The sequence below is a fragment of the Asticcacaulis excentricus genome (assembly GCF_003966695.1).
GTDB classification, from domain to species: domain Bacteria; phylum Pseudomonadota; class Alphaproteobacteria; order Caulobacterales; family Caulobacteraceae; genus Asticcacaulis; species Asticcacaulis excentricus_A.
In genome coordinates this window covers 909,448-966,457 of the sequence record NZ_AP018828.1, presented here as the reverse complement: position 1 = coordinate 966,457, position 57,010 = coordinate 909,448, and the positions used below count along the sequence as shown (strand labels likewise).

General features: G+C 61.2%; 51 protein-coding genes (1 of these 51 cut by a window edge). 34 read left to right on the top strand and 17 right to left on the bottom strand.

The genetic code is table 11. The features are described from left to right. Positions 1-327, top strand: partial view of a glycosyltransferase gene (locus tag EM6_RS15600; RefSeq protein ID WP_126424038.1) — the 3' end only. 345 nt of this gene lie to the left of the window's left edge; the window shows 327 of its 672 coding nt (coding positions 346-672); the start codon falls outside the window, past its left edge; it ends in the stop codon at positions 325-327. 91 nt (positions 328-418) lie between these two features. On the opposite strand, the gene EM6_RS15595 is transcribed toward EM6_RS15600, so the two are convergent. Both EM6_RS15595 and EM6_RS15590 read right to left on the bottom strand, forming a co-directional pair. Continuing rightward, complete coding sequence (locus EM6_RS15595; RefSeq protein ID WP_126424037.1) at positions 419-2,197, bottom strand: transglycosylase SLT domain-containing protein; 1,779 nt, start codon at positions 2,195-2,197, stop codon at positions 419-421. Between the two features lie 164 nt (positions 2,198-2,361). Further along, a complete protein-coding gene (locus tag EM6_RS15590) occupies positions 2,362-3,204 on the bottom strand; it encodes a uracil-DNA glycosylase (RefSeq protein WP_126424036.1) in 843 nt (280 codons plus the stop codon). A gap of 107 nt (positions 3,205-3,311) precedes the next feature. Between EM6_RS15590 and EM6_RS15585 the strand changes: the two genes are divergently transcribed. From EM6_RS15585 to EM6_RS15575, 3 genes are all read left to right on the top strand, one after another. Then, positions 3,312-4,979, top strand: coding sequence for an electron transfer flavoprotein-ubiquinone oxidoreductase (locus EM6_RS15585; protein WP_126424035.1), 1,668 nt, complete (start codon positions 3,312-3,314; stop codon positions 4,977-4,979). Between the two features lie 148 nt (positions 4,980-5,127). Further along, the gene (locus tag EM6_RS15580; RefSeq protein ID WP_126424034.1) at positions 5,128-6,918 is read left to right on the top strand and encodes a tetratricopeptide repeat protein; all 1,791 of its coding nucleotides are present in this window, start codon (positions 5,128-5,130) and stop codon (positions 6,916-6,918) included. Then, positions 6,915-7,760: a 4-(cytidine 5'-diphospho)-2-C-methyl-D-erythritol kinase gene (locus EM6_RS15575; protein WP_126424033.1), complete on the top strand. Its 846-nt coding sequence runs from the start codon at positions 6,915-6,917 to the stop codon at positions 7,758-7,760. The genes EM6_RS15580 and EM6_RS15575 overlap by 4 nt, the downstream gene beginning before the upstream one ends. A 211-nt stretch (positions 7,761-7,971) precedes the next feature. Here EM6_RS15575 and EM6_RS15570 read toward each other — a convergent pair whose 3' ends face one another. Next, complete coding sequence (locus EM6_RS15570; RefSeq protein WP_126424032.1) at positions 7,972-8,379, bottom strand: DUF6157 family protein; 408 nt, start codon at positions 8,377-8,379, stop codon at positions 7,972-7,974. Between the two features lie 49 nt (positions 8,380-8,428). Then, the gene (locus EM6_RS15565; protein WP_126424031.1) at positions 8,429-9,733 is read right to left on the bottom strand and encodes an AmpG family muropeptide MFS transporter; all 1,305 of its coding nucleotides are present in this window, start codon (positions 9,731-9,733) and stop codon (positions 8,429-8,431) included. A 151-nt stretch (positions 9,734-9,884) separates the two neighbouring features. On the opposite strand from EM6_RS15565, the gene EM6_RS15560 reads away from it, so the two are divergent. The 5 genes from EM6_RS15560 to EM6_RS15540 all read left to right on the top strand — a co-directional run bounded on the left by EM6_RS15560 (position 9,885) and on the right by EM6_RS15540 (position 17,616). Beyond that, positions 9,885-10,769, top strand: coding sequence for a glycine--tRNA ligase subunit alpha (locus tag EM6_RS15560; protein WP_126424030.1), 885 nt, complete (start codon positions 9,885-9,887; stop codon positions 10,767-10,769). A 5-nt stretch (positions 10,770-10,774) separates the two neighbouring features. Next, positions 10,775-13,084 carry a glycine--tRNA ligase subunit beta gene (gene glyS, locus EM6_RS15555; protein WP_126424029.1) on the top strand — a complete coding sequence of 770 codons (2,310 nt, stop codon included), beginning with the start codon at positions 10,775-10,777 and terminating at the stop codon, positions 13,082-13,084. A 329-nt stretch (positions 13,085-13,413) separates the two neighbouring features. Beyond that, positions 13,414-16,077, top strand: coding sequence for a pyruvate, phosphate dikinase (gene ppdK / locus EM6_RS15550; RefSeq protein ID WP_126424028.1), 2,664 nt, complete (start codon positions 13,414-13,416; stop codon positions 16,075-16,077). 218 nt (positions 16,078-16,295) lie between these two features. Beyond that, positions 16,296-16,715, top strand: coding sequence for a hypothetical protein (locus EM6_RS15545; RefSeq protein WP_126424027.1), 420 nt, complete (start codon positions 16,296-16,298; stop codon positions 16,713-16,715). 82 nt (positions 16,716-16,797) lie between these two features. Further along, entirely contained in the window at positions 16,798-17,616 is an 819-nt protein-coding gene (locus EM6_RS15540) for a hypothetical protein (protein WP_126424026.1), read from the top strand. Between the two features lie 181 nt (positions 17,617-17,797). Here the strand turns inward: EM6_RS15540 and EM6_RS15535 are convergent, their stop codons facing one another. Then, positions 17,798-18,727: an NUDIX hydrolase gene (locus tag EM6_RS15535; RefSeq protein ID WP_126424025.1), complete on the bottom strand. Its 930-nt coding sequence runs from the start codon at positions 18,725-18,727 to the stop codon at positions 17,798-17,800. A 13-nt stretch (positions 18,728-18,740) separates the two neighbouring features. Further along, positions 18,741-19,364: an HD family hydrolase gene (locus EM6_RS15530; RefSeq protein WP_232037146.1), complete on the bottom strand. Its 624-nt coding sequence runs from the start codon at positions 19,362-19,364 to the stop codon at positions 18,741-18,743. Between the two features lie 148 nt (positions 19,365-19,512). Here EM6_RS15530 and EM6_RS15525 point away from each other — a divergent pair, with 148 nt between their 5' ends. Beyond that, positions 19,513-20,349 carry a universal stress protein gene (locus EM6_RS15525; RefSeq protein WP_126424024.1) on the top strand — a complete coding sequence of 279 codons (837 nt, stop codon included), beginning with the start codon at positions 19,513-19,515 and terminating at the stop codon, positions 20,347-20,349. Between the two features lie 49 nt (positions 20,350-20,398). Here EM6_RS15525 and EM6_RS15520 read toward each other — a convergent pair whose 3' ends face one another. After that, on the bottom strand, positions 20,399-23,884 hold the full coding sequence (locus tag EM6_RS15520; RefSeq protein ID WP_172961279.1) for a tetratricopeptide repeat protein: 3,486 nt from the start codon (positions 23,882-23,884) through the stop codon (positions 20,399-20,401). Between the two features lie 208 nt (positions 23,885-24,092). On the opposite strand from EM6_RS15520, the gene flbT reads away from it, so the two are divergent. The 13 genes from flbT (at position 24,093) to EM6_RS15450 (ending at position 37,908) form a co-directional block, all read left to right on the top strand. Further along, positions 24,093-24,518, top strand: a complete 426-nt coding sequence (gene flbT / locus EM6_RS15515) for a flagellar biosynthesis repressor FlbT (protein ID WP_013480567.1) — start codon at positions 24,093-24,095, stop codon at positions 24,516-24,518. Next, on the top strand, positions 24,478-24,888 hold the full coding sequence (flaF, locus tag EM6_RS15510) for a flagellar biosynthesis regulator FlaF (protein ID WP_126424022.1): 411 nt from the start codon (positions 24,478-24,480) through the stop codon (positions 24,886-24,888). The genes flbT and flaF overlap by 41 nt, the downstream gene beginning before the upstream one ends. Positions 24,889-25,114: 226 nt before the next feature. Continuing rightward, the gene (locus EM6_RS15505) at positions 25,115-25,945 is read left to right on the top strand and encodes a flagellin (protein WP_126424021.1); all 831 of its coding nucleotides are present in this window, start codon (positions 25,115-25,117) and stop codon (positions 25,943-25,945) included. A gap of 286 nt (positions 25,946-26,231) precedes the next feature. Beyond that, complete coding sequence (locus EM6_RS15500) at positions 26,232-27,050, top strand: flagellin (RefSeq protein ID WP_126424020.1); 819 nt, start codon at positions 26,232-26,234, stop codon at positions 27,048-27,050. Positions 27,051-27,170: 120 nt separating this feature from the next. Continuing rightward, positions 27,171-27,500, top strand: a complete 330-nt coding sequence (locus EM6_RS15495) for a flagellar protein FlaG (protein ID WP_126424019.1) — start codon at positions 27,171-27,173, stop codon at positions 27,498-27,500. Between the two features lie 137 nt (positions 27,501-27,637). Next, positions 27,638-28,471, top strand: a complete 834-nt coding sequence (locus EM6_RS15490; RefSeq protein ID WP_126424018.1) for a flagellin — start codon at positions 27,638-27,640, stop codon at positions 28,469-28,471. Positions 28,472-28,758: 287 nt separating this feature from the next. Then, on the top strand, positions 28,759-31,659 hold the full coding sequence (locus EM6_RS15480) for a transcriptional regulator (protein WP_232037145.1): 2,901 nt from the start codon (positions 28,759-28,761) through the stop codon (positions 31,657-31,659). A gap of 45 nt (positions 31,660-31,704) precedes the next feature. Continuing rightward, entirely contained in the window at positions 31,705-32,355 is a 651-nt protein-coding gene (locus EM6_RS15475) for a hypothetical protein (protein ID WP_013480560.1), read from the top strand. 10 nt (positions 32,356-32,365) lie between these two features. After that, a complete protein-coding gene (locus EM6_RS15470; protein WP_126424016.1) occupies positions 32,366-32,812 on the top strand; it encodes a hypothetical protein in 447 nt (148 codons plus the stop codon). A gap of 134 nt (positions 32,813-32,946) precedes the next feature. Further along, complete coding sequence (gene ssb / locus EM6_RS15465; protein ID WP_126424015.1) at positions 32,947-33,465, top strand: single-stranded DNA-binding protein; 519 nt, start codon at positions 32,947-32,949, stop codon at positions 33,463-33,465. Positions 33,466-33,792: 327 nt separating this feature from the next. Further along, positions 33,793-36,549: a DNA gyrase subunit A gene (gyrA, locus tag EM6_RS15460; protein WP_126424014.1), complete on the top strand. Its 2,757-nt coding sequence runs from the start codon at positions 33,793-33,795 to the stop codon at positions 36,547-36,549. A 34-nt stretch (positions 36,550-36,583) separates the two neighbouring features. Then, positions 36,584-37,075, top strand: a complete 492-nt coding sequence (gene coaD, locus EM6_RS15455) for a pantetheine-phosphate adenylyltransferase (RefSeq protein ID WP_126424013.1) — start codon at positions 36,584-36,586, stop codon at positions 37,073-37,075. Then, a complete protein-coding gene (locus tag EM6_RS15450) occupies positions 37,075-37,908 on the top strand; it encodes a peptidylprolyl isomerase (RefSeq protein WP_126424012.1) in 834 nt (277 codons plus the stop codon). The genes coaD and EM6_RS15450 overlap by 1 nt, the downstream gene beginning before the upstream one ends. Positions 37,909-37,962: 54 nt before the next feature. Here the strand turns inward: EM6_RS15450 and EM6_RS15445 are convergent, their stop codons facing one another. The 3 genes from EM6_RS15445 to EM6_RS15435 are packed head-to-tail and all read right to left on the bottom strand — an operon-like array spanning position 37,963 to position 39,329. Beyond that, positions 37,963-38,406, bottom strand: coding sequence for a COG3650 family protein (locus tag EM6_RS15445; protein ID WP_126424011.1), 444 nt, complete (start codon positions 38,404-38,406; stop codon positions 37,963-37,965). Further along, on the bottom strand, positions 38,406-38,630 hold the full coding sequence (locus EM6_RS15440; RefSeq protein WP_126424010.1) for an NF038104 family lipoprotein: 225 nt from the start codon (positions 38,628-38,630) through the stop codon (positions 38,406-38,408). The genes EM6_RS15445 and EM6_RS15440 overlap by 1 nt, the downstream gene beginning before the upstream one ends. Beyond that, positions 38,631-39,329 (bottom strand): pirin family protein, encoded by a 699-nt coding sequence (locus EM6_RS15435; RefSeq protein ID WP_126424009.1) that lies wholly within the window; start codon positions 39,327-39,329, stop codon positions 38,631-38,633. A gap of 175 nt (positions 39,330-39,504) precedes the next feature. Here EM6_RS15435 and EM6_RS15430 point away from each other — a divergent pair, with 175 nt between their 5' ends. Continuing rightward, entirely contained in the window at positions 39,505-40,125 is a 621-nt protein-coding gene (locus EM6_RS15430) for a helix-turn-helix domain-containing protein (protein ID WP_126424008.1), read from the top strand. 77 nt (positions 40,126-40,202) lie between these two features. Continuing rightward, positions 40,203-40,574 (top strand): helix-turn-helix domain-containing protein, encoded by a 372-nt coding sequence (locus EM6_RS15425; RefSeq protein WP_126424007.1) that lies wholly within the window; start codon positions 40,203-40,205, stop codon positions 40,572-40,574. Between the two features lie 23 nt (positions 40,575-40,597). Here the strand turns inward: EM6_RS15425 and EM6_RS15420 are convergent, their stop codons facing one another. Further along, a complete protein-coding gene (locus EM6_RS15420) occupies positions 40,598-41,140 on the bottom strand; it encodes a glutathione peroxidase (protein ID WP_172961278.1) in 543 nt (180 codons plus the stop codon). Positions 41,141-41,227: 87 nt separating this feature from the next. Continuing rightward, positions 41,228-41,770, bottom strand: a complete 543-nt coding sequence (locus EM6_RS15415; protein ID WP_126424006.1) for a DUF4142 domain-containing protein — start codon at positions 41,768-41,770, stop codon at positions 41,228-41,230. A gap of 553 nt (positions 41,771-42,323) precedes the next feature. Here EM6_RS15415 and EM6_RS15410 point away from each other — a divergent pair. Beyond that, positions 42,324-44,249, top strand: a complete 1,926-nt coding sequence (locus EM6_RS15410) for a S9 family peptidase (RefSeq protein WP_126424005.1) — start codon at positions 42,324-42,326, stop codon at positions 44,247-44,249. A 144-nt stretch (positions 44,250-44,393) separates the two neighbouring features. Here EM6_RS15410 and EM6_RS15405 read toward each other — a convergent pair whose 3' ends face one another. Together EM6_RS15405 and EM6_RS15400 are read right to left on the bottom strand one after the other, a co-directional pair. After that, a complete protein-coding gene (locus EM6_RS15405; protein WP_126424004.1) occupies positions 44,394-45,488 on the bottom strand; it encodes a hypothetical protein in 1,095 nt (364 codons plus the stop codon). Then, on the bottom strand, positions 45,485-46,282 hold the full coding sequence (locus EM6_RS15400; protein ID WP_126424003.1) for a DUF72 domain-containing protein: 798 nt from the start codon (positions 46,280-46,282) through the stop codon (positions 45,485-45,487). Before EM6_RS15400 ends, EM6_RS15405 begins: the two co-directional genes overlap by 4 nt. 105 nt (positions 46,283-46,387) lie before the next feature. Between EM6_RS15400 and EM6_RS15395 the strand changes: the two genes are divergently transcribed. Continuing rightward, on the top strand, positions 46,388-47,074 hold the full coding sequence (locus EM6_RS15395; protein ID WP_126424002.1) for a peptidoglycan DD-metalloendopeptidase family protein: 687 nt from the start codon (positions 46,388-46,390) through the stop codon (positions 47,072-47,074). Beyond that, positions 47,074-47,691 (top strand): pseudouridine synthase, encoded by a 618-nt coding sequence (locus EM6_RS15390; RefSeq protein ID WP_126424168.1) that lies wholly within the window; start codon positions 47,074-47,076, stop codon positions 47,689-47,691. The genes EM6_RS15395 and EM6_RS15390 overlap by 1 nt, the downstream gene beginning before the upstream one ends. A 172-nt stretch (positions 47,692-47,863) precedes the next feature. Here EM6_RS15390 and EM6_RS15385 read toward each other — a convergent pair whose 3' ends face one another. Next, positions 47,864-48,382 (bottom strand): superoxide dismutase family protein, encoded by a 519-nt coding sequence (locus EM6_RS15385; protein WP_126424001.1) that lies wholly within the window; start codon positions 48,380-48,382, stop codon positions 47,864-47,866. A gap of 170 nt (positions 48,383-48,552) precedes the next feature. On the opposite strand from EM6_RS15385, the gene ung reads away from it, so the two are divergent. After that, positions 48,553-49,266, top strand: a complete 714-nt coding sequence (gene ung / locus EM6_RS15380; RefSeq protein WP_126424000.1) for a uracil-DNA glycosylase — start codon at positions 48,553-48,555, stop codon at positions 49,264-49,266. A 65-nt stretch (positions 49,267-49,331) separates the two neighbouring features. On the opposite strand, the gene EM6_RS15375 is transcribed toward ung, so the two are convergent. Beyond that, positions 49,332-51,005 carry a methyl-accepting chemotaxis protein gene (locus EM6_RS15375; RefSeq protein WP_126423999.1) on the bottom strand — a complete coding sequence of 558 codons (1,674 nt, stop codon included), beginning with the start codon at positions 51,003-51,005 and terminating at the stop codon, positions 49,332-49,334. 303 nt (positions 51,006-51,308) lie between these two features. Between EM6_RS15375 and EM6_RS15370 the strand changes: the two genes are divergently transcribed. The 3 genes from EM6_RS15370 to fghA are packed head-to-tail and all read left to right on the top strand — an operon-like array spanning position 51,309 to position 54,023. After that, on the top strand, positions 51,309-52,418 hold the full coding sequence (locus EM6_RS15370) for an S-(hydroxymethyl)glutathione dehydrogenase/class III alcohol dehydrogenase (RefSeq protein WP_126423998.1): 1,110 nt from the start codon (positions 51,309-51,311) through the stop codon (positions 52,416-52,418). Then, on the top strand, positions 52,418-53,179 hold the full coding sequence (locus EM6_RS15365) for a GNAT family N-acetyltransferase (RefSeq protein ID WP_126423997.1): 762 nt from the start codon (positions 52,418-52,420) through the stop codon (positions 53,177-53,179). Before EM6_RS15370 ends, EM6_RS15365 begins: the two co-directional genes overlap by 1 nt. Positions 53,180-53,189: 10 nt before the next feature. Beyond that, positions 53,190-54,023, top strand: a complete 834-nt coding sequence (gene fghA, locus EM6_RS15360) for an S-formylglutathione hydrolase (protein WP_126423996.1) — start codon at positions 53,190-53,192, stop codon at positions 54,021-54,023. On the opposite strand, the gene EM6_RS15355 is transcribed toward fghA, so the two are convergent. Then, complete coding sequence (locus tag EM6_RS15355; protein ID WP_126423995.1) at positions 54,013-54,570, bottom strand: hypothetical protein; 558 nt, start codon at positions 54,568-54,570, stop codon at positions 54,013-54,015. The two genes, fghA and EM6_RS15355, sit on opposite strands and share 11 nt — an antisense overlap. A gap of 175 nt (positions 54,571-54,745) precedes the next feature. On the opposite strand from EM6_RS15355, the gene EM6_RS15350 reads away from it, so the two are divergent. Further along, the gene (locus EM6_RS15350) at positions 54,746-56,065 is read left to right on the top strand and encodes a hemolysin family protein (RefSeq protein ID WP_172961277.1); all 1,320 of its coding nucleotides are present in this window, start codon (positions 54,746-54,748) and stop codon (positions 56,063-56,065) included. Positions 56,066-56,238: 173 nt separating this feature from the next. Continuing rightward, the gene (gene rpsD, locus EM6_RS15345) at positions 56,239-56,856 is read left to right on the top strand and encodes a 30S ribosomal protein S4 (RefSeq protein ID WP_013480534.1); all 618 of its coding nucleotides are present in this window, start codon (positions 56,239-56,241) and stop codon (positions 56,854-56,856) included. Positions 56,857-57,010 lie beyond the last annotated feature (154 nt).

Genomic DNA, 57,010 nt, shown 5'->3' with positions numbered 1-57,010 from the left:
GATCCGTCGTGGTTTGCCAGCTTTTGGGCTGAGGTCGTGGCCTTCAATTCACGCTGGCTGGCCATTCCGTCCGGCGACCACGGCCTGTTCCTGTCGCGCGCCCTTTATGACGCCGTGGGCGGTTATAAGGATCAGGTGGCGTTTGAAGACCTGAGCATCGACCTGGCTCTCGGCCGGGCGCGCCTGCGGCCCATTCCGGTGTCGCTGACCACCAATGGCGAGCGCTTCCGCAAAGGGAGCTGGTATTTATCGCTGTTCGGCAAGGCGGGCGGCTTTGTGCTGTACCTGCTGGGCTTCCCGCCCAAGCCGCCGGTGAAGACGACTTAGATTTAGCCACGAAAAACACGAAAATCACGAATTTCGTTGCGTAACTCTGTTCGCGCGAAGCGTTCGTGATTTTCGTGTTTTTCGTGGCTAATTACTTATCGGCCAGAATATCGACGATCTTGGCATCCGAAGCCGCCAGCGCCAGAGTCTTTGACGGCTTGCCCATGATCTGACGATAGATCCAGTAAGAGGCGACCACCTCTTCGACATATTGCCGCGTCTGGGCCACCGGGATCGATTCCATCACCAGCAGCGAGTCGGCGTCATCGCCCAGCGAGCGCATGGCGTCCTGCACCCATTTTTCGCCGGCATTGTAGGAGGCCACTACGCGGAACAGGTCGGAGTCATTGATGCCCGACGCCGCCAGTTTCAGCATGTAGGACTGACCCACCTGAAGATTGACCGCCGGGTCGAGCAGCTTGTCCGGATTGCTCATCAGGCTGGAATCGCGCGTCACCACATAGGCGGTGGCTGGCATCAGTTGCAAAAGGCCATAGGCCCCGGCATAGCTCTTGGCCTTGGCGTTGAACTTGCTCTCTTTCTTGGCGATGGCGAACAGCAGCGCCTTATCGATGCGCCAGCCTTCGGTCGGCTCGAAATCGGGGATGGTATAGTTGGCCGGGTCGAACAGACGGTCTGAGGTGCGGATTTGCGAGACTGACAGATCGTGCGCGTCGGCCAGAGCCAGCCAATTGCTGCGCGTCTGCTGATCCGGTGAACGCTGGATGGCGGTTTGCAACTCGCTGCGGGCATCGGCCTTGCGGCCTACGGCCACCAGCATCGAGACGCGGCGGGCCTGAGCGTCGTTTTTGGCCCAGTTGAAATCGGCATTGAGCTTGGCCGTATAGGCCCCGCGCGTTTCTTCGGCAAAGACCGGGGCCTGTCCCTTTTGCGCGCGGACGACGGCGGGTTCGGCCCCCAGACGCTGCTCGGCCAGAAGGCCATAGAAGGTGAAGGGGAAGGAGGCGGCGTATTTGAAATAAAGCTCGGCGTCGCCCTTATGGCCCATTTTCGCGGCCATGCGACCGGCCCAGTAGGCCCCGCCCGACTGGCTCCAGGCGCTCTGGCTGGGGTCATTGACGATGAAATCGAAGTGTTTCAGCGCTTCGTCATAGCGCTTGAGGCGATAGGCGGCGAGGCCCGCCACCCAGCGATCGCCGATCTGCACGCCCAGTTTCAGCGCCTGATCCAGCTTGCCGTCATTATAGGCCGAGCGCGCCGATTTGGGCGTCAGGGCCGAATCGGGTCCGGCGGTGCCCGCCTTGACTTCGCTGCGCGGTGGCCCGTCCAGCAGGCCGGTGGAAGACAGTTTCTGCGCCCCGGCCAGTTTGGGGAACGGCGGGTCTTCGACGCCCTCAGGCTTTTTGCGCTTGGCGAGATTCCACACGCGCATGGCCTGCGGGTGGTCGGGATAGCGCTCCAGCCAGCTCATCAACTCTTCGTAGGTTGAGCTGTAGTCCGGGTGGAACAGTTTGTTGAACTCAAGATAGCCCATCAGGCTCTTGTCGCTGATCTTTTCGATCGAGGCGTCGGCGGTGGCGAAATCGCCCTTGTCGAGCGCCTCAAACGCCGCCTGATAAAGCTGTGCGTCCCACGGCGACAGGCCGGGATCAAGTGCGGCAGGCACCTTGGGCGTCGCGCGGGTCAGGCTGCTATAGGCGACGGGCTTGCGCGGTGTGTCGGAAGCTGCCGCCAGCAGGACCGCGCCCTTATAGGCGGTTTGCGGGGTGCTGAGGATGGCATCGACGGTCTTGTCGCCGGTCAAAGTAGGGGTTTGGGCGAGGGCGGGCGCACAGAAACAGACGGCGGCAAGCGCAGCGGCGGACATCAGGACATGCCGGTAGCGGGCGCGGCTCGCAGGTCTGGTCAAGGCAACACTCCGTCGTTGTTTTTCCAAATCGGGAGGTTTCGGACGCGGTTTGAACAACCCTTTTGCGAACGAAACGATGCATCCTGGCCAGCGCGGGAAAGTGCGGACGCCTGTGGACAGTAATCAAAACCTGATGGGGAGGCAAGCTATTAAGGGTTGCGCTCTTAGGCGAGACCCTCCGTGGCCAGAAGGAAATCGCTCCAGAACGCCTTTTTGGCAAGGGGTTGGCGCAGCAGAAGCGCGGGGGGGAAGGTGACAAAAACCCGCAGGGGGGCACCGCCCGAAAGGGTCAGATCGTGCGCCTTGCCGCGCAATCTTTGCACGCTGTCGTTGGAATCGAGCACGCTGCGCACCGCCGTCGCGCCGCACAGGATGACGACCTTCGGTGCGCTCAGTTCGATCAGGCGGCGCAGGAAGGGGGCGGTGAGGCGGATGTCTTCGTCGGTGGCCGGACGCCCGCCCGCCGGACGCCAGAACAGACCGGGTAGGCGTAAGGCCCGTTCATTGAGCCCCAGCGCCGACAGGGCCGCATCGGTCAGATGCCCCGGTTTGCCCTGAAAGGCCGTCTGCGCCTCGTCCTCATCGGCGTCGGGCACATCGCCGACGATCAGCACGTCTGCCGCTGAGGCCCCGCGTCCGCGGATCAGGCCCTTGCCGCCTTCATAGCGCAGGGGCACATCCGGAAAGGCCTCCAGAGCGGCATAAAGCGCCTCGACCGTCGCGGCGCTGGCGGCGATAGCTGCGGCGGCAGCGGCGGCGCGCTCGACATCAAAATGGCGCAGCGACTCAGGCCTCAGGGCATTGACGCGCACAGCGCTCGGCAGGGGGGTGACCGTCGCCGGGGCGTTTTGCGCCGTCGCCGCCACAGAACGCGATTTATTTTCCGCCAAAAGACGATTAATAGGCTGAGCATCGTAGATGTCGTCCAACTCATGGTCATTGAGAAAGCTGAGATAGCTTTCCAACTCGCGCATGGTTTGGGCCGTGATGGCGTGAGGCTCCGGCATAAACAGACATCTTTGAGAAAAATGATCGGCAGGGTCTTTACAGTCTTTACGGAAACTGTGCCACAAGATCAAACCGGCACCGGGAAATATTAGAGAAGAGTACGAACATGGCGGACGCACCTGAACGGGAATCGATGGAATATGACGTCGTCATCGTGGGCGGCGGCCCGGCGGGGCTGGCGGCGGCCATTCGCCTCAAACAGACGGCACAGGCCAGTGGCGGCGACGTCTCGGTGGCCCTGCTGGAAAAGGGCTCCGAGATCGGCGCTCACATTCTGTCCGGCGCGGTGATCGACCCGTCGGGACTGACGCAGCTTTTTCCCGACTGGAAGGCGCAGGGTGCACCGCTGGAAACGGCCGTCACCGAAGATCGCTTCATCTATCTGGGGCCGCAGGGCGCGCTTGATATCTCCTTCCTACCCATGCCGTCCTACATGAAGAATCACGGCTGCTATATCGGGTCGCTGGGCAATCTGACGCGCTGGATGGCCGAGCAGGCCGAGGCGCTGGGCGTTGAAATCTATCCGGGCATGGCCTGTTCCGAAGTCCTGTACGACGACGCGGGGGCCGTAGCGGGTGTCGTGGCCGGCGTGTTCGGGCTCGACCGCGAAGGCCAGCCCAAGGGCGATTACCAGCCCGGTCTGGAATTGCGCGCCCGCTACACCTTCTTCGCCGAGGGCGTGCGCGGCTCGCTGTCGCAGCAGATCATCAAGCGCTTTGAGCTGGACAAGGACAGCGACGTCCAGAAATACGGCATCGGTATCAAGGAGTTGTGGAAGGTTCCGAAGGCGAAGCATAAGCCCGGTCTGGTGCAGCATACGCTGGGCTGGCCGCTGGATGACAAGACCGGCGGTGGCTCCTTCATGTACCATTTCGGCGACGAATATGTGTCGATCGGCTTCGTCGTCCACCTCAACTATCAGAACCCCTATCTGTCGCCGTTCGATGAGTTCCAGCGCTTCAAACAGCACCCGGTGGTGCGCGAGCATCTGGAAGGCGGGCAGCGTATCTCCTACGGCGCGCGGGCCATTACCGAAGGCGGCTATCAGTCGGTGCCGAAATTGAGCTTCCCTGGCGGGGTGCTGATCGGCTGTTCGGCGGGCTTTGTGAACGTGCCGCGCATCAAGGGCAGCCATAACGCCATCAAGAGCGCCATTCTGGCCGCCGATGCGGCGTGGGCAGCCCTGTCGTCGGGCGACGCGCCACAGACGCTGGAAGGCTATGACAAGGCCTATCAAAAGTCGGATATCGCCAAAGAACTGAAACTCGTGCGTAACGTCAAACCCCTGCTCAGCCGCTATGGCACGACGCTGGGCATGGTGCTGGGTGGTCTCGACATGACGGTGGGCAATCTCACCGGCGGCTGGTCGCCCTGGGGCACGCTGAAGCATGGCAAGACCGATGCGCAGTCGCTCAGACCCGCTGCGGAATTCAAGCCGATCGCCTATCCGAAGCCCGATGGCCAGATCAGCTTCGACAAGCTGTCTTCGGTGTTCATCTCCAACACCAACCACGAAGAGGACCAGCCGGTCCATCTGCGCCTTAAGGACCCGGAGGTGCCCATCGCCATCAACCTGCCCAAATATGCCGAACCGGCGCAGCGGTACTGCCCGGCCGGGGTCTATGAGGTGGTGGACGATAACGGCAAGCCACGCTTCCAGATCAACGCCCAGAACTGCGTCCACTGCAAGACCTGCGATATCAAGGACCCGACGCAGAACATCGTGTGGACCACACCCGAAGGCGGCGGCGGCCCCAACTATCCGAATATGTGATGTCTCTCCTCCCTACGGCAAAGCTGTAGGGAGGAGGGTAGGGCTTTTCCCTAGAATTTGACGTTTTTGAAAGGGGTGTCCTTCGATAAGGACTTGATCCTGCCGGATTTACTGCGTTCACTGTGCCGGTAATCGAGAGACGCCCCTGATGAAGCCTGTTCTTGCCTCTGCCGCCTTCGCCGCCCTTGTGTGCCTGACCACGCCGGTCATGGCCGCCGATAAGGCCTATTCCAGCGCCTATGGCGACTTTCTGGTCGGGCGTCTGGCGGCGGCACAGGGCGATACGGAGACGGCCGCGCGGGCCCTGATGGCGGCGGCGGACGCTGACCCTGCCAATGCGTCCTTGCGCGAACGGGCCTTTCTGGCGGCGGTGCTCAGCGGCGATATGAGCTTTGCCCGCAGCCACGTGCCCGAAAACGGCGGGCGTTTGTCGCGCACGGTCGCCGCTCAGGTGCAGGCCATCGCGCTGATCCGCGAGGGCAAGGGCAAGGCCGCTGCGGCCGTCATCGAAGCCTCGCAAAAGGCCGGCGCCAGCGACCGGGCCACGGTTTTGCTCAAGCCGTTATCCTACGCGGCGGCGCGTCAGTGGGACAAGGCCATCGACCCGACGCTGGAAAGTCAGCTCAACGCCGGGACGACGCCGAATCGCGACCGGCTGGTCCTGTTTCTTCAGGCCGCCAATCAGGCGCGTCTTTTGGAGATGAAGGGCCGTCATGCCGAGGCCGAGGCCATCTTCAAAATCATCTGTCAGCCCGGTCCGGCCAGCGTGCTGTTCGGCCCCTATTACGGCGCATTTCTGGAAGGCCGTGGCCGCAAGGACGAGGCGCGCAAGCTCTATACTGACATTCTGGGCGTGTCCGAGGACCGGCTGGTGCGTCAGCGCCTCGACGGGCTCGATGCCAAAGACTATCGCAAGCCGAAATCACCCGATGTGCGGCTTATTCTGGCCGACAGCCTGTTCCTGTCCGGCACGCTTTATGCCTCGGAGCAGCAGTCGGAAATGGCGCTGGCGACGCTGAGGCTGGCGCAATACGCCGCCCCGGAAACCGCGGTTGCCACGCCGACGCTTGACCGCACGCGGCTTCTGGCCGGGCAGGTGCTGATGCGCATGAAGGACGTGCAGGCGGCGCAGACCGAGTGGGCGTCGATTGAGCCCGACTCGCCCTTTTACCGTGAGGCGCAGGTGCGCGCCGCCTGGAGCCTCAAGGAAGCCGGTGATCTCGACGGGGCCGAGGCCCTGTTTACCGAACTGAGCGCCGCCGACCCGAAGGACATCGGCCTGACGGTCGAGCGGGCGCGCCTTCTGTGGCAAAAGGATGATACGGCCGGGGCGCTCAAGCTGATGGAAGCTTATCAGGCCGCCTATGGCGACGCGGATTTCGGCTGGGAAACCTGGTTCACCGTGGCGGTGCTGTATCAGGCCGCTGGCGACTGGGACAAGTCTAAGGCGGCGGCGCAAAAGGGCCTGACCCTGCAACCGGACAGTTCCGAACTGCTCAACCTGCTGGGCTATGGCCTGATCGAGCGCAAGGAGAATGTGACCGAAGGCATGGCGATGATCCGCAAGGCGCTCGAAAAGACGCCGCGCTCAGGGGCGATCATGGATTCGCTCGGCTGGGGCTATTACCAGCAGGGGCAGTATGCCGAGGCGCTGGAATGGATCGAAAAGGCCATCGCCGCCGAACCGGCTGATCCGGAAATCACCGACCATCTGGGCGACGTCTATCACAAGCTGGGGCGCACCATCGAAGCGCGCTACCAGTGGGCGCGCGTCCTGACGCTGGAGGCCGACGACAAGCAGAAGGCCGCCGTGCAGGCCAAGCTGGATACGGTCGCGGTGCCCGACGTCAAGGCCGTGGCCGAGGCCGAAACGATGCCGGTGCCTGAGACGACCAAGCCCAAAGCCCCGGTCAAGACACCGGCTAAAACGCGCAAATGAAGCGGTCGCGGCTGGCCCCGGCCAAGGTCAATCTCTATCTGCACGTCGCCGCCCCGGATCACCGGGGCTATCATCCCCTGCGCAGTCTGGTGGTCTTTGCCGACTATGGCGATGAGGTAAGCCTGACGCCGGGTGAGGGGCGGCTGTTCATCGACGGGCCGTTCGGGCAGGGTTTGAGCACGGGCGAGGACAATCTGGTTCTCAAGGCCGTCCGGCGGTTTGAGGCGGCAACGGGCGTGCGCGTGGATAACCACGATTTCTACCTGACCAAAAACCTCCCTTTAGCCTCAGGCGTGGGCGGGGGCAGCGCTGATGCCGGGGCGGTGTTGCACCTGTTGCGCGAAGCCTGCGCGCCGGAGGTGACTGACGACGCCCTGTCCTTCATGGCGGCGGAGACAGGGGCTGACGGCGTGATGTGCCTGCGGGCTCAGGCGTCGATTGCCGAAGGTTATGGCGAGCGATTGACGCCGGTCACATTGCCGCCCTTGCCCGCTGTGCTGATCAATCCGGGAGTCGAGTGTCCGACACCGGCGGTTTTCAAGGCCTATGATGCGGCAGCGGAATTTGCCCCTGTTGACACGCAGTGGCGGGGATACGACCTGATCGACGACCTCGCTACCACCCGTAACGATCTGGAAGCGCCCGCCATCCGTCTGGTGCCGGTGATCGGTGAAGTGCTGGCGTCTTTACGCGCGCAGCCTGAGACACGCTTTGCCCGCATGTCGGGATCGGGGGCGACCTGTTTTGCCCTGTGCGAGACCTTGAGCGAGGCCGAAACCCTGGCGGCTCGACTGCGCGCCGACTGGCCAAAGGCGTGGGTGCGGGCCTGTACGCTGAAGTGAGCCCACAGATAGCCACAGATGACATCTGGTCAATGCCATGTCATCCCGTGGGGAGGACCGGGTTTTGGGAACCACAGATTCCACAGATTTCACAGAGGGGCGCTGCGCGCCGGTTTGCGTGGCCTCCGCACTCAGACGCTGAAAACGGATAATCCGTGAAATCTGTGTAACCTGTGGTTTCTTCTAAACTGTGGCCATCTGTGAAGAGGGCTTAAACCATCTCCACCGCGCGTTTGCTGCGCATGGCTTTTTCGACGCGGACCTCCGGGTCTTTGAGAAATTTCCGATAAGCGACAGAATCCGCAGGATAAAGCGCGATCTTGCCCGCGTGATTATAATGCGCCCCGAAGCCATAGGTCCTGGTCAGGGGCGAGGCGCGCATACACGGGTGCCCTTTGGAGAGAAACGTCGCGCGCGCCTGCTGATCCGCTGTATCAAGGCCGTATTTCAGGCAATGGACGGTAAAGTTCAGATCATCCAGAGTCAGTTCGTAGGGATGTTCCGACAACAGCTCATAATGCAACCGCGCCAGGGTCGGCGGGCCGTCACGGCGGGGCGGTTCGAGCCCCATGCGGTGTTTCGAGTCTTCGGCGATGGCGATGAAGGTGTTGCGGATCATGGCGTCGTCCCTGTGTCGCGACCTTTGGGACAGTGAGTATACGCCTGTCTCAGGCCGTCTTGAAGAGGCCACGCTGCCGCAGGATCAGGCAAAGACTCAGTGCGGGAAGCCCGGCCACTGCCGTGCCGATAAAGAAGATTTGATAGGCCCCGAACAGGCCGTGCGTCGCCGTCAGGCCATCAACGATCTGCCCCGAAAAGCCTTTCAGCAGCTTGCCGGTCAGGTCGGCCGCCGAATACATCAGGGCAAAGTGGGTGAGGGTGTGTTCCTTCACCGTAAGGCGCGTTAGAAAGGCGATAAAGGCCGTTTCGGCTACGCCATTGGCGATGTTGTCGATGATCAGCGTGCCGCCGAACACGGTGACATCCCCCGGATGCGCGGCCATCAGGGCAAAGCAGATATTGGACAAAGGCCCGGTCACCGCCCCCAGCCAGAAGGCGCGCTCAACCCCCAGCCACAGAAGACACGCCCCGCCCAGCGCCACCCCGGCGAACGAGGCCGCCAGCCCGATGGTCGAACGCACATAGGCGATATCGGCATTGCTGAGGCCGGTGTCGCTATACAATGGCCCGGCCACTGGCCCGATCAGATAGTCGGGCAGGCGATAGAGCGCCACGGTCGCCAGCACCCACCACGCCAGTCCCGCATGTTCCTGAAAAAAGCTTTTCAGTGGCACGACGACATAGGTGTCGAAGCTGTAGGGCACCGGCGGCGTAAGGGCCTCGGCGCGCGACGGCCGCGCAATTAGGGTTGCGGCCACACCGACCAGCATCAGCGCCGCCAGCCCGGTTACCGTGGCCGGCCAGCCGAATTGGTCTGCGGGAATAAGGATCAGCGAACCGGAGACGATGGCCGCGACCTTATAGCCGAGGGAATAAATTGTCGGATTGAGCGCCTCCTGTGCCTGTCCCTCGGTCTGCTCGATGCGCCAGGCGTGGATGGCGATTTCCTGCGAGGCGGCGCTTAAGGCCAGCAGCAGGGTCACGGCGACAAAGGCCCAGATATTCCCCGTGGGGCCGATGGCGGCCATGCCGATCAGGCTGAGGATCACCCCGCCCTGTGCCAGCAGCATGAAGGACCGCCTTTGCCCCAGCCGCGCGTGCAGGAGCGGCAGGCGCACCTTGTCCATCCACGGGGCCCACACGACCTTGAAGCCGTAAAACAGGCTGATCCAGCCCATATAGCCGATGACGGTCAGGCTTGTCCCTTCCTCGCGCATCCAGAAGCCGAGCGTCGCGCCGGTCATCAGGAAGGGCAGGCCCGCCGAAAAGCCCAGCACCAGCAGCAGCCAGGCATTGGGCGTTTTCAGGGCGCGGAGGATGTCGCGGAAGGTGGGCTTATCGGCAGAGGACATTTGGCTTTAACCCGCTCTCCCCAGTCGCGGGGAGACGCACAGAAAAAGCGATTCTCCGCCGTCTGAACAGGTTTTCTTTCCGTGCAAACCTTGCTTGGCCGGACGCACCTCTCTATGTTCGCGGCCATTCTGGAGTCCGGCATTTTCGAACATGACCAAAGAGCCCCTGTCCTTTCAGGACCTTATCCTGACCCTGCACCATTACTGGAGCCAGCAGGGCTGCGTGATCCTTCAGCCCTATGACGTCGAAGTCGGCGCAGGCACCCTGCATCCGGCCACCGTCCTGCGCGCGCTGGGCAAGAAGCCGTGGAGGGCCGCCTATGTGCAGCCGTCGCGCCGTCCGGTCGATGGCCGCTATGGCGAAAACCCCAACCGCCTTCAGCACTATTATCAGTATCAGGTGATCCTGAAACCGAACCCGGACAATCTTCAGGAACTGTATCTCGGCTCGCTGAAAGCCATCGGGCTCGACACCGCCCTGCACGACATCCGCTTCGTCGAAGACGACTGGGAAAACCCGACCGTGGGCGCGTGGGGCCTCGGCTGGGAAGTGTGGTGCGACGGCATGGAAGTCACGCAATACACCTATTTCCAGGGCGTCGGCGGCATCGAAGTCGATGTGGTGTCGGGCGAACTCACCTACGGGCTGGAGCGTCTGGCCATGTATCTTCAGAACGTCGATAATGTCTATGATCTGAAATTCAACACTGACGGCGTGAAGTACGGCGACGTGTTCAAGGAGCAGGAGCGTCAGTTTTCGGCCTTCAACTTTGAAGCGTCCGATGTGGCGACGCTTAAGCGCCAGTTTGAGGACATGGAGCGCAACGTTCTGCGCATCCTCAATACCGAAAACAGTCTGGGCTATAAGCTGGTCCTGCCGGCCTACGACCACGTGCTGAAGGCCTCGCACCTGTTCAACCTGATGGATGCGCGCGGCGCCATCGCGGTGGCCGAACGGCAATCCTATATCGGCCGCATCCGCGACCTCTGTAAGGCCTGCGCGCTTGAATGGGCCGCACAAGAAGAAGCTAGATAACACAAATGGCTCAGTTACTTATCGAACTTTTTTCAGAAGAAATCCCGGCGCGCATGCAGCTTCAGGCCGCGCGTGATTTTGAACGCCTGTTCCAACAGGGCCTTTATAAGGCTGGCTTGGATGATGCGAGCTTTGATGTCGCTCAAAATAAGACATACGAAATTCGCACTTATGTCGGACCGCGGCGCTTAGCCTTGGTTGTTGATGGGCTTGCCACTGAAACCGTTGCGACAACAGAGGAAATTAAAGGTCCCAAGGTTGGTGCTCCTCAACAGGCAATAGATGGTTTCCTTCGCAAAGTCGGAATGACCCAAGACGAATTGATGGATGTCAATGGTGTCTGGGTTGCCATAAAACGCAAAGACGCGCTTAAAACGGCAGAACTACTCCCCGGCATTCTTGAGGACGTCATCCTCAACTTCCCGTGGCCCAAGTCGATGCGCTCAGGCACGTCGAGCTTCCGCTGGGTGCGCCCGTTAAAGCGCATCCTGTTCCTGTTCGATGGTCAGGTCATTCCGCTGAGCGTCGGTGGCGTCACATCGGGCGACCTGACGCAAGGCCATCGCGTCCTGTCCTCCGGAGAAGCCCTTGCCGTCAAGGACTTCGCCGATTATCAGCAGAAGCTGCGTGATAACTTCGTCATCCTCGACCACATTGAGCGTCAATCCTTGATTCTGGATAAGGCCAATGAAGCCTGCGCCACCGCGGGCTGCGCCCTGATGGACGATCATGGCCTGCTGGAAGAGGTGGCCGGCCTCAATGAATGGCCGACGCCGCTGCTGGGCGATATGGACCCGAAATTCCTCAGCCTGCCGCCGGAGGTCATCAAGACCTCGATGCGCACGCACCAGAAATACTTCGCCGTGCGCGATCTTTCGACCGGAAAGATGGCGGCGAAGTTCGTCATCGTCGCCAATCAGGTGGCCAGCGACGGCGGGGCAGAAATCCGCCGCGGCAATGCCAAGGTGTTGTCGGCGCGTCTGTCGGACGGCGTCTTCTTCTGGTCCGAAGACAATCGCAAAGGTAATTTTGACGCCTGGCTGCAAAAGCTGAACGGCGTGACCTTCCACGCCAAACTGGGCACGATGGCGCAGCGCGTGGCGCGCATCGAAGCGCTGGCGCAAGTCATTGCGCCTCTGGTCAAGGCCGACGTGTCGCTGGCCACGCAAGCCGCGCATCTGGCCAAGGCCGATCTGGCCTCCTACATGGTCGGGGAATTCCCGGAGCTTCAAGGGGTTATGGGCGGTTATTACGCCGAAGCGGCCAGGCTGCCCGGCGATGTGGCCGAAGCCATCCGCGAACATTATAAGCCGCAGGGCCCCTCGGACTCGGTGCCCGAAGGCGCGGTGTCAGCGGCCGTGGCTCTGGCCGACAAGATCGACACGCTGGTCGGTTTCTTTGCCATCGACGAAAAGCCCACCGGTTCCAAAGACCCCTATGCCCTGCGTCGTGCCGCTCTGGGGATTTTGCGCATCCTGCGTCAGCACAATGTGCGCGCCTCTCTGTCGGAACTGGTCGCCGCCTGGTATCAGTCGCTGCTGATCTATGCGGGCGAAGGCCGCGCGGTCTATGTCGATACGGATAACTGGCGCGGTTCGGCCGGCCCGCGCTGGGCCGAGGGTGAAACCGAGGTCTATGACAACTATCTGCGCGATTTCCGCGCCGGTCTGCTCGAAAGCCCGGTCTTTGTCATCCCGACCGACCGCGACTACGATCTGGACCTGCAATTCGAGCATGTCACCAACACGCCCAAGGTCGATAACGCTCTGCTCACCTTCCGCGATTTCCGCGCGGTGTCGGCGGAGTTTGCCGACTTCTTCGCCGATCGCCTGAAGGTCATGCTGAAGGATGAAGGCGTGCGTTTTGACGTGGTTGAGGCCGGGTTTGCGGTCAAGGACGACGACATGGTGCGCACCGTGGCGCGCATCAAGGCGCTGGAAAGCGTGCTGGCGACGCCGGCGGGGGCTGAGCTTCAGGCCGCCTATACGCGCGTGGCCAATATCCTCAATGCCGAGGCGAAGAAGGGCGCTCTGCCGACGGCTGAGCCCAAGCTGCTCAACGGTGCCCCGGAGGTCGAAACGGTCCTGACGCAGCAGGTGATCGCCCTAACGCCGGTGCTGGAGCGGCTGATCGACGCCGAACAGTTCGAAGAGGCGCTGGGCAAGCTGGCGGGTTTGCGCGGGGCGGTCGATGCCTTCCTCGACGGGGTGCTGGTCAATTCCGACGTGGCGGCTGAGCGCGAAAACCGCCTGAGCCTGCTGTCGGCCTTGCGGTGTCTGTTTGACGGTGTCGGCGACCTGTCGAAGCTGGCGTAGGTTTAATCCTCCTCCCTGTCGCGCAGCGATGGGGAGGGGTTTTTAAACCCCACCGTCTTTTTGCCTTTCAGGCAAAAATCCACCCCACCTGAAATCAGGGGAGGTGCTTTGCATTTCGAATTACATAAAAACTTATTCCGCAAAGTTCGCGCGCGCGTGTACCTTTGGCCTCAGAGCGGGATGGAAGCGTCATCCCGCTTTAAATTTTTGTTTTATCGCGATATTTTTGTCGAAAACCGCTCACACTTTTCGACATATCGCTCTGGCATCCGGCCGTGCCAGTCGGGTGAACAGATACGCCTATCTGATTGAGGAAAGAGGGATTTTCGATGTCGAAGTCATGGGTTTACGCATTTGCCGCCGGTAAGGCCGATGGCGATGCCTCGATGAAGAACCTGCTGGGCGGCAAGGGGGCCAATCTGGCCGAAATGTCGTCCCTGGGCCTGCCGGTGCCGGCGGGTTTCACCATCACCACCGAGGCCTGCGTCCATTACTATCAGAACGACAAGACCTTCCCCGCCGGGCTGGAAGCGCAAGCGCAGACCGCTCTGGCCAATCTGGAGGCCGTGACGGGCAAGGGCTTTGGCTCGGTCGAAAACCCGCTGCTGGTTTCTGTGCGTTCGGGGGCGCGCGCGTCGATGCCGGGCATGATGGATACGGTCCTCAATCTGGGCCTCAATGATCAGACGGTCGAAGGGCTTGCCGCCCTGACGGGTGACCGCCGCTTCGCGCTCGACTGCTACCGCCGGTTCATCACCATGTACTCGAACGTCGTGCTGGGCGTCAGCCACCACGGCTTTGAGGACATTCTGGACGACCATAAGGACCGTCTGGGCGTCACGGTGGACACCGACATCACGGCCAAGGACTGGGAGCGCGTCATCGCCGACTATAAGGCCAAGGTGAAGACCGATCTGGGCCACGACTTCCCGCAGGACCCACAGGATCAGTTGTGGGGCGCAGTCAAGGCCGTGTTCGGTTCGTGGATGAACGACCGCGCCAAATTCTACCGCAAAATGCACGACATCCCCGAAGACTGGGGCACGGCTGTCAATATTCAGTCGATGGTGTTCGGCAATATGGGCGACACCTCGGCCACCGGCGTCGCCTTTACGCGCAACCCTTCGACGGGTGACAACAACCTTTACGGCGAATTCCTGCTCAATGCGCAGGGCGAAGACGTGGTGGCGGGCATCCGCACGCCGCAGACCCTGACAAAAAAAGCCCGCGAAGAGATGGGCGAGCGCAACCCCTCGATGGAAGAGGCCCTGCCGGAGGTCTTCGCGCAGTTCCGCTCAACCGTTGAGACGCTCGAAAAGCATTACCGCGATGTGCAGGATGTGGAGTTCACGGTCGAACAGGGCAAGCTGTTCATGCTGCAAACCCGCAATGCCAAGCGCACCTCGCGCGCGGCGCTGAAAATCGCCGTCGATATGGCCAAGGAAGGTCTGATCACGCCGCAGGAAGCGCTGATGCGCCTCGATCCCGGCGCGCTGGATCAGCTTCTGCACCCCATGCTGGACCCCAAGGCCGAGCGCACCCTGATCGCGCGCGGCCTGCCGGCCTCGCCGGGCGCGGCCTGCGGCAAGATCGTCTTCACCGCCGATGACGCCGTGCGTCTGGCGGCGGCGGGCGACGACGTCATTCTGGTGCGCGATGAAACCTCGCCCGAAGACATCCACGGTATGCACGCGGCCAAGGCGATTATCACGGCGCGCGGCGGTATGACCTCGCACGCCGCCGTTGTGGCGCGCGGCATGGGCCGTCCCTGCGTATCCGGGGCCGGGGAAATGGTCATTTCGACCGAGCGCGGCGAATTCAGCGCGCGCGGTCAGACCTTCCGCTTCGGGGACATTGTGACGCTCGATGGCTCCAGCGGCGAAGTATTCAAAGGCTCCATCCGCATGATCGAGCCGGAATTCTCGGACGACTTCCATCAGATTATGAGTTGGGCCGACAAATTCCGCACGCTGAAGGTGCTGACCAATGCTGAAACCCCGGCGGATGCGCGGACCGCCATCGGCTTCGGCGCCGAAGGCATCGGGCTGTGTCGTACCGAGCATATGTTCTTCGACGAAGACCGTATCAGCGCCGTGCGTGAAATGATCCTCGCCGATGACGAAGCCGGTCGCCGCAAGGCTTTGGCCAAAATCCTGCCCATGCAGAAGGCCGATTTTGTTGAGCTGTTCAAGATCATGAACGGCCTGCCGGTGACCATCCGCCTGCTCGATCCGCCGCTGCATGAGTTCCTGCCGCACACGCCGGAAGACATCAAGCTGGTGGCCGAAGCCGCGGAAGTGCCGGAGGAAAAACTCCTGAAGCGCACCAAGGAACTGTCGGAAACCAACCCCATGCTGGGCTGGCGCGGCTGCCGTCTGGGCATCACCTTCCCGGAAATCTACGAAATGCAGGTGACGGCGATTTTTGAAGCTGCCTGCGACGTGAAGGCCGAAGGCTTTGACCCGCAGCCGGACATCATGCACCCGCTGGTGGCCACGAAGGAAGAAATGGCCAAGCTGGTCGCCATGACCAAGGCCATTGCCGAAGGCGTGCTCAAGGCGCGCGGGGCCGAGGTAGCCTATAAGGTCGGCACCATGATCGAGCTGCCGCGTGCTGCACTGCTGGCCGACAAGCTGGCCGAGACGGCGGAATTCTTCTCGTTTGGTACCAACGATCTGACCCAGACCACCTACGGCATCAGCCGTGACGACTCGGGCCGCTTCCTCAACCCCTATATCGAAAAGGGTATTTTCGAGAAGGACCCCTTCGTCAGCCTCGATCCGGACGGCGTGGGGCAACTGATCGACATCGCCCGCACCAAGGGCCGCACGACGCGCCCGGACATCAAGCTCGGCATCTGCGGCGAACATGGCGGCGATCCGGCCTCGATTGCTTTCTGTCAAAAGGTCGGGCTCGACTACGTGTCGTGCTCGCCCTACCGCGTGCCGGTGGCGCGTCTTGCCGCCGCGCAAGCCGCCATTTCGGCAAAGTAAGTCAATTGCAACACCCGACTGGAAGAAGCCCGGCCCCCCGCCGGGCTTTTTTCGTGGCGGAAAGGGATCGCATTTCCCCTCTCAGGCGTATGTCTTGGCGCTGTCACACGTGGCGTCTAACTTATCGGTCTCCGGCACGCTGCGGCCTATTGTCAGGTGTCGGGATTTGGGCTTTAGTTGTTAACACTTTCAGAATTTCGATTTTCCGGGAACTTGGCATGTCGTCCAAAACAGTATGGGGACTGGGACTGCTGCTTCTGACCGCCGGGGCAGGGGTGGGGCTTTATAAACAGCTTCCGGCCATGCCGCAGGCGCTGGAAGCGCGGGTCGCCGACGCGCTCAAGGCCGAGGGGCTGGGCGATATCGCCTATGAGGTCGATGGCCTCAATGTCCGCCTTAGCTTTAAAACGCAGGATTTTCGTCCCGGCGTCACCGCTGATGAGCGCAAGGCGCGTCTGATACAGGCCGCCGCCGCCGTGCGCAGCCTGCAACCGGAACTGCCGCCGGAAATCGAAATCTATGTCCCGAAGGGCGAGGGGTATCTGTACGGGCCGGCGCTGCAAGTGCTGACCGACACAAGCGAAACGCCGATGCGGGTGTCTATGGGGAAGACCGATCATGCTTTATCTGATCTTTGAGCTGCGCTGGCTGCTGCTGGGTGCGGCGGCGCTGGGCCTGTGTACGGGCTTTCTCGCGCGTCGTGCAGGGTAGGGGAAACATATGTACTTGCTGATCGCACAATCGGCGGCCCTGCTTCTGGCGGTCTTCCTGTTCAGCGGCTTTGTAGGCTGGCATCTGTCGCCCAAGCCGAAGCGCGCCGCGCGCCGTATCTCGATCTTTGATGAGGCCCCGGCCCCTATCCTCGACTCCACCTTTGACGCACCGCTGAACGCTCCGGCGGTTGAACGCCCCGTGGCTGACCCGATGGTCGCCGCCGCTCAGGCGCTCAATGCCTCGCGTCAGGCCGTTCAAACGCCCGCCGCACAGGCAGACGCCCCGCGTCCGTCGGCGGACATCATCCCGCTGCGACCGGTCGCGGCTGCCCCAATCGCAGGAGCGCCCGTCGCTCAACCGGCCGCTCCGCAGCCCGCACCTGTGGGCGTCTCCACCGAGCTGGAACCCGCCATCATGGCCGGGATCGAGCGGACCGAAGCGCCGGCCGTGGCCGCCCCCGCCCTGGCGGTCAAGGCGGAGCCGGTGACGGAGCTGCTCGATCGCACCTCACGCCCCAAGGCCTCGCTGCTGTCGTCCATGACGCCGGAAAGCGTGCGTGCGGCGGTGGAGCAGGCGGGCACCGGCCTTGAGCCGCATCGCCTCAGCGCGCCCGAAGGCTATCCCGACGACCTGACGCTGATTTCGGGCATCGGTGCCGATAATGAGCGCGAACTGAATATGCTGGGTATCTACCACTACTGGCAGGTGGCAAGCTGGACGCCGGAACACGTGGCCTGGCTGTCGGCGCGCGTCCATTCGGCGCCGCGCATCGTGCGCGAAAACTGGATGGCGCAGGCAGCGCGTCTGGCGGGCCGCGCGGCGTAAGCTGGCGCTCGGCAATAGAGGAAAGCCGGTGGGTTACCCGCCGGCTTTTTTATTGGCCACGAAAAACACGAAAAGCACAAAAAATGACGTCCTGGCCGGAGGGCGTGTTGAACAGGCGCTACGCGCCGAAATATCCGCCTACAGCTTTTTTGTGCTTTTCGTGTTTTTCGTGGCTAAAACCCTACCCTCTCGGCAAACTCAACCCCAGAGACGGGCTGAAGCGGAAACGGTCGCGGTCATAGGCGTAAAGCTCTGCCGGGCGGCCGCCCGTATCGTCGCGCATGATGCCTGTCGGGCGCACAAAGCCGGTGCGTTCCAGCGCGCGGCGGAAATTCTGCTTGTGCAGGGGCAGGCCGCTGATGGCTTCCAGCGAGCGCTGCAATTCCAGCAGGGTAAAGCGTTCGGGCATCAGCTCAAAGATCACCGGGCGGTACTTCAGCTTGCCCCTCAGTCGCGACAGGCCCGTGGCCAGGATGCGGCGGTGGTCCGACAGCATGGCCGTGCCGCTGCCGCTGGAGGCTTCGGCGCAACGCGATTCATGGATCAGGCAGGCGCTGTAGAGCAGTTCATAGCGATCCAGCACCCGTTCTTCGTTCCACAGGTCGCTGTCTTCGGGGAACAGGGTTTCGACGCGCCCGCGCCGCTCGGCGGCGCTCTGTGCGTGCGGAGCGGCGTTGCACCAGTCGCGCAGACGCCGACGCAGAGGCGCGACCGCGGCCGGTTCGCCGCGCCGCCAGTCTTCCCACGGAAAGAAGGCGGAATAGGGCTTCCATTGGGCCGATAATTGCGACTGGAAGGCGCTGTCGGCGGTGAGGGCCAGATAGCCCAGCGAAATAACGCGCTGATCGCTGCCGCCGGGGGCCAGCGAACTCACGCCCTGACGCCCTTCGTCGCCAAACGAATAAAGCTGTTCGACATAGCCCGCCGAAAAGCCGGTCTGTTCGGTGACAAAGGCCCGCACGGCGAGATCGAAGGTGCGGTGCGCCTCCGGGCGAAATGGGCCGGAGGGCAGGGCCGTGCCGTCAGGCAGGGTCAGGCACAGGACCATCGCCTCATTGTCCTTGATCGCCATAACCACGGCGGACAGTTCGATCGTCAGGCTGACCGGCACAGGCAACTCCTCCTTACAGGTTTTGGCTCAGGGCGTAGAACCTGTCAACGAACTGCGCACGGACTTCGGGGCCCGACAGGGCGGTCAGGCTGAGGTCGTAGCCTTCGGGCGGGGTGCCGAAAAAGGTGCGGGCTTCGGCGTCGGAAAAGCCGACCAGTTGCGTCGCTTCGAAATAGGCGCAGGCGTGATCGGCGCGCTTGATCAGGGCCTTGACCTCCGGTGGCACCGCGGCGGGGAGGCCAAAGCGGATATGGATGGCCTGTTCCAGATGATGCTCAAAACGCTTGTAATCGAGGCCCAGCGCCGCCTTGAACGGCGAAATCATGTCGCCAATGACGTATTCCGGCGCATCGTGCAACAGGGCCACCAGCCGCCACTGCGTGTCGAGCCCCGGCTTCAGATGGGCGCAGATGTCTTCGACGATCAAGGAATGCTGGGCGACCGAAAAGCCATGTTCGCCCGTGGTTTGTCCGTTCCAGCGGGCGACGCGCGACAGGCCGAGCGCAATGTCGTCAATCTCAATATCCATGGCCGACGGATCGAGCAGGTCGAGGCGACGCCCGGAGAGCATACGCTGCCAGGCGCGCGGGGCCGGATCGCTGGCAGGGCGTCGGGACGGTGGGGTGCGAGGGGCCATCGGGTTTCACAAAGTGTTGACGGGATACTTGTGTATTGGGGCCATATGCCGCGTGTCCAATCCACGGTGCGAGGCCTATACTTACAGTCATAAGGCGCGTTGCGTCGTGGTTAAATGCTGACCATGCACAAAAAAGGAGGCCCCTCTGATGACTGACTCCCCCCTCACTGCCGGTGGCGCGTGGGCGCGCGTATCGGTGCCGGTATCGGGTGCCACCTCGGAAGAGACGGCGATTGCCATTGCCGCCGATATTGCCCGTGCCTTTGGCGGGCAACTGAGTTTCCTGTTTGCGCCGCCCGATCCGGCCGAACTGGCCCCGTGGCTGGGCGAAGGCTTTATGGGCACGGTGCAGATGGCGGCCATGGACGGGCTGAAATCCGCCGCCGAAGAGGCCGAAGCCGTGGCGCGCGACGCCTATAACGACACCGCCTATGAACACAAACTGTTCCTGCCGTTGAAATCGCCGGTGTGGCAGTGTCTGGCGACGGAAACGCGCCTGTCGGACATTGTGGTCTTCGGCGATGAAAGCGCGCGCGGGCGTGGCCTGTTGTCCGAGGCGTTTCAGCAGGTACTGATGGAAGAACGCGCCGGGGTATTTATCGCCCGTCAGCCCTTTGCGGTGGGGGGGACGGCTCTGGTGGCGTGGGACGGCAAGGAGCCGTCGTCACGCGCCGCGCGTCGCGCCGTGCCTCTGCTGAAAAAAGCGTCGAAGGTGGTGGTGGCCGGGGCTCCGGTCGGGGAAAATCCGGCCGATCTGGGCAAGCTGGCGCGCTACTACATGCTGCACGGCCTCAATGTCGAGGTTGATATCCTGCCCAAAAGTAACGACCTGATCAGCACGCTGGTCGAGGCCAATCAGCGGCATCAGGCGCAGTATATGGTCGCCGGGGCCTTCGGGCGGTCGCGGCTGCGTGAGTTCGCCTTTGGCGGCACGACGCGCGCGCTGTTGCACAACACCAATCTGAACCTGTATATGGCGCATTAATTTTAGCGCCGAAGATAATGAAAAGGCGGCGGAAATTCCGCCGCCTTTTTTATTTGATCTCTTCCGACACCCGTTGCATGAGCGACCCCCACTGCCCCTCCTCGGTGACGAAGACGCGGGCATTGGCGTACCACGGGCAATGGTCGCTCCCCAATTGGGTCCACGAGCCGGGCGTCATGACGAACCAGGTCGGCACACCGGTCGCCGCGGCGATCTGCGTGCTTGCATTGGCGGGGCCGATGACCACGTCCAGCGCCGCGCACAGGGCACTCAGCTCACCCAGATCGTTCAGCAGGTCGATGGGCGGGGTGTAGAAGCGCGCGCCTTGCGCCTTGGCGGCGATCTGTTCGCTGACCGTCTCGCCATATTGCAGGTTGACGAGGACGAGGTCCTTGCGCCCCAGCAGCGGTGCGAGGGACTCAAAAGGCGGATAGAAGCGGTCGCGACGGGAATGGCTGATCAGGCTTTTCCATAGCAGGCCAACCTTCGGGCCGCTGCCCTGTCTGGCCAGTTCGCCTTTCCAGAAAGCGACGCGCGCCGGGTCAGGCACGAACACCGGCGCTTTATTGGCAAAGGCCTCCAGATCGCCGCGCAACAGCGGCAGGAAATCCCCCATCAGCGCCCAGCCGTCCACGCTGTCGCCCGACAGGCCCGGCACGCTGCGGGTAATGACGCCGTCACGGCTTTCGGTGTGATGCGGCAGAACGCGGGCCTTGGGGAAGGCGCGGGCAAACAGCGGCACGAGGCGCTTTTCAACGGCTAAGGTCAAAACCCCGTTGCCCAGCTTTTCGATAATATCGGGCACCAGAGTCCCGAACATGACCTCGTCGCCCAGCCCCTGTTCGGCCAGCAATAACAGACGCTTGCCGGCAATCTCTTCGGGCTTGAGCGGGCCTGTGGGCAGGTCGAAATGCACCTCTTTCGGCGTGCCGGTCATATGGCGCGCCGCATAGGCCTGCCACCCGGCCTGGAGATTGCCAAGGCCCAGATGGGCATAGGCCATGCTCAGTTCGACCGAACGCAGATTGCCGGGCTCGGAGAAACGATCCAGACACAGTTCCAGCTCCGGCAGGGCCTCGGCCAGCAGACCTTTCTCGATCCACAGGCAGGCGCGGTTGAAGCGCGCCGGCAGGCTGTTGTCCAGCGAGATGGCTTCGTTGAAGAAGATCAGCGCCGTGTCGGCATCGCCCTGCGCCAGCAGGATGGTGCCGAGCGTATCCCACAGGGCGCTTTGCTTCGGATAGTCGCTCAGATAGGCCTGAAGAAGCGTGATGGCCTGATCGAACTTCGACTGTTCGCGCAGCGCCGCAGCGTAATAGTTGACGGCCATCAGGTGACCGGGATCGCGCTGAACGATCAGGCCGTAAAAGCGTTCGGCCATGTCATAAAGGCCGATGCGGAAGGCCAGTTGCGCCAGATCGGCGGCGATATCGAGCGAGTCCGGCTGATGCTTCAGAGCCGTTTGATAGGCGTCGAGGGCCTGCGGAATGCGGTCCTGCCGGTCAAGCGCGGTGGCCAGCGCCTGCCAGGCACCGATATGGTCGGGCACGTGACGTAAAAGGGCGCGGGCCTGCGTTTCGGCCTCGGCCCAGTCGCGCATCAGAAGGGCGCGCTCAACACCCTGAAACTGACGGCGTATATCGTCACTGGATAGGGCCTGCACCGGGGCGGCGACCTCACGGATCAGGGCCTGACGCATGTCCTCTAGCGCAGGCGTCCACTCGCCGGGGGTGGGCGTCAGGAATATTCGGGCGCTGCCGTACCACGGGTAATAGTCGGTGCCCATCGTGGGCCAGCTATTGGACGGGGAGAGTATCCAGATAGGGGTGCCGACGCTGGCCGCGATATTGCTGGTGGCGTTTGAAGGCCCCATGATCAGGTCCATGGCGGCGCACAGGGCGGCCAGATCATCCAGATCCTGCTTCAGGTCGATGCCCGGCGGGTTCCAGATGCTCAGGCCTTCGCGTTCGGCCTGACGCAGTTCTTCACTGACATCGCCGTACTGAAGATTGACAAAAACGGCGCCGGGCGTGCGCAGGATGGGGGCCCAGCTTTCAAAGGGGGAATAGTAGCGGTCGCGGCGTGAATGCTGGACCAGGCTTTTCCACAAAAGGCCGATCTTGGGCTCAGGCCCCAGCTTGTCCAGCTCGGCCTTCCAGTGGGCGACGCGCGCAGGATCGGGGGTGAGGAAGCTTTTTTGCCGCGGAAAGGCCTGCGCATTGGGCCGGTAGCGCGGCAGCAGGTCGCCCAGCATGACAAAGCCGTCATAGGCGCGTGTGGTGTCCATTCCGGGGAAGTGACGCACCGTAATGCCATTGATCTTGCCCGTGCCGTGGGCGATCACCGTCGCCTGCGGGAAGCTGCGCGCATAGAGGGGGACAAGGCGTCTTTCCACGGCCAGAGTCAGGTGCCCCTCCGGGCCCATTTCGGCCAGAAGGTCGGGTAGCACCGTGCCAAACAGAATCTCGTCGCCCAGCCCCTGCTCGGTGGTGACGAACACCGACTTGCCCGTCAGGGACTGCGACAGATCCAGCGCCGGGACGTCGGTAATATACTTCATGCCTTCAAGGCTATGCAGGCCTTTGCGCGCCGCATAGTAACGATAGCCGGGCATCAGATCGCCCTTGCAGAAATAGCAGAAGGCCATGGCCAATTCCGCCGCCTCGATCTGGGCGGGCGAGACCATGCGCTTGATGCCGGCCTCAAGGCTGTGGATCGCCGCGTCAATCTCGCCCAGAGCGCCGAGGATCAGGCCGCGATTGTGCCAGGGCTTGGGGTCATCCGGGACGAATTTTACGGCTTCGTCGAAGAAGAGGAGGGCGGTCGGCAGGTCACCCTTGGCATTGACCACCGTGCCCAGCGTGTTCCACAGCGTGCCGTTGGACGGGTCCTTCTCCAGAAACGGCGTCAGGAGCGCAATCGCCTCTTCAAAGCGGCTGACTTCGCGCAGGCACGAGGCGAGGTTGTTGGCGACCTCAAAATCGTCCGGGTTTTTGCCGAGGACATAGCGGAACAGCTTTTCAGCCTGCGTGTGCATGTCCAGTTGATAGGCCAGACGGCCCAGATCATTGGCGATGCCGGTATTGTCTTCTTCGAGTTGCAGGGCGGCTTCGAAACAGGTGAAGGCGCTTTTGATGTCGCCGGCCTTTTCGCGGCATACGGCCAGAATATGCCAGGCCGTGCCGCACTTTTCATTGACGCGCAGCGCTTCCAGCGCCTTTTGCGTCGCCCCCTCATAGTCGGATTTCTGGACGAGCAGCAGCGAGTCCTTCAAAAGCGTGAGCAGACGCACCTCGCTGATGTAGCGTGTGGCCTCCATCAGTGCGTCGAGGGCGGCCGAAGACCCGGAATCCCCAAGAATCGTTGAGGCCAGATCGGCCAGAACGTCCTTACCCGGAGGCGTGGCGGCGGCGTTCATCGCGATAGAGCTGACCGTATCGGGCGTGGCGAGAACCTTTGCCGGGCGTATCTCAAGGGCCTCTGCGGCCGCGGTTTCAACAGCCTGATGTTTGATTGGCCACGTTTTTTTGGGCATTGGACTCTCCGCACCCGTCTGTGCCCCACGCTCGTGCCGCTTTCTGTATGGGGCATTTGACCGAAGGTGAGGACAGATGGTCATGAACGTGCAATCTTATGCGATGATTCGATTAAGATCAGGATAGCGTTACGCCCGTTATATTTGCGGCCGTGCGAAACCGGATATTAACCGTGCGAAGCCTAAGCTGCTGGCCAAAAGGACTCACATGCCGCTCAAACTGTCGCTCAAGCCGGGTGAAAAATTTGTTCTCAACGGTGCCGTCGTGCAGAACGGTGACCGCCGGTGTTCGCTTGTGCTCCAGAACAAGGCCTCGGTGCTGCGTGAAAAAGACATCATGCAGGCCAGCGAGGTCACCTCTCCGTCGCGTCACATCTACTTCCCGGTGATGATGATGTACCTCGATGAGGCGGGGGCGGAAAAATACTACGACGAATTCCTGACGCGCATGACCGAATTCATGAGCGTCATCGCCAATCCGGCCATTCTGGCGGAATGTGTGGTGATCTCCAAAGCCATCATGGGGCGCGAATATTACAAGGCCCTGATGGGCTGCCGTAAGCTTATCGAGTACGAAGACGAAAGACTTGGACATGTCTCTACAGGCCTATCAGAAGACGGCTCAGCGGAGTGAAGATCCGCGCCAGACGGAGTATCGTCTGTTCGGTCAGGTTACCCGCGCGCTGATGGAAGCGGCCGAGCTCGACCGGAGCGAGGTTTCCCGTCGCATGGATGCGCTCGACTGGAACCGCCGTCTGTGGTCGGTTCTGGGGACGGATTGCGCCCTGCCGGGCAATGGCCTGCCTGAAACCCTGCGCGCGCAGATCGTGTCCCTGTCAATCTGGGTCAACCGTCATACCTCGGCCGTCATGCGCGGTCAGGAAGAAATTGCGCCGCTGATCGAGGTCAATCGCCTGATCATGCAGGGCCTGATGCCGCGTCAGGACGCGGCGCCGGCTGCCGATCCGGCCTTTGTTGGCACGGTGCGGGCGTCACTCGGTTAAAAATTCACCCTGATGCAGATTTTGCCGGGCAGGGCCGGAGGGTAAGGGCGGGAGTCACTGATTCCTGCCTTTTTCAATTTAAAAATATCCATTAAAAACAACGATAAAAATATTTAACGCGATCTTACGGGCTGGCATTTCCATTGCTAGGTAACGGGCAGGCCAAAATGGCTTTGCGGCAAAATTGCCGGTCAAATCCCCGACCAGAATGGAAAGGACGTTATCGATGCCGAATATGTCGATCAATACCAATGCGGGTGCGATGATCGCCCTGCAAAACCTGAACAAAACCAACAACGAACTGCAAACCACGCAAACCCGCATCAATACAGGGTTGAGGGTTGCGAGCGCCAAGGATAACGGGGCGGTTTACGCCATCGCCACCCGCCAGCGCTCGGATGTATCTTCCCTTGGTGCGGTGACGGACTCGCTTGATCGGGCTAAATCGGCCGTCGATGTAGCGATCTCCGCCGGCGAAAGCGTTGCGGATATGTTGACCCAGATGAAGGAGAAGGCACTCGCGGCTTCGGATACGTCCCTGACCACGGTCAGTCGTCAGGCGTTGAACGAAGATTTCAAGGCGCTGCGCGATCAGATTTCGAAAACGGTGAACAATGCGACGTTCAACGGGGTCAACCTGATCAAAAACGGCGCCACGGCGATTGCTCCCCTGGCTAATGCGGACGGCTCGTCAAAGCTGACCGTGGCGGCGCAGGACCTCAGCCTGACGGGCAGCACGATCACGCTTTCGGCGGGTTCGGCCTTTACTTCGGCGGCGCAGGCAAAGACCATTGCCGATGCCGTAGATGTGTCGATTGCCAATGTGTCTGCGGCGCTTGGCCGTCTGGGGACGTCATCGAAGTCGCTGGATGCGCACGCACAGTTTGTTTCGAAGTTGGTCGACTCGATGGAATCGGGGATCGGCAACCTTGTGGACGCCGATCTGGCCAAGGAAAGTGCGAAGCTTCAGGCCTTGCAAACCAAGCAGCAGTTGGGTGTGCAGGCCTTGTCTATCGCCAATCAGGCTCCGGGTGTCGTTACCCGGCTGTTCCAGTAAGGTCTTTAAAGGCCGGAGTTGCGGGTCCAGGCGGTCCCGGCTCCGGCTTTCTTTTTGCCCAAAACGCGCGCGGCAAAAACTGCCGGACCAGGCAAAAACTGCCGATAAGCGGCAAAAACTGCCGGCTCAGGGGTGTGGTTAAGGCATGTATAACGCTTATATTTCAATTGCATACGGTGATTTTCCGTAAGCGGAGGTTTGGCCCGCCGCTTGCAGCCAAAGGGTCAGGCAAAATGCCGCCGGACGACAAAATGTCTCCGGTTCATCTAGAAGAAGGACTAGACCTATGGCGCTCAATAGCGTGAATACCAACAGCGGAGCTATGATTGCTCTGCAAAACCTGAACAAGACCAACGCCGACCTGCAAACGACCCAAACCCGTATCAACACGGGCCAGAAGGTCGCCAGCGCCAAGGACAACGGCGCCGTCTTCGCCATCGCCCAAGGGCAGCGCGCTCAGGTTTCCTCGCTCAACGCGGTTCAGGAATCGCTCTCCCGTAACCAATCTGTCGTCGATGTGGCCATCTCGGCCGGCGAATCCGTTTCCGACATGCTCTCGCAGTTGAAGGAAAAGGCCCTCGCAGCGTCTGACTCCAGCTTGAGCACGGCCAGCCGCACCGCTCTGAACGAAGATTTCAAGGCGATCCGCGACCAGATCGGCAAGACCGTCAACAACGCGACGTTCAACGGCATCAACATCATCAAGCAAGGTGGCTCGGCCCTCTCGGCTCTGGCCAACGACTCCGGTGGTACGCTGACCGTTGCGGCTCAAAACCTGTCTCTGACGGGTCTGGGTATCAACGCGACGACGATCGGCACCAAGGCTACGGCTTCGGCGGCGGTTGCGACCCTCGCGACCAAGATCGACGACGTTTCGGCCAAGCTGGCGAAGCTCGGTACGTCTTCGAAGTCGCTGGCTAACCACGCCAACTTCATCAGCAAGCTGTCTGACTCGATCGAAAACGGGATCGGCAACCTTGTGGATGCCGACCTGGCGAAGGAAAGCGCGAAGCTGCAGGCCCTGCAAACCAAGCAACAGCTTGGCGTTCAGGCCCTGTCGATTGCGAACCAATCGACTTCGACGGTTCTGAGCCTGTTCCGTTAAGGAATGACGGGGGCGGCGTTTCGACGTCCGCCCCCTTTTTCTCTGATCTGATGTCTGGCTCGGCATCACGATCATAAACAGAGGGCGCATCGGCGTAAGTCGCCGTGCGTAATACAGGAGATGTTTACGAATGCTGTAACCCCGCCCGCCGTCACCGACCCCACTCAGGTTAAGCCCGTGGAGCCGGTCAAGCCTGTTCAGGAAGTCGCTCCGGCAACCTCGGGCAACCAGACGGAAAACGGTCTGTCGAATCATGACCGGGCGCAATCTCAACCGGCCTATATGCTCAAACTGACGATAGATAAGGACCCCGACAGTGGTGAGTTCATCTATCGCGCGATTGACCGCTATACCGGCGAGGTGGTCCGCCAGTTCCCGCAAAAGGAGCTGCTGGAAATGCAAAAATCGAGAAGTTACAAAGCGGGAAGCATCGTCAGGACCGATATCTGACGTCTTTTTCCGGATTGTGAGCTGTTATATTTACCGCGTACCTGCCAAGGTCGCGGATAAAGGCGTTTGCATGAATTAACCTTTTGGTTACCATGTTCGTTAAGACTTCTGAGTCGTAGCGTATATGGAGAATCCTCATGCCGACGGTAAGCGTCAATACCAACAAGACTGCCATGACGGCGTTGCAAAATCTGAATGCAACGACCCGCAAACTGGAATCGACGCAAACCAAGATCTCCACAGGCCTTGAGGTGTCCAGCGCTAAGGACAATGCGGCCCTGTATTCGATCGCGCAGGGGCAGCGCGCTGACCTCAGCTCGCTCAGTGCGGTGAAAAACTCGCTTAACCGGGCGACATCGGTCGCTGACGTGACGCTGGCGGCCGGGGAGTCGGTCTCCGACCTTCTGGTACAGATGCGCGACAAGGTCGTTTCGGCCATGGACCCGTCGCTTTCAACGGCCTCGCGAAACGCTCTGAATGGTGATTTCCGCGAACTTCTCCGTCAGATCAGCCATGCCGTAGCCAATTCGTCTTTCGATGGCACCAACCTGCTTAACGGCACGATCACGAACGGCATTAAATTTATCGATAACGCCGATGGTAGTTCGGTTGTAACCCTGTCGTCGCGCAATTTCAGTCTGGGGGGCACGATTATCACGCTGTCGGCGGCGGCCAATGTGCTGACCCTGACCCGGGCGACGTCGGCTCTGGCCCGTCTGGATGCCTCGATCAACAACGTTAATGCCAGCCTTGCTGCGCTGGGTTCGGAAGCCAAGCAGATCGAGGGGCGTCAAAACTTCGTCGCCAAACTCTCCGGCGCTATCGAAGTCGGCATCGGCAACCTGGTTGACGCCGATCTGGCCAAGGAAAGCGCCCGCTTGCAGGCCCTTCAGGTGCAGCAACAATTGGGCACGCAGGCCCTGTCGATTGCCAACCAGTCGCCGCAGGCCATCCTCCGACTCTTCCAGTAGGCGCTTACTTTACGCAGCCTGAGCAAACCCGCCGGCATCCGGCGGGTTTTTTCTTTGTCATCATTGGCCAGGTGCGCTCAAGCATCTTCGGCCGTTGATATTTTTGGGCGGAATGATTTCTGTAATCATTCCGCTCAAGCCGCCATTGAGGCGGCGGCCAAGGTGGCGAAGCCACCGGCCGGCGAGGGGCGAAACAAAAAGCGAGATCATTATGTTTCTATGAGAAATCATAATGATCTCGCCCTTTTTGCCGCGGGTTAACGCTTCTTAAGCTTTGATCTGTGACAATGACCCTCATGACCGTGTCGTTCGATACCAGCCTGTTGACGAGTTATTTCAACTCGAAGACCCGTGCCACTTCCGGTACGGCCAATACGGCTGCGCCAACGACGGCGACCAGCCCTACGGGCACCACCCGCGCGCCAACCGCGCCGTGGGAAAAGGGCGGCACGCCGGAAGATACGCTGGTCAAGAATATCCTCTCAGGAAAAAGCTTTATTCGCGAATCGGCGGTCAATCTCGATCTGGCTGGCGCGTCGAACGACTACAAAAAGCTCTACACCCTCTATACCGGACTGAACTCCTTGCGCGCCGTGGCGGCCAAGGCGCAGTCGATTCTGACGGGGAGCAATCCCGACTCGATCAGCAACAAGACGGAACTCAATACGCTGCGCCGTCGGTTTGATTCCGGCATCGGCGAGGTCAGCACCTACGTCAAGGATGCGGATTACGAGCATCTGGACCTTGTGCAGGGGACCATTACCGACAAGCTGAAATCGAGCGTGGGCATCGCCCGCACCGATACGGCCTATTTCGCCAAGGACATCCATTCGGGCACGGCGACCAGTGAGGTTGAGGCCTTCAAGGGCGATGTGGCCTTTGACATTTCGGTCAAGCGGACGGGGACGACGGACCCGATCAGTGTTCACATCGACCTTGCGGAAATGGGCAGTGAAACCCGTTCGATGTCGAGCGTCGTCAGCTATATCAACGACAAGCTCAAAGCGGCGGGGCTTTCGACCAAGTTCGCCGTGCAGCGGACGGCGGGCGGCGACAAGACGGTTGAGGTGAATGGCAAGACCGTCAAGGTTGGCACCAATCCCGATACGTTTTCCTTGAAGATACAGGGCGATTCGACAGAGGCCCTCACCTTTAGTGCCGCGCCCACCGGGGACTCGGTTTTTGTCGTGCAGAAGACGGGCGATACCGACAAGACGACGAAATACAACAAGGAAACCAAAAAGTTCGAGACCGTCACGCCCAAGCAAACCACCGGCATGGTGAAGTTCAGCACGGGTGGCGATACGGTGTCGGCGCCCGGCGATACCTTCTGGACGGCGGGCCGCAGCGTCCAGAACGACCTTGAAGGCGCGATCAAGACCGTGCATCAGACGGTTTCCGGGCCGGATGGCTCGGTCTATGTGCTGGCCGATGTCGATGGCACCACAGAGGGTCAGACGATCAAGGGCACGCAGGACGTCGCCCTCATCAAGTACGATTCGGCCGGTAATGTCGTCTATGCCCGCACCCTGGGCGCGGCCGACAGTGCCACCGGCTACGCGCTGAGCGTCGGCGATGATGGCAAGGTCGCCATTGCCGGGTCGGTGACCGGTACGCTTTCGACCGTTACCACCACGACCTCAAGCTACACGGTGGATGGCAAGACCTTCACCACGACCTCGACCAAGGAAGACAGCGGGACGTCCGGCACCAACAAGACGGTTGCCGACAGTTTTGTCACCGTGTTTGATTCTGCCGGTCAGGAAATGTGGACCAAGCGCTTTGGGTCCACCGATGAAGATGCCGCTCTGGCGGTGACCTTCGGGTCGGATGGCTCGGTTCAGGTGGCCGGCAAGACGCGCAGCGTCATGCAGGGCGGAGTCGGTTCGGCGGGCGGCTGGGACGCCTATATCCGCAGTTTTGACTCGACCGGAAAAGCGACCGCCACGGTGCAATATGGCACCTCCGGCACCGATCAGACCAGCGCGGTCAAGGTCGATGGTAATACGCTCTACGCCGCCGGTGTGGAAGACGGCAATATCGTCCTTCGCGCCTATGACATCAGCGACCCGGCCAAACCAACCCTGACGGGCACCCGCAATCTGGGCGGTCTGGGGGGCGGGCAGATCGGCGCCATCGACGTCTATAATGGTAAGGTCTATGTCGGTGGCTCGACCGGCAATGACAGTATTCTGGGCGGCGGATCGGGTGCCACCGCCTTCCACGGGCATTCCGACGCCTTTGCCGCCACAGTCTCTACCGATTTCGCCTCCACCGCTGGCGATAAGGTCGTCTATTATGGCGGGGCAGGGGAAGAAAAGAACGTCAAGGTGCAGTTCACCGATGGCAAGGTCTATTTCGCCGGGCAGACCGAAGGCGAGATCGACGGTACGACCAAGATCGGCGAAGCCGACGCCTATCTGGCGCGCATGGACGTGGCCAGCGGCACGGTTGAATGGAGCCAGCGCTATTCGGGCAAGGACGGCGAGGTCGATCCGCAGGCCATGGCCGTCACGACCAATGGGGCCTCGGTGCTGGACAGGCTGGGCCTGCCCAGCGGCACCATCGAGTATAAGGATTCGACGCTTCTGACCTCAGGGACTTCGGTGCGCGCCGGGGACTCCTTCTATCTGCGCGATGCCGGTGGCTCGCAGAAAAAGATCATGATCGAGGCCAATGACACGTTGGACACGCTGGCCAAGAAGATCCAGCGCGCGGCGGGGTACAAGCTCAAGGTGACGGTGGCTAAGGTGACCGGCAAGGCCGAGTCGCAACTGGTTATCGAGCCGCAGAACAAGACCAGCCAGATGGAAATCGTCAAAGGTCCGGCGGGCAAGGATGCCCTCGAAGGGCTGGGGCTGACCGAAGGTCTGGTCCGCACGGCGGAGGACACCTCCGCTTCGTCTTCCTCGAAGAAGACAAAAACGGATACAGAAAAGCTGTTTGGCCTGAAGTTCAATGCCGACGTCAATCTGAACTCGGAGGAAAGCATCACGGCGGCGATCAAGACGCTGGACGATGCCCTGAAAAACGTCCGTTCCGCCTATCGTTACCTGCGCTATGGCGAAGATACAACCTCATCGGACGACAGCAAGAAGAAGACCAGTTCAGCCGGTTCGGCCGCCTACTGGAATGCCCAGGCTTCCAACTATTCTGCGGCGCTCTCCCGCTTGACAGGCGGCGCATAAACAGGCCTTTAGGGGGAGATGAACTCACCTCCGAGGGGATGGATTATGGCGCTGAATCGAAAGCAGACGATCTGGCTGGCGGGTGCAGGCGGGGCCCTGTTGCTGGCGGTGCTGATCGGATGGGCGATCTCCAGTTCGCAAAAAGAATCGCCGCGCATGAATACCGAAGGTCCGGGCCTTGTCCTCGACATCGACGATGCGCCGACCCTCGACGCCAAGAAGACGCTGCGCTGTTTCGTCAATGGGGAATTTGTGGGGCAACTGACCATCGCCGACTGCGCCAAAAAGAACGGCGTGGCCGCCAATGCGCTTGATGTCGGCGTCGATGAAAGCGGCGAAATGACCGCTGCCCCGACCGCCTCTCTGGCTCCGCCGCCGGTCATTTCGGCCGACAAGGTGGCGCCCGTGGTCGTCGATTCGGGTGAGCCCGTGGCCGCAACCGCCCCGACCACGGGGCCGTCCGGGGCCTGTCTGCGCTTTGCCGGTAACGAGTGGACGCGTCTGTCGGACGGTATTTCGCTGAACGCCTGCGCGACCCTGCTGTTTGACGGTCGCTGCGAACGTCCGGGTTCGGCCTCCTATGGCCGCTGGGGCAGTCAGACTCTGCGCCTGGTGCCCAAGCGCGTTGAAATTTCGGATGATAACAAGACCTTCCGTACCCTGCTCGAACAGGGTCAGGGCTGCTCAGTAAAGTAAGGAGCCACTCATGGCGATGAAACCTGTTCTGTGGCTTGTCGCCGGGGCCGCCTGTCTGGCGCTGGCCGGGTGCGAAAAGACGGCCGTCGAAGCGCCCGATGCGAAGAATGTCTGCTTCCACATCGGCTTTCCAAAGGATCAGCCGCCGAAGTTCAACGTCATCAAAAAAGACGTGCCATCGCTGGAATATTGCGCGGCGCATCTCGACGCCCTGCGCATCAAGTTCCTCAGCATAGGGTCGCCGCGCAAGGAGATTGTCGGGGTCTATAACGGCACCTTCCTGTGGTCCACGCCGCGCGGCATTCGCATTTCCAAGCATTTTGAAGGCCCGGCTATGCCTTTCCTGACCAAGGCCCCTGACGGGCGTCTGGTCATCCCCAGCGCCTTTGAGGTGCCGCGCGATCGCAATTTCTCGGAGCCGCAGACCCTCCCGGACAATCTGCCTGAAAAGAAATAAGGGCTCCCGCGCAGCGCGAAAAGATGTGAACAAAACGTTAACATCGACTTGGCAAGCGGCGTTTTGCCGCCTATGCTCAGACCTTAGCAATTAATGTGTCCGCCGAATCGCGGGCAGAACGGAAGGCGCAGCGCATGGCGGGCTCGGTCAACAAGGTCATCATTATCGGCAATCTGGGCAAGGACCCGGAAATCCGCACGCTCAATTCGGGGGAGCGCGTCGCCAATCTGACGGTGGCCACTTCGGAACAGTGGCGCGACAAGATGACGGGCGAGCGCAAGGAAAAGACAGAGTGGCACCGCGTCGTTATCTTCAATGACAACCTGGCCAAGATCGCCGAGCAGTACCTGCGCAAGGGCTCGACCGTCTATCTCGAAGGTTCGCTGCAAACCCGCAAGTGGACCGATCAGCAGGGTGTCGAAAAGTACACCACCGAAATCGTGCTGCAACGCTTCAACGGCAATCTGACGCTGCTGGGCGGCCGTGGCGACAGCGGCGGCGGGTCGTCCTCTTCGGGCGGCTATGATCAGGGCGGCGGCTATGGCGGCGGTTTTGATGATGGCGGCTACGGGGCCCCGGCCTCTTCGGGCCCGAAGGCGCAAGGCTCCGGCCCCAAGCAGAACTTCGATCTGGACGACGAAATTCCGTTTTAAATCGGGCGCGATTCGAACCCAAGGCCTGCGGTCAAACCGCAGGCTTTTTTGTGGGCGTTTCAGGCCGGTCCGCACGCAAAATAAATGTTAACAGGCGGGCTCTGAATTCCCCTAAAACGCCTTCCGGATTTGGGGATTAGTCGCAAAAGTGCTACGGTGCGCGTTAACCAGTGCGCCGACGTGTGATTCCCGTCGAGCGCCTGGAGCGCATACCAAAAAGTGTGAAACGGTTTTTGGGCTCACATGCGCGACCAAACAAAATGTTAGATTGGGGTTCGATTCAACCTGAACGAAACCCAATCTTGACTATGCAATGAAACGGGCTTCATGACCGATACTCCTGCTACCGGCCTGCCGACGCCGCACGGCATTTCGCACGTCACCATCGAGGATGAACTCAAGCGTTCCTATCTCGACTACGCCATGAGCGTGATCGTTTCGCGCGCCCTGCCCGATGCGCGCGACGGCCTGAAGCCCGTGCACCGGCGCATCGTCTATGCCATGTACGAAGAGGGCCGTACCCACGACAAGAAGTACGTCAAGTCGGCCAATATCGTCGGCGACGTGATGGGTCGCTACCATCCGCACGGCGATGGTGCCATCTATGACGCGCTGGTGCGGATGGCGCAGCCGTTTTCGATGCGCCTGCTGCTGGTCGATGGTCAGGGCAATTTCGGCTCGGTCGATGGCGACCCGCCGGCGGCCATGCGTTACACCGAAAGCCGCATGACGCGCGCGGCGGAGTCGCTGATTGCCGATATCGACAAAAACACGGTCGATTTTAACGACAACTACGACGGTGCGCGCCAAGAACCGTCGGTTCTGCCGTCGCGCATCCCGAACCTGCTGGTCAATGGGGCCGGCGGCATCGCGGTCGGTATGGCGACCAATATCCCGCCGCACAATCTGGGCGAAATCATCGAGGCCTGTCTGGCCATGCTCGATGACCCGCAGGTGAGCGCCGAAACCCTGCTGGGCATCGTGCCCGGTCCGGACTTTCCGACGGGTGGTGAAATCCTTGGCCGTTCCGGCGCGCGTCAGGCGCTGCTGACCGGCCGCGGTTCGGTCATTATGCGCGGCAAGGCCTCGGTCGAAACCATCCGCAAGGACCGCGAAGCCATCATCATCACCGAATTGCCGTATCAGGTGAATAAGGCGACCCTGATCGAGCATATTGCGGAAATGGTGCGCGAAAAGCGCATCGAAGGCATCTCCGACATCCGCGACGAATCGGACCGTCAGGGGATGCGCGTGGTGGTCGAACTGAAGCGCGACGCCTCCGGCGATGTCATTCTGAATCAGCTTTATCGCTATTCGGCCCTGCAAACGAGCTTCGGCGTCAATATGCTGGCGCTCAACCATGGCCGCCCGCAGCAGATGGGCTTGCGTAAGTTGCTGGAAATCTTCCTCGATTTCCGCGAAGAGGTGGTGGTCCGCCGTACCCGCTTTGAACTGAACAAGGCGCGTGACCGGGGCCACGTGCTGGTCGGTCTGGCCATTGCCGTGGCCAATATCGACGAAATCATCCACATCATCCGTTCCTCGGTCGATCCGACCGAAGCCCGCGAACGCCTGACGGCGCGCAACTGGCCCGCCGGGGACATGTCGCCGCTGATCGAACTGATCGCTGATCCGCGCTCGATCGTCTTTGAAGGCGGCGAGGTGCGGCTGACCGAAGAACAGGCGCGCGCCATTCTGGCCCTGACCCTGTCGCGTCTGACCGGTCTGGGCCGTGATGAAATCTTCGGTGAAGCCCGCACCCTGGCGGCCTCTATCGCCGAATATCTCGCCATCCTGTCGTCGCGTGAACGCATCCTCAGCATCGTGCGCGAGGAGCTGGAAGAGGTGAAGGCCCTCTATGCGGAGCCGCGCCGCAGCCTCATCGTCGATGGCGAAGCCGATATCGAGGACGAAGACCTGATCCCGCGTGAGGACATGGTGGTGACCGTGACCCATTCGGGCTACGTCAAGCGCACCCCGCTCAGCGCCTACCGCACCCAGCACCGCGGTGGTAAGGGCCGTTCGGGCATGGCGATGAAGGATGAGGACGCCATCACCGGCATCTATGCGGCCTCGACGCACCAGCCGATGCTGTTCTTCTCCTCAACGGGTAAGGCCTATAAGCTGAAGGTGTGGCGTCTGCCCCTCGGTAATCCGCAGTCCAAGGGCAAGGCCTTCGTCAACCTGCTGCCGCTGGACAAGCACGAGACAGTGACCAACATCCTGACCCTGCCAGAGGATGAAGCCACCTGGGATCGTCTGGATATCGTGTTTGCCACGCGCTCCGGCGACGTGCGCCGCAACAAGCTGTCGGACTTCGTCAACGTCAACCGCGCCGGCAAGATCGCCATGAAGCTCGAAGACGGTGACGCCATTGTTGGCGTGGCCCTGTGCACCGAGGATCAGGACGTGCTCTTGTCCACGGCATCGGGCCGCTCGATCCGCTTCGCCGTCGATGAGGTGCGCGTATTCAAGGGCCGCGACTCGACCGGCGTGCGCGGCGTGCGTCTGGGTGAGGACGACACAGTTATCTCCATGGCCATACTGCGCCGCGTTGAGGCCACGCCAGCCGAACGCGCCGCCTATCTGAAGCACGCGGCTTCGCTGCGTGCGGCGGTGACGGGCGAAGGCGAAGACACGCCGGCGGCGGTCGAAGACGAGGCCGAAGAGGGCGCGGAAGATGCGTCGCTGAGCGTCGAGCGCATTGCCGAACTGGGCGCGGCCGAAGAGTTCATCCTGACCATTGCCGATACGGGCTTTGGCAAGCGGACTTCGTCCTACGACTATCGCCGCACCGGTCGCGGCGGTCAGGGTATTGTCGCCATCGACCTGTCGAAGCGCGGCGGCAAGCTGGTCGCCTCCTTCCCGGTCGAAGACACCGATCAGCTTCTGCTGGTCACCGATGGCGGGCAACTGATCCGCACGCCGGTGTCGCAGATCCGTGTGGCGGGCCGCAATACGCAGGGCGTGACCATCTTCCGTACCTCAGGTGAGAAGGTCGTCTCGGTCGAGCGCCTGGCCGAAACCGCCGAAGAGGACGGCCCGGACGAGGCTGAGCTTGCCAGCGGGGGCGATGCCGGATAAGGCTGACCCATTACTGAATAAGGAGCCACGTCAGATGGCCAAAAGGATAGGGCTCTACCCCGGAACCTTCGACCCGATCACCAACGGACACTCGGACATTATCGGCCGGGCCGTTAAGCTGGTCGATCATCTGGTGATCGGTGTGGCACGCAATACGGGCAAGGCACCGGTCTTCACGCTGGATGAGCGGGTCGAGATGTTGCGCGAAAGCTGCGCTCTGTTCGCCGATCGCGTCGAGGTCTTGCCCTTCGACAGCCTTTTGATGCACTTTGCCGAGGAACTTGGGGCGTCTGTCATCATTCGCGGCTTGCGCGCGGTGGCCGATTTCGAATACGAGTTTCAGATGACGGCGATGAACCAGCAGATGAACCGTGAGATCGAGACGGTGTTTCTGATGGCCGATCCCCGGCATCAGGCGATTGCGTCCCGATTGGTCAAAGAAATAGCCCAATTGGGCGGCAATATCGCGCCGTTCGTTTCAAAAAGCGTCGCTGAGCGGCTCTTGGCTAAGGTTGGAAAAGAGTAATGACGTTTAAGATGGGGGCTGCGCGCGCGGCAGGTCTGGCAATCGCCGCAACGCTTCTGGCCGGTACTGCGGTGGCGGCGACGCCGGGCTATCGTCCGGTCGATGCCGATAATACGCTGGTGATCGACACGAACAAAGGCCGTGTCATCGTTGAAATGTATCCCGAACTGGCTCCGCAGCACGTTGAGCGCATGAAGACGCTGACGCGGCAGGGCTTCTACAACGGGCTGAAATTCCACCGCGTCATCGAAGGCTTTATGGCGCAGACCGGCGACCCCAAGGGCACGGGTGAGGGCAATTCCGAATTGCCGAATGTGCCGGGTGAATTCATCATTCGCCGCGATACCACACTCGACATCACGCCATTGACGACCGAGCGTGGTATCCTGACCGGTTACGTCAAGGCCCTGCCGGTGCAGTCGCAGGTCAATGACCTGATGGCGATTACCAAGGACAGCAAGGTCGAAACCTGGGGGCTCTATTGCTCAGGGACGCTCGGCATGGCGCGCGCCGGAGACCCCAATTCGGCCAACAGCCAGTTCTTTCTGATGCGCTCCTATACGGACGCACTGGAGCGCAAATATACGGCCTTTGGCATGACGCTGGTGGGGCTGGATGTGGTGCGCAAGCTGAAGCTGGGTGAGCCGCCGGTTGACCCCGATGTGATGACCAAGGTGCAGATACTGGCCGACATGCCCGAAGCCGAGCGCCCGAAGGTTGAGGTGATGGACACCCATTCGTCTGAATTTGCCGCCCTGGTCGAAGCCAAACGCAAGGCCAGTCCCGCAGGCCTTACCGGCTGCGATGTGCCGGTTCCGGTCAAGGTGAACTAAACCGCATAACATATTGAAATAAAAAGGCCTCCTCTCCGGGAGGCCTTTTTATTCTTAAGGCTTCTCGCTTTCCAGCTTGGCCGTCGGGGTGGCGCAGCCCTTGAGCACTTCGTCTCCGAAATTGACTTCGGCGGTCAGCGGATAGACGCGGTCGCTCATGCCGTCCGAACAGGTCTGGGCGATCAGGGTCAGGCTGATTTCATTCGACAGTAACTCAGCCCGCTTGGGCCCGCTCTTGTCCTTGTTGATCTCAAACAGATGGCGCGGAAAGACCTGCGCGTCGTCGCCGGGGCGTTCAAAGGTGACATCGCGTTCGGTCAGGCTGAGCGACCAGAAGGGCTCGGTGCCGATCACGCTCAGCGGCGCATTGAGATCGACGCCGGCCAGAGAATCGACCTGGGTCGATTCTGGCTCGGGGGGCTTTTCGATCTTTGGCCCACAGGCGGCGAGGGCAAGCAGGGGCAGAAGCGCGACCGGGCGCAGGGCAGACAGCCGCATCAGTCCTCGTCCTTCTTGTTCTTCTTGTCTTTTTTATCCTTCTTTTTGTCGTCGCCGTCAGGGATGGCCGCGCCCACGACCTTCCCCGTGGTGCCGATGACCGCTCCCGTTACCCCCACGGCGGTGCCGACCGCCGCGCCGGTGACGGCTACGGCTGTACAGCCCTGAAGAAAAAGGGGAAACCCGATCAGGGCCGTGAGGGTAAGGAGCGGTTTCAAGCGCATCTAGGCAGCATCCAAAAGAAGAATTTCGGCGTCTTCGAACGCTTCGAAGGTCAGCTCATCTTCGTCGATGATGGCCGCCCCGTCGCGCGCGTTCAGCTCAAGGCCGTTAAGCTTAGCACGTCCGGCGGCTAAGACCACGTAAACATGACGGCCTTTTTGCGGCGCGTAGGTTTCCGACTGACCGCTGAGGAGCGTCGCCCCCAGAAGACGGGCCGGGGTATTGATCTTCAGCGCCTCGGCATCGTCATCAAAACCCGATGCCAGCGCCACGAACTTGCCCGCCCGGTCGCTTTTCGGGAAGGGCTTGGCCCCCCAGCGCGGGGCGTGACCGCGTTTGTCGGGGATGACCCAGATCTGGAAGATCTTGGTCAGCACGTCCTCGACATTATATTCGGCGTGACGGATGCCGGTTCCGGCCGACATCACCTGCACATCGCCGGCTTCGGTGCGGCCGCGATTGCCCAGATTGTCTTCGTGGGTGATGGCGCCTTCGCGAACATAGGTGATGATTTCCATGTCGGCGTGGGGGTGCGGCGGAAAGCCTGACTTCGAGTCGATTTCGTCGTCATTCCACACGCGGATCGACCCCCACCCCATGTTGTTGGGGTCGTAATAGTCGGCAAACGAAAAGTGGTGACGGGCGTTCAGCCAGCCGTGTTTGGCGTTATAGAGCTTTTCAAAGGGGCGATGCTGGATCATGGCGTAGGCCTTTCGCAATAAAGGGTGTTGTTGAGCGTCAATATAGGTGCCTGAAGCGTTGCGCATAGAGGGTGAATTGAAAACGCTTCGTTGCTAAGATTGCAACTTAGGCCTTGAATTAGGGCTGTTGTCCGGCGCTCGCTTGCGGCAGTATGCTGCAAGCGGGAGGCGAGATTTGGACAAGGCGCTCATCTACGGACAGGCTCTGGCGCAGCTACGGATGCGCGCGCGCCTGTCGCAGGACAAGGCGGCGGAGGCCGCCGGTACGTCGCAACCTACCTGGGCGCGCTATGAAAGCGGCGACAGCCGGGCTTTTCTCGACCGTCTGGCCGTGCGCGCGAAAGTCGTGAGGGCTCTGGGCTTTACGCTGCGCGATCTGGAGGCCGAGGCGGAATTGCTGGCGACCGATATGCCTTACGCGACCCACGAGGGGACGCAGGGGGGGGCGGCGGGACTTTCGGCCGGTCTTTCGGCTTCGGGGGGCGTTGATCTGGCGGCGTTTCATCGGCCCGGTCTGCAACAGGTGCGTATCCAGACGGACGAACTGAGCCCTTATCTGCGTGCGGGCAGCCTCGCCATCTATGACACCGAGCGTTTACCGCTGCCGGGGGAGGGGGTGATCATCCGCCTGCGCGATGGGCGTTATTTGCCGCGCTTTTATCTGCGGCAGGCGGCTGAGCTGTGGGTGGAATATTGGGTGGCCGAAGGTGATGCGCACCGGCGGGTGACGCAAGGCCTGAATATGGTTGATATTACAGGGGTTTACCCTATTGTTCTGCGCGGCGAGCCTGATTGAATTGCATCAAATGCATAAAATGAATTGACAATCTGGGCGTGTGTCGGCATTCTCTCTCTTGCAAGAGGGGAAAGATTATGCGCGAGACAGGTCATCCGGTTGATGTAGCAGTGGGCCAGAACATCCGCCTGATCCGCAAGGCGCGTGGCCTGACGCAGGAAAATCTGGCGGCGGGTCTGGGCGTCACCTTTCAGCAGCTACAGAAGTACGAAAAGGCCGCCAACCGAGTCAGTTGCTCCATGCTGATCCGCATTTGCGAGCAGTTGGGCGCGCACCCGATGGATATATTGCCGCCGGTAAATGGCGTAGCGCATCCGCTGACGGATACGCCCTTGTATCGCGACGCGCAGATCGTGCATCTGGCGCAGCCGCGATTGTTGCCGGAACTGCGCCGCCTCAGCCGCGCGCAACTGCACACGCTTTTGCTGGCGGCGCGGGCGTTTGCCTGACGTTGGATTCGAAAAAGTGGGGTTTAAGCCGCCAGCGCCTTGTTGAGAACATCGACCAAGCGCACATCGTCCGGGGCAACGTCCGGAGAAAAGCGCGCCACGACCTTGCCGTCACGGCCCACGACGAACTTCTCAAAATTCCACAGGATTTCGCCGCGCGGGGTCGGCGGGAAGCCATAACCGGCAAACTTTTCGCGCATCAGTTCGGCGCCGGCGGCGTCGGGTAAAGCCTCGGTGAGGGCCGCATAGAGCGGGTGTTTGTCCGGCCCGGCCACACTGATCTTGGAGAACAGCGGGAAGGACACGTCGAAGGCCGTCTGGCAAAAGCTGGCGATCTCCTGATCCGTGCCCGGCTCCTGCCCCATGAAGTTGTTGGCGGGAAAGCCGAGGATTTCCAGACCCTGCGCCTGCTTGTCTCGATAGAGAGCCTCCAGCGCCTCGTATTGCGGGGTCAGGCCGCATTTCGAGGCGACATTGACGACCAGCAACACCTTACCGGCATAGTCACCCAGCGACGTTTGCGTCCCATCAATCCGCTTCAACGGGATATCGTACAGTGCGCCCATCAAATCCTCCATATATTGAGAAGGATAGGCGATCCCTCTGGCCATGCAAACGAAAATCCAACTTGATCACAGACCGTTGAGCGCGTCCTACGCGGCCGAGGCCCGCGCCGTCGAGAGTGTCGGCGCAAACTGGCTCAGGTGGTATTTCAGATAGTCGCACAGGGTCAGGGCGTAGATGTTGAGATTGGCCATCGGCGTGCGCGTGCGCAGGAAGCGCTCACACAGGTTCAGCATATCGAGATAGAGCCGGTTCTGGAACTGGATATAGTCGATATCGAAATGCGCGGCCTCGCTCAGTTGCAGGGCGTCGATCTCGTCCTGCTGTTCGGGTGAGGGCAGGTAGTCGGGCGTCAGCGACGACCCGGCCTTTTCAAGCGCCGTCAGCAGGGCCTCGTTCAGCCACACGTGGCTTTCGCCCATATGGCGGGCATAGGCGCGAATATCGGCGCATTCTGAACGCAGGGAGGCCGTGCGGTGGACCTGAATGGCGACGGCGTTCAGGCGCGAGACGAGGCCTACAAATATATCGACAATGTTCGGCACAGACGCCGCGGACAGGGTAGAGCGCGGGGCCCGGCGAAGCGGCAAGGCGTGGTTTGGGCGACGGGCAGACAGTAGTTGCGGGGTCATGAACCTCTCCCCTTATGAAAAACGATACAGTGTCTGCTTTTTGAAGAGGGCCGCCGGCGTCTGTTCATCAGCCGTCCGTTAGCCCTGACCATCGTGATGTATAGCGGAATGATTTTTACTGGAATCATTCCGCTCAAGCCGCCATTGAGGCGGCGGCCAAGGTGGCGCAAGCCACCGCCCGGCGAGGGGCTAAACAAAATCTGGATCATTATGTTTCGACCAGAAATCATAATGATCCAGAGGCATGGCGTTCGGCCATTGAGCGTTCACAGAGAAGATGCGCCGACTTTCCGGCGCAATCGTGGCGTTAAACCGTTCGGATTGGGGCGCTTTTTGCGATCTGTTGATCCGTGATCGGCATGTTCGTCTATTTTGCAGACTTAGCGTTGAACGCGATAAGAATGACATGGGCGACGCGTTAACCGTGATAAGGTGACGGTAAATTCCCGCATTACGCCTGGTGAGGCCCCCCTGAGCGGGGCATAAAAGTCGTTTCAGATGTACCGGGAGTGTGATTTAGTCGGTCCTCATTCTCAGATGGGAGGCTCTTATTATGCGTACATCCCTGTTGACTCTGGCTCTGGCGGCGGGCGTGTCGCTCATGCCGATGATGGCTGTGGCCGATGCCGAAAAGCCGGCCAATCTGATCGCCGATGGTATCCCGGCGGTTCCGGACAGCATTGTCGCCGCCACGCGGCCCTATATGGAATTTCGTACCGCCAGCTTCCGCGGCTGGGACCCGACCGACCGCTCGATGCTGATTTCGACGCGCTTTGGCAATACGGCACAACTGCACAGCGTCCGGATGCCGATGGGGGCACGCACCCAGATATCGTTTGAAGCCGAACCGGTCAGCGGCACCTTGTCTCCGAAAGGCGACGTGCTGCTGGTGTCCAAAGACACGGGCGGCAATGAGTTTTTTCAGCTCTATACGCTTAAAGACGGCCGTCTGAGCCTGCTGACCGACGGCAAGAGCCGTAATAATTTTCAGGGCTTTTCCAAGGATGGCGAGTTGATCGCCTATAGCTCGACCCGCCGCAACGGCACCGATACTGACCTTTACGTGATGAACCCGCGTGATCCGAAGACCGACCGTATGGTGGCACAGGTCAGTGGCGGCGGCTGGGGGTTCGCGGACTTCGCGCCGGACAAGAAGACGGCGGTGGTCGCGCAATATATTTCGGTCACCAAGTCAAACCTTTATCTGCTGGACCTCCAGTCGGGGCAGATGACCCCCATCGGCGACCACAAGACGGATATCGCCTGGGGCGGGGTGCAGTTCGCGCCGGACGGTACATTGTGGGTGACGTCGGATATCGGCTCTGATTTTCAGCGGCTGGGGACGCTGGATATAAAGACGGGCAAGTTCACGCCTAAATCCCCCGATCCCAAATGGGATGTCGAAAGTTTCGACATCGCCGATGACGGTAGTTTCATCGCCTATTCGGTCAATGAAGCCGGTGTCTACCGCCTGAAACTACTGGACCCGAAGACGGGCACATCCACACCGGTCACATCACTACCGAAAGGCACGGTCGGTGGGTTTGATATTGCGCCCTGGGGCGAGATTGGCGTCACGGTCGCTTCGGCCAAGGCGGCGTCGGATGCCTATTCGATTGATCCCAAAACCATGGCGGTAAAGCGCTGGACGCAGTCGGAGACGGGTGGGCTTGACCCCAATGTCAATGCCGAGCCGGAATTTGTCGAGGTCACCTCGTTCGATAAGGAAAAGGTGTCGGGCTTCCTCTATCGCCCGGACCCCAAAAAATTCCCCGGTAAGCGGCCATTGATCATCAATATTCACGGCGGCCCGGAAGGGCAATCGACGACCGGTTTCCTGGGGCGCAACAATTACCTGCTTAATGAGCTGGGCATCGCCATCTTCTATCCGAACGTGCGCGGCTCGACCGGCTTTGGCAAGCGCTTCGTCTCGCTCGATAACGGGCCGTTCAAGCGCGAGGATTCTGTGAAGGATATCGGGGCCTTCCTCGACGTTCTTGAGACGGATGCCGGCCTTGATGCCACGAAGTTTGCGGTCACCGGCGGCTCCTACGGAGGCTATATGTGCTACGCCGTGGGCATCCGCTATGGCGCACGTCTGAAAGGCGCCAACTGCGTGGTGGCCATTTCCAACTTCGTCACCTTCCTCGAAAACACCCAAAGCTATCGGCGTGACCTGCGCCGCGTCGAATATGGCGACGAGCGTGACCCGAAACAAAAGGCCAAGCTGCTGGAGATTTCGCCGATGACGCGGGTCAGCGAGCTGCGGGTACCGCTGATGGTGGTCACAGGGGCCAATGATCCGCGTGTCCCCAAGTCGGAAGCCGATCAGATCGTCGAAGCCGTGCGCGCCCGCGGCGGTCTGGCCTGGCATCTGGTCGGCATGGACGAAGGGCATGGCTTCGCCAAAAAAGCCAATCAGGACTATCAGTTCTGGACCAGTCTGATGTTCTGGCAGAAGACGCTTTTGGGGGAGTAAAGGAACATCCTCCCTCTGCGTTAGCAGGAGAGGTGCCGAGCCTGTCGAGGCAGAGGGGGCATAGCCGTCGTTTTGGCCCCCTCCGTCAGCTCATTCCATTCGCTGCCACCTTCCCCGTCCGCTTCGCTACAGGGGAGGAGGTATTTACAGCAAGCCCTTAGTCTTAAGCGCTTCGATCGCTTTCACCAGCGCCGCTTCGTCGCCCGCGCTGACGAGGACCTGAATGCGGTCGGCCCCCAGTTCGGCCAGCACGACGTGGCGGAATTTCATCAGATAGCCGCTGACCTTGGGGTCATAGCCAAAGCGCGGGGCCAGCCTTTCCAGCACAGTGTCGGCGGTCTTTTCGGCGGCACCGGAATGGATATACCCGGCGTCGGATTCGTTATGGATGAAGCATTCACGCCAGACGCCGGTTTCGCCGCTCGCCCCGTTGCCCCAGTTGATCTCCAGACCGTTCGGGCCTTCGCGCAGATATCCAGCCTTGACCGGATCGACGCGGGCGATGATGGCGGCGGCCTCCAGCCAGGTGGCGACCTTTGCGGCGCCGTCACCGACCGGTGCCGTGTGGGCGCAGGCCTGCGTGATCACCAGACGCGGCGACAGCTCACGTGCCATGCTCTCAGACAGGCCGAGCACATGGTGTGCGCCCGTGGCATTGGCCCCGCCGATGCGCAGTTCGGGCAGGGTGGTGCCGTCGGCCTGCCATTGAAAAACCAGCGCCTTGGCCCAGTCGTGCCACAGGGCGGCGGCCGAAACGAGGCTGGCGTCCACCGGCAGGCCCGCGCTTTCACTGTAAAGCGCCGACAGGGCCGCGCCGGAGCGCTGATTGAAGCGTTCGTGCTCCGGCAACCCGCCGGGCCAGCCGTGGTGCGAATGGACGGGACCGCCGGGGGCCGCCACAAAGGGCTGAGCGAGGGTGGGGCAGGCGCTGCCGTCGGCGGTCACCGGTGGGAAGACCCCGGAGGTGGTTTGCGGGCCGGTATCGGCGACGAAGCCGCGCGCCGCCAGCCGCGTCACGATGACCGACTTGCCTTCGGCGGTCAGTCCGGCGCGATGGCGCACACAGGTGCCGGGCGACAGGGCGTCAACCGTTGCCGCGCGGATTTGCGGGTCCGTCAGCCCCTGAGCGGTTTGCTGCAAGCTGTTGTAATCCTTGCGTGCGCCCTCGGCCACGTGGGGTTCGGCGGCCATGACTGATGTCGTGCTCAAAAGGACGAGGCTCAGGGCGATACGCTTCATTTCACTCTCTCGATCAGGGCCATGGCGGCGTGCGGGTTCTTCACCTTGTCCCCGCTGATGACATAGGCAAAGACGTCGCGCTTTTTAGTGCCGTTTTCGTGACGGTTTCTTTCGCCGACGCAGGCAATATCCTCTGGCACCGTGCCTGTTTCGATGGCTTTCAGCCGCCCGGACCATTCATCGAGTGCCGCTTGCGCATAGCCGATCGGCTCGTTTTCCTCGGTGCCCAGCAGGCGCAGATAGGCGAAGTCCGCCGTCTGATCGCCGATCTGCGGGAAGTCTTCGTCAAAGGCATTGACCACGGCGACCTTGTAGTGGCGCGCCATGTCGATAAATTCCGGCGTCTGAAAGGTCGGGCTGCGCACTTCGACCGCGTGGCGCAGGCTCACCCCGTCGTAGGAAGTGGGCAGAAGTTTCAGAAAAGCCTCGAAATCCTCAGCGTCGAACTTTTTGGTGGCCATGAACTGCCAGTTGATCGGCCCCAGCTTGTCCTTCAGTTCGGTGACGCCGGAGGTGATGAATTTTTCAATCGACTCGCCGGCCTCGGCCAGCACGCGACGATTGGTGGTATAGCGCGAGCCCTTGACGCAGAAGATGAACCCTTCCAGCGTCTCGTCACGCCATTTGGCAAAGGTTTCCGGTTTCTGCGCGCCGTAATAGGTCGAATTGATCTCGATGGAGGTCAATTTGCGGCTGGCATAGTCCAGCTCTTTCTTTTGCGACAGGCCATCGGGATAGAAGGTGCCGCGCCACGGCTCGAAGTTCCAGCCGCCGATACCGATATAGATGCTCATGCCTGCCTCCGTTTAGGGTCGGGCCACTATCTACGGCGAATGGACAGGCGCTGTCAGTATGAAAAAGGGGTAGGGTCGCGCAGCTATTATCGCTAAAGTGCCGCCATGATGTCTGTGACTGCTTCTGAACGGCTGGCCGCCTATCATCTGTGGCTGGCTGCGCGCCCCGAACCCAGTGCCGGGATTATGGCGGGGCTTGAAACCGCCCGTCCGATCCGCCTCGATGTCGAGGGGCTGAGGGCCGAAGGCTGGGAGGGCGATATGCCGCGCGGCTGGGCCGTGCAGGCCGGTGAACCGCTGCGTATCGGGGGCTATGACGAGGATCGCGGGATTTACGACAGCGACGTCTTTGCCGGAGACGGCGGCGAACGGCGCACCCTGCATCTGGGGATCGACCTGTTCGCTCCGGCGGGCACAGAGGTGTTCGCGCCTTTGTCCGGATATGTGCATTCATTTCAGGACAACAATAATATCAAAGACTACGGCCCGACGGTTATTGTACAACATGAACCACGGCCCGGCCTGACCTTCTGGACGCTGTACGGGCATCTCAGCCGCGATAGCCTCGACGGTCTGTTTGCGGGCAAGGTGTTCAACGCGGGCGACAGGCTGGCGCGTCTGGGCGATGACCGCGTCAATGGCGGCTGGTCGCCGCACCTGCATTTTCAGGTTATTCTCGACCTGGGCGGCCGGTCGGGCGACTTTCCCGGCGTCTTTAAACGCTCCGAGCGCGACCCGTGGACACAGGTTTGCCCCGACCCCAGGCCGCTCTTGGGGCTGACGCACCTGTGATGACGCCGCTGTATGCCGACGACAGCGTGCTGGTCTTCGACAAGCCGGCGGGCCTGCTGTCTGTGCCGGGACGTTTGCCGGAGAACAAGGATTCGCTGGCCCTGCGCGTGCAGGCCCTGTGGCCGGACGCCCTGATCGTGCATCGGCTGGATATGGCGACCTCCGGCCTGATCCTGATGGCGCGGGGGGCTGAGGCGCATCGCGCCCTGTCCATCGCCTTTGCGGAACGACAGGTCACCAAGCGCTATGTGGCAGAGGTCGCCGGAGAGGTGGCCGCCGAGCAGGGGGAGGTTGATCTGCCGCTGATCTGCGACTGGCCCAATCGCCCGCGTCAGAAGGTCGATCATGAGGTCGGAAAACCCTCCCTGACCCGATATACGGTTCTGGCGCGAGAGGCGGGGCGTACCCGCGTGGCGCTGGAGCCCGTCACAGGGCGCTCGCATCAACTCCGGGTGCATATGATGGCGCTGGGCCATCCTATTCTGGGCGATGAGTTTTATGCGCCGGATGCGGTGCGTGCGCTCAGCCCGCGATTGCGGCTCCATGCCGAATATCTGGCATTTCCGCATCCGGCCGACGGGCGCAGGATCGAGATTACCGCCGCACCCGCGTTTTGAAACTTACCGGTTTCTTACGGGCGGGCGCGCTTCCCCGATGGGATCGCTATGCGTGTCGCGTCATAGTGATGGGGTGAGAGTTCTCATTGAAGTCTTTTCTGGGAAGTCTTTTCTGGGTGACTTCCCTGAGCCACTGCCCCTTCCGGCCTCCCGGAAGGGGCTTTTTTATGGGCTATTTCACCACCGCACAGGCGACACGCGCCCCGGCACCCCCGATGGGCTGGCTCGAATAGTCGTCGGGCGAAGCGTGAACCACGACCGCCGCGCCGTCGGCGTCTTTCAAGGCCGACTTACCGGCGGTGGGCGCATAGCTGACCAGTGACGAAAAGATTTCGGCCTTGGCCACGCCGTCTTTACCGGCATAGATATTGGTCAGGTCGCCATCGTCATTGGCGGCAGGGTTCAGCAGGCCGTGCACCAGCGCGCCGTGGCTGGCGTCATGGACGTGGCCGCCGGAATTCTGGAATTTGGCGGTGTCGCCGCAGTCGCCCTTGGCGTGGAAGTGCACGCCGTGCCAGCCTTCGCTGAGGCCCGTCGCTTCGATGCGCAGGATGACGCCCTTGGGGGCCGGGGTGACGGTGACCGTGCCGATGGTCTTGCCATCATTGCCGATCAGGTCTGACGTCGCCGGGGCGGCAAAGACCGGTGTGGCAGCGACGATCAGGGCTGCGGCGAATGCGAATGTGCGCATGGAATGTCCTTCTCTCATCAGTCCCGCCCACCCGTAGTCTCTCACGCTTGCGAACGGTTATCAATTGGTCTGTGGGGTTTTACGCGGACAGGGACATGATCCGTCGGCTTGACGCTTTCGCAGAGTCGGTGTCCGTTCGGGCCATTCTACCGTGCAAGAGGATATATCGTATGACAGCCACCCCCACCACGGACGGCATCAGCCTCGAACCCGGTTGGAAGGCGGCGCTGACGTCGGAATTCCACAGCCCGTACATGCAATCGCTCAAAGCCTTCCTCAAAGAGGAAAAGGCCCACGGCAAGCGCATCTTCCCCAGGGGCAGCGAGTATTTCCGGGCGCTGGACCTGACGCCGCTCGATAAGGTCAAGGTCGTCATTCTGGGGCAGGACCCCTATCACGGCGAAGGTCAGGCGCACGGCCTGTGTTTCAGCGTGCGGCCGGGCGTGCGCATCCCGCCGTCTTTGGTCAATATATACAAGGAGATGCAAAGCGATCTCGGCATTCCGCCCGCGCGACATGGCTTTCTGGAACACTGGGCCAAGCAGGGTGTGCTGCTGCTCAACAGCGTGTTGACGGTCGAGGAGGGCAAGGCGGCGGCGCATCAGGGACGCGGCTGGGAAAAGTTCACCGACGCGGTGATTGCCCGCGTCAATGATTTACCGCAACCCGTCGTCTTCATCCTGTGGGGTGCCTATGCGCAGAAAAAAGCCGCCTTTGTCGATGCGTCGCGCCATCTGGTGCTGAAATCGGCGCACCCGTCGCCTTTGTCGGCGCACAACGGCTTTCTGGGCAGCCGGCCCTTTTCGAAAGCCAATGACTGGCTGAAGGCGCAGGGCGTGACGCCTATCGACTGGAAGCTGCCGGACAATCCTCTGGACGCATAAAAAAACCCCGCCGGAGGCACGCACCGGCGGGGAGATTTTATCGGAAACGCTTTGTCTTAAGCGTGTTATGCGGCGCGCAGGCGCTGCACGAAGGCCACGACCTCGCCTTGCAGGTCGGCGGAGCGTTCTTCCAGTTCCGACGACAGACCCAGCAGTTGCTGCGCGGCGTGGCCGGTCATCTGGGCCGCCTGATCGACACCTGTAATGTGGCCGGTCACATCGCGCGTGCCGGTGGCGGCGCGGTTGGTATTGGCGGCGATTTCATTCGTCGCCGCACCTTGTTGTTCGACCGAGGCCGCAATCGAGCCGGTCAGGCCGCCGATGGTTTCGATCGTCCGCACGATGGCGTCGATGGAACCCACCGTAACCGCTGTCGCCGACTGGATTTCCGAAATCTTAGAGCGGATGTCGTCCGTGGCCTTGGCGGTTTGCTGCGCCAGTTGCTTCACTTCGGAGGCGACGACGGCAAAGCCCTTACCGGCTTCCCCGGCGCGCGCCGATTCGATGGTGGCATTGAGCGCCAGCAGGTTGGTCTGAGCGGCGATGGCCTGAATGAGGTTGATGACCTCGCCGATCTGCTGAGCGGCGGTCGAGAGCGTCTGAATGGCCTCTTCGGTCTTCTTGGCTTCTTCGACGGCGCTTTGCGTCACCTCGGCGGTCCGCACGACCTGATGGTTGATTTCACCGACGCTGGCCGACAGTTCTTCGGTGGCCGCAGCCACGTTTTGCACGTTGTTAGCGGCGTCGATAGCGGCCTGCGACACCGAGGCGGCGCGGGTTGAGGTGTCTTCGGCCGTTTCGTTAAGGCCGCGGGCGGCTTCGGCAACGGTACGCGACGAGGAGATAAAGCGCGTGGCCAGTTCGCCCATGTGCTTTTCAAACTCGGCCGCGATGCGGTTACGTTCGGCCATCAGCTCCTGATAGGCGCGCTTTTCGGCCATCTGCTGCTCGACCTTGAGCTGCTCGGCTTCGGCGGCGCGGTCGCGCAGGACGCGGATCGAACGCCACAGGCTGCCGATCTCGTCCTTGGCCGTATGCTCCGGGATCGGCGTGTCATAGGCGCCTTCGGAGATACGCGTCACGCTGCGGTCGATATTCTGGATCGGGCGCGAAATGACCTTGATGGCGACCCAGAGAGAGACGGCCAGCAGGGCCAGAATGCCGGTGACGGCCATCAGCAGGAAGAGGTTGGAGCGCGTCTGACTATAGCCAGCCACCTCGGCCTGCGATTTTTCCAGATCGGCGCGGATGGTGGTGACCATCGCGTCGATGTCTTTCTGGAAGCCCGAGCGGTTGGCGCGGTTGGCTTCGTTATTGCCTAACGTGTTGGCCTCTTCTGGAGAGACATCACGGCCAACGCGGGCGATTTCGCGGCGGAAGGTGATGAATTGCTGCGCCTTGGCTTCGACGGCGGCAAAGGCCGGCAGTTCGTTGGGTTCAAGCGTGGCCTTCCACGAGGTCAAAAGCGCCTGCATATCGTCGAGGCCCTTATCGACGCCATCGGCGAACTTCTTGGCCTTTTCGGTGCTTTCGGCCATGTAGACGCCGCGCGATTCCATCACCACAAGCGTCACGAGGCGGTTGAGCTTTTCGCCGTTATAGGCGTTCTGGTTGGCATTGCCGTAGCTGGCCAGGATTTTGTTGTAGTCGCCGATGGTGGCCAACCCCAGACCGGTAATGGCCGAAGCGATGATGGCGAAGGCGGCGACCAGCGCCAGAATCTTGAACTTGATACTCATCTTTTCTTACCCCGAACTTTGATCCGAAGATGTGGCCGCCCGCGTGTAAACCCGGACGGCGCACGTCCCCGTTCAATAACAGGGTTACAATCTAGGCTCAGAGTCTTAAGGCTTTCTGACCGGAAAAATGAGATCACAAAATTTTGTTTTGTAATACAACATGATACTTATGGTTTCTGTTTACCTTATGCGGCGGGGGGGGACCTGAGCGCAGGGCGGCTTTTATAGGGGGTAACCGTCGGTTAGGGCTTGCCCCGCATCCAGCGGGGTCTTAGGTTTGGCAGCAGATTTAGGGAGACCGCCATGAAGACCCGTGCCGCCGTCGCGTTTGAAGCCAAAAAGCCCCTCGAAATTGTCGAGGTCGATCTGGAGGGGCCGCGTCACGGCGAAGTGCTGGTTGAGATCAAGGCGACGGGTGTGTGCCATACCGACGCCTATACGCTGGATGGGCTCGATTCCGAGGGGCTGTTTCCCTCCATTCTCGGCCACGAAGGGGCGGGCGTCGTGCTGGAGGTCGGTCCCGGCGTCACCTCGCTGAAGCCCGGCGACCACGTTATCCCGCTCTACACGCCGGAATGCCGTCAGTGCAAATCCTGCCTCAGCCGCAAGACCAACCTGTGTACCGCCATTCGCGGCACGCAGGGCAAGGGGCTGATGCCGGACGGCACGTCGCGCTTTTCTTATAAGGGGCAGGCCATCCATCACTATATGGGCTGTTCGACCTTCGCCAATCACACGGTCCTGCCGGAGATCGCGCTGGCCAAGATTCGCCCCGACGCGCCGTTCGATAAGGCCTGCTATATTGGCTGCGGCGTGACGACCGGCGTCGGCGCAGTGATTCACACGGCGCAGGTCGAGCCGGGGGCCAATGCTGTGGTCTTTGGGCTGGGCGGTATCGGCCTGAACGTCATTCAGGGCCTGAAGCTGGTCGGGGCGGACAAGATCGTCGGCGTCGATATCAACGACTCCAAGGAAGAGTGGGGCCGTCGCTTTGGCATGACCCACTTCGTCAATCCAAAAAAGGTGTCGGGTGACATCGTCGCGCATCTGGTCGAGCTTACCGGCGGCGGGGCGGACTACACGTTCGACTGCACCGGCAATGTCGAGGTCATGCGTCAGGCGCTGGAGGCCTGCCACCGCGGGTGGGGCGAAAGCATCATTATCGGCGTGGCACCTGCCGGGGCGGAGATCAAAACCCGTCCGTTCCAGCTCGTCACCGGGCGCGTGTGGAAGGGCTCGGCCTTTGGTGGGGCGCGCGGCCGCACCGACGTGCCGAAGATCGTCGATTGGTACATGGACGGCAAGATCGAGATCGATCCGATGATCACCCATACCTTGCCGCTTGAGCGCATCAATGAGGCCTTTGACCTGATGCACGCCGGCGAAAGCATCCGGAGTGTGATCGTATTCTGATGGACGAGGACGACGATTTCGAGATCGAGCACGTCGAACCCTATAGCTGCGTCTTCTGTTCCGAGCCGATCGAGGACGAAAACGCCGCCGTGACCCTGACCGCGACGTGGATGCCGCACTGGCGCGCCGCCAAGTTTTCGCCTCTGGCGCAGGACTTCTGGTGCCATTCCGCGTGCCTGCAAAAAAACTGGCACGGGTCGTGGCCGTGGGAGCCGCATGTGCTGTTCGGGGTCGATACAGGCGATGATCGCGACTATGCCGAATCGCTGGCGCTGACGGTCGCACGTCCCGAAGACCGCGCCGATATCGAGGACATGCTGGGTCTGGCCTATGAAGAAGGCCTGCACCGGTCCTACGGCTCTGATCTGGTCGAGGAGGTGCTGCCGTTCCTGACCGTGCTGGACCCGGCGCTGCTGACCTGCGGTACCTTCTACGTCATGGCCGATATGGACGGGCAGATCGCGGCGTGCGGGGGGTTCACCCGCGAAGCCCCCGGTTCGGGCGAAGTTATCGAAGGCGTCGCCCATATCCGCCACTTTGCCACCCATCCGGACTTTGCCGGGTTCGGCGTGGGCAGCCGCCTGTTCCAGCACTGCCTCAAGGAGGCCAAGGCGGCGGGCCTGCGCGAATTTGTCTGCTATTCCGGGCTCAACGCCGAAGGTTTTTACCGGACGCTGGGCTTCAAGCGCGAAAATCTGATTGAAATTCACATGGCGGAGGGCGTCATCCTGCCCGGTATCCTGCTGCGCCGACTGATCTGAGGGTTTAATCATGGACATTACTGCGCAACACCGCCTGTTCGGGGGCACGCTGAGCTTTGTGAAGCACGACTCAGCCGCGACCCAGACGTCGATGGCGCTCAGCGTCTTCGTGCCCAAAGGTGAGGGGCCGTTCCCGGTGCTGATCTGGCTGTCGGGCCTGACCTGCACCGCCAATAATTTCACCGAAAAGGCCGGGGCCTATAAACGCGCGGCCGAACTGGGCCTGATGATCGTGGCACCGGACACCTCACCGCGCGGAGAGGGGGTTGCCAATGATGAGGCCTATGATCTGGGGCAGGGGGCGGGCTTCTACGTCAATGCCACGCAAAGCCCGTGGGCGGCGCATTTTCAGATGGAAAGCTATGTCACGCACGACCTGCTGGCGCTGATCGCGGCGGAATTTCCGGCGGATATGAGCCGCGTTGGTCTGTCCGGCCATTCGATGGGCGGGCACGGCGCGCTGACTCTGGCCATGAACTATTCGCACCTGTTCAAATCGGTTTCGGCCTTCGCGCCCATCGCCTCGCCCGTCCACTGTCCGTGGGGGCAAAAGGCGATGCAGGCCTATCTTGGCCCGTCGCATGAGGCGTGGGAAACATACGACGCGGCCTTACGTCTGGCCAAGGGCAAGGCCCTGCCGTTTGATGAGATTCTGGTCGATCAGGGCTTGGCCGATCCTTTCCTCGAGACGCAACTGATGCCGCATCTGCTGGAACAGGCCGCCGGGATGGTCGGGCAAAAGCTAACCCTGCGCCGTCACGAAGGCTATGACCACAGCTACTATTTCATCGCCAGCTTCATCGACGACCACCTCGACTTTCACGCCCGGCGGCTTAAGGCTTAACCCGTTTTAGGTGTGAGCGATTGCGTGTGATCCAGGTTTCCGTGGCATCGTCGGTAAAATCTATTTCTTTCAGCGTCGTATAGGCATTGTCCTTATACGCCATCGTAATGCGGATACGCGCCGGGCGGTTGTCGTCCGTGGCGGTGCTGTCGAAATAGAGGGTCCAGTTTTCCGCCGTCGCCCCCTTGGCGAGGCTCGCCGTTTCGCGGTCTTCCGAGGCCGGTTTGCCCTTGCGGAAGCTGGCGCTGGCCAGTGTCTTGCCATCCGGTTCAAAGGCGGAGAGGCCATAGATATAGACAATGCCGGTCTTGGGTCCGTCATCATAGCGTGAGGTTTCCAGAACCGTTGTCTTGTCCTCAAGCACCTTTACCGTGCGGCTGACGGGGAGAGCGAACCATTTATCGCTCTGATAGTCGCGGTATTCCAGCGCCCCGGTCCACTCGCCTTCAAGACTGAGCAGGGCCTGTTGCGGGGTGAGGTCGGCGGCGTGGGCCGCTGAGGCCAGACATAAAAGTAGGCCGGAGCCCAGCGCAGCATTGCGTTTCATTGAGGTTTTCCTGTGAAGTATAAGGGGTACGCTCAAGCCACGCTTACGGATCGAATAACGAAACTGTTAAGGTATAATCGGCAAAGCGCACGCCTAAAATATTGCGCCCGCTCAGTTTAGTGACTAGCATAAGCCGTGGAGCCGCAGGATGGCTTCGTTCCGGATCTTCCCCCCAATGTTACTGCTTGCCTGTGCCGTCGTCCTCCTTCTGGTGGTGCTGAACGGCATATTTGCCATGTCCGAACTGGCCGTGGTGTCGTCTCGCCGTGCCAAGCTGCAAAGCCGTGCCGACAAGGGGGACAAGGGGGCGCAACAGGCGCTGAAGCTGTCGCAGGACCCGACGCGGTTCCTGTCGGCGGTGCAGGTGGGGATTACCTTGATCGGTATTCTGGCCGGTGCCTATGGTCAGGCCACGATCGCCAGTGAGCTGGATCACCTGCTGGAACACAACTTCCCGGCGCTGGCGGCCTATAGCGAGGCGCTGGCCACCGGCATCGTCGTCGTGCTGCTCACCTATCTGTCGCTGATCGTCGGCGAACTGGTTCCAAAGCGCGTGGCGCTGATCTTCCCGGAAACCATCGCCGGTTTCGTGTCGCGCCCGCTGTCGTTTCTAGCCATGGCCATGGGGCCGTTTGTGACGCTGTTGACCGGCTCGACCACGCTGGTCCTGCGTCTTCTGGGCATCCGCGACGAAAAGGGCGAGACCATCACCCAGGAAGAGGTGGAAACCGCTCTGGCCGAAGGCATGGGCGCGGGCCTGATCGAGCCGGCGGAACAGGCCATGATGACCGAAGTGATGCGCCTGGGCGACCGTCCGGCGCGCGTGGCCATGACGCCGCGCCCCGAAGTGTACTGGATTTCCATTGATGACGAAGAGAAGGTCATCCGCAACGACATCCGTGCCTGTCCCTATTCGCGTATTGTTGTGGTGCGCGGGCAGGACATGGAAAACCCCATTGGCATCCTGCACAAGCGCGACGTCGCCGACACGCTCTTGAGCGGTGAGCCGCTCGACCTGCAAAAGCTGATCGCCGAGCCGATCTATATCCCGGATACCACCTCGCTTCTTCAGGCGCTCGACATGTTCAAGGCGTCGAAGCTGCATATCGCCTTTGTCGTCAATGAGTTCGGCACCATCGAAGGCGTGCTGACCCCCACCGACCTGCTGGAAATGATCGCCGGTGACTTCAACGAGGAGCACGACGACGAACAGCCGATGATCCTGCATCGTGAGGACGGCTCGTGTCTGGTCGATGGGCGTGCTGACCTGTTTGAGCTGTCGGAAGCGCTGGATGAGGCCTATGAGCCCGGCACCGGTTATCACACGGCGGCGGGTCTGGTCCTGCACCGTCTGGGCCGCTTCCCCAAGGAGGGCGAAATCCTGACCCTGGGCCATCATCGCGTCGAGGTGATCGACATGGACGAACGCCGCATCGACAAGCTGTTGTTCACCCCCATCCGCAAGCCTGAAAAGGACGAGGCGGACGAGGAATAGGCCGGGTTCGGCACGGCAGCGGCTTGACTCTGCGCGCCGATGACGCCATAAGCGCCGCTTCTCCTGCTTACCCTTCGGTAGGCGGGCTATTACGGGTTGATCCTGAACCGCCGTTGAAATCGCTGTCTCGCACTCTCGCGGGACGCCGGACAGGGTTATATAAAGGTAAGACTATGTCGAAGCGCCACAGCGCCAAGTACAAGCTCGACCGCGCCATGGGTGAAAACCTGTGGGGCCGTCCCAAGTCCCCCGTCAACAAGCGCTCCTACGGCCCCGGCCAGCACGGTCAGCGTCGCAAGTCCAAGGTTTCGGACTTCGGCCTGCAACTGCGCGCCAAGCAAAAGCTGAAGGGCTACTACGGCAACATCACCGAGAAGCAATTCTCGAAGATCTACGAAGAGGCCGATCGCCGCAAGGGCAACACCTCCGAGAACCTGATCGCGCTGCTGGAGTCGCGTCTGGACGCCATCGTCTATCGCTGCAAGTTCGTGCCGACCGTGTGGGCGGCCCGTCAGTTCGTCAACCACGGCCACGTGCTGGTCAACGGCAAGAAGGTGAACATCGCCTCTTACCGCGTGAAGGTCGGCGACGTGATCGAGGTCCGCGAGCGTTCGCGCAACATGGCTCTGGTGCTCGAAGCCCTGCAATCGCCTGAGCGCGACGTGCCGGACTATATCGAACTGGACGCCAAGGCGATGAAGGCCACCTATCTGCGCCTGCCGGAACTGTCGGAAGTTCCGTATCCGGTCAAGATGGAGCCGAACCTGATCGTCGAATATTACTCGTCCTAAGCGCGTCCTGACGGGCTGCAAATGCCCGTCTTTTTGCGCGCCCTTGCTCATGTACTCTCGTACACATCGCTTCGGGTGCTCAAAAGCCAGACATTTTCGCCGCGTCATTACGGCTTAGAGCCTCATGCCGAAAAGTGGACACCACTTTTCGGAA

What these genes read in the sequence shown, in the direction of transcription:
- EM6_RS15590 (WP_126424036.1), bottom strand. Translation starts at nt 3,204, where the DNA reads ATGCCGGAGCCTCACGCCATCACGGCCCAAACCATGCGCGAGTTGGAA.
- EM6_RS15585 (WP_126424035.1), top strand. Translation starts at nt 3,312, where the DNA reads ATGGCGGACGCACCTGAACGGGAATCGATGGAATATGACGTCGTCATC.
- EM6_RS15580 (WP_126424034.1), top strand. Translation starts at nt 5,128, where the DNA reads ATGAAGCCTGTTCTTGCCTCTGCCGCCTTCGCCGCCCTTGTGTGCCTG.
- EM6_RS15575 (WP_126424033.1), top strand. Translation starts at nt 6,915, where the DNA reads ATGAAGCGGTCGCGGCTGGCCCCGGCCAAGGTCAATCTCTATCTGCAC.
- EM6_RS15570 (WP_126424032.1), bottom strand. Translation starts at nt 8,379, where the DNA reads ATGATCCGCAACACCTTCATCGCCATCGCCGAAGACTCGAAACACCGC.
- EM6_RS15565 (WP_126424031.1), bottom strand. Translation starts at nt 9,733, where the DNA reads ATGTCCTCTGCCGATAAGCCCACCTTCCGCGACATCCTCCGCGCCCTG.
- EM6_RS15560 (WP_126424030.1), top strand. Translation starts at nt 9,885, where the DNA reads ATGACCAAAGAGCCCCTGTCCTTTCAGGACCTTATCCTGACCCTGCAC.
- glyS (WP_126424029.1), top strand. Translation starts at nt 10,775, where the DNA reads ATGGCTCAGTTACTTATCGAACTTTTTTCAGAAGAAATCCCGGCGCGC.
- ppdK (WP_126424028.1), top strand. Translation starts at nt 13,414, where the DNA reads ATGTCGAAGTCATGGGTTTACGCATTTGCCGCCGGTAAGGCCGATGGC.
- EM6_RS15545 (WP_126424027.1), top strand. Translation starts at nt 16,296, where the DNA reads ATGTCGTCCAAAACAGTATGGGGACTGGGACTGCTGCTTCTGACCGCC.
- EM6_RS15540 (WP_126424026.1), top strand. Translation starts at nt 16,798, where the DNA reads ATGTACTTGCTGATCGCACAATCGGCGGCCCTGCTTCTGGCGGTCTTC.
- EM6_RS15530 (WP_232037146.1), bottom strand. Translation starts at nt 19,364, where the DNA reads ATGGCCCCTCGCACCCCACCGTCCCGACGCCCTGCCAGCGATCCGGCC.
- EM6_RS15525 (WP_126424024.1), top strand. Translation starts at nt 19,513, where the DNA reads ATGACTGACTCCCCCCTCACTGCCGGTGGCGCGTGGGCGCGCGTATCG.
- EM6_RS15520 (WP_172961279.1), bottom strand. Translation starts at nt 23,884, where the DNA reads ATGCCCAAAAAAACGTGGCCAATCAAACATCAGGCTGTTGAAACCGCG.
- flbT (WP_013480567.1), top strand. Translation starts at nt 24,093, where the DNA reads ATGCCGCTCAAACTGTCGCTCAAGCCGGGTGAAAAATTTGTTCTCAAC.
- flaF (WP_126424022.1), top strand. Translation starts at nt 24,478, where the DNA reads ATGTCTCTACAGGCCTATCAGAAGACGGCTCAGCGGAGTGAAGATCCG.
- EM6_RS15505 (WP_126424021.1), top strand. Translation starts at nt 25,115, where the DNA reads ATGCCGAATATGTCGATCAATACCAATGCGGGTGCGATGATCGCCCTG.
- EM6_RS15500 (WP_126424020.1), top strand. Translation starts at nt 26,232, where the DNA reads ATGGCGCTCAATAGCGTGAATACCAACAGCGGAGCTATGATTGCTCTG.
- EM6_RS15495 (WP_126424019.1), top strand. Translation starts at nt 27,171, where the DNA reads ATGTTTACGAATGCTGTAACCCCGCCCGCCGTCACCGACCCCACTCAG.
- EM6_RS15490 (WP_126424018.1), top strand. Translation starts at nt 27,638, where the DNA reads ATGCCGACGGTAAGCGTCAATACCAACAAGACTGCCATGACGGCGTTG.
- EM6_RS15480 (WP_232037145.1), top strand. Translation starts at nt 28,759, where the DNA reads ATGACCCTCATGACCGTGTCGTTCGATACCAGCCTGTTGACGAGTTAT.
- EM6_RS15475 (WP_013480560.1), top strand. Translation starts at nt 31,705, where the DNA reads ATGGCGCTGAATCGAAAGCAGACGATCTGGCTGGCGGGTGCAGGCGGG.
- EM6_RS15470 (WP_126424016.1), top strand. Translation starts at nt 32,366, where the DNA reads ATGGCGATGAAACCTGTTCTGTGGCTTGTCGCCGGGGCCGCCTGTCTG.
- ssb (WP_126424015.1), top strand. Translation starts at nt 32,947, where the DNA reads ATGGCGGGCTCGGTCAACAAGGTCATCATTATCGGCAATCTGGGCAAG.
- gyrA (WP_126424014.1), top strand. Translation starts at nt 33,793, where the DNA reads ATGACCGATACTCCTGCTACCGGCCTGCCGACGCCGCACGGCATTTCG.
- coaD (WP_126424013.1), top strand. Translation starts at nt 36,584, where the DNA reads ATGGCCAAAAGGATAGGGCTCTACCCCGGAACCTTCGACCCGATCACC.
- EM6_RS15450 (WP_126424012.1), top strand. Translation starts at nt 37,075, where the DNA reads ATGACGTTTAAGATGGGGGCTGCGCGCGCGGCAGGTCTGGCAATCGCC.
- EM6_RS15445 (WP_126424011.1), bottom strand. Translation starts at nt 38,406, where the DNA reads ATGCGGCTGTCTGCCCTGCGCCCGGTCGCGCTTCTGCCCCTGCTTGCC.
- EM6_RS15440 (WP_126424010.1), bottom strand. Translation starts at nt 38,630, where the DNA reads ATGCGCTTGAAACCGCTCCTTACCCTCACGGCCCTGATCGGGTTTCCC.
- EM6_RS15435 (WP_126424009.1), bottom strand. Translation starts at nt 39,329, where the DNA reads ATGATCCAGCATCGCCCCTTTGAAAAGCTCTATAACGCCAAACACGGC.
- EM6_RS15425 (WP_126424007.1), top strand. Translation starts at nt 40,203, where the DNA reads ATGCGCGAGACAGGTCATCCGGTTGATGTAGCAGTGGGCCAGAACATC.
- EM6_RS15420 (WP_172961278.1), bottom strand. Translation starts at nt 41,140, where the DNA reads ATGGGCGCACTGTACGATATCCCGTTGAAGCGGATTGATGGGACGCAA.
- EM6_RS15415 (WP_126424006.1), bottom strand. Translation starts at nt 41,770, where the DNA reads ATGACCCCGCAACTACTGTCTGCCCGTCGCCCAAACCACGCCTTGCCG.
- EM6_RS15410 (WP_126424005.1), top strand. Translation starts at nt 42,324, where the DNA reads ATGCGTACATCCCTGTTGACTCTGGCTCTGGCGGCGGGCGTGTCGCTC.
- EM6_RS15405 (WP_126424004.1), bottom strand. Translation starts at nt 45,488, where the DNA reads ATGAAGCGTATCGCCCTGAGCCTCGTCCTTTTGAGCACGACATCAGTC.
- EM6_RS15400 (WP_126424003.1), bottom strand. Translation starts at nt 46,282, where the DNA reads ATGAGCATCTATATCGGTATCGGCGGCTGGAACTTCGAGCCGTGGCGC.
- EM6_RS15395 (WP_126424002.1), top strand. Translation starts at nt 46,388, where the DNA reads ATGATGTCTGTGACTGCTTCTGAACGGCTGGCCGCCTATCATCTGTGG.
- EM6_RS15390 (WP_126424168.1), top strand. Translation starts at nt 47,074, where the DNA reads ATGACGCCGCTGTATGCCGACGACAGCGTGCTGGTCTTCGACAAGCCG.
- EM6_RS15385 (WP_126424001.1), bottom strand. Translation starts at nt 48,382, where the DNA reads ATGCGCACATTCGCATTCGCCGCAGCCCTGATCGTCGCTGCCACACCG.
- ung (WP_126424000.1), top strand. Translation starts at nt 48,553, where the DNA reads ATGACAGCCACCCCCACCACGGACGGCATCAGCCTCGAACCCGGTTGG.
- EM6_RS15375 (WP_126423999.1), bottom strand. Translation starts at nt 51,005, where the DNA reads ATGAGTATCAAGTTCAAGATTCTGGCGCTGGTCGCCGCCTTCGCCATC.
- EM6_RS15370 (WP_126423998.1), top strand. Translation starts at nt 51,309, where the DNA reads ATGAAGACCCGTGCCGCCGTCGCGTTTGAAGCCAAAAAGCCCCTCGAA.
- EM6_RS15365 (WP_126423997.1), top strand. Translation starts at nt 52,418, where the DNA reads ATGGACGAGGACGACGATTTCGAGATCGAGCACGTCGAACCCTATAGC.
- fghA (WP_126423996.1), top strand. Translation starts at nt 53,190, where the DNA reads ATGGACATTACTGCGCAACACCGCCTGTTCGGGGGCACGCTGAGCTTT.
- EM6_RS15355 (WP_126423995.1), bottom strand. Translation starts at nt 54,570, where the DNA reads ATGAAACGCAATGCTGCGCTGGGCTCCGGCCTACTTTTATGTCTGGCC.
- EM6_RS15350 (WP_172961277.1), top strand. Translation starts at nt 54,746, where the DNA reads ATGTTACTGCTTGCCTGTGCCGTCGTCCTCCTTCTGGTGGTGCTGAAC.
- rpsD (WP_013480534.1), top strand. Translation starts at nt 56,239, where the DNA reads ATGTCGAAGCGCCACAGCGCCAAGTACAAGCTCGACCGCGCCATGGGT.